The sequence below is a fragment of the Roseibium sp. RP-7 genome (genome assembly GCF_053005225.1).
The window spans coordinates 2,746,305-2,803,975 of sequence record NZ_JBRKQA010000001.1; the positions used below are offsets into that span (position 1 = coordinate 2,746,305).

The following is a 57,671-nucleotide window of genomic DNA, read 5'->3' on the forward strand; positions in this document are numbered from 1 at the left end:
CAATGACCTGACAACACCCCTGAAGCATGTCCGCAAGGCGTTGCCGCATGACAGCGCGGCTAAACACGTTTCCGGTACGGCGACCTATATCGACGACATGGTCGAACCCGTTGGTACGCTTCACGTGGTGCCCGGCTGGTCAAGGCAGGCTGTCAGGGGCAGGATCCTGGCAATGGATCTTGAAGAGGTCCATGCTTCACCTGGTGTGGTTGCCGTCCTGACCGCGAAGGATGTCCCGGGAAAGAATGACTGTTCATCCGCCTTTGGCGATGATCCTGTTTTCGCCGAGGATGAAATCCTGTTCTACGGGCAGGTCGCCTTTGCCGTCGTCGGCGAAACAAGAGACCTGGCGCGCAAAGCGGCGTTGAAGGCAAAGATCGATTTTGCACCGATCACCCCCATCCTGACGGCTGAAGACGCTGTCGACGCCGACACCACAGTGCTTCCGGATTACCAGTTCCGGCGTGGTTCGCCTGAAACCGGCATGAACGCAGCCGAGGAAATCCTCACTGGCAGCATGAAAATCGGCGGACAGGAGCATTTTTACCTGGAAGGCCAGGTCGCCATGGCCCAGCCACAGGAAGATGGCGGCATGCTGGTGTATTCCTCGACCCAACACCCGACCGAAATCCAGCACACGGTTGCCAAGGTGCTCGGTGTGCCCGATGCCGCTGTCACAGCTGAGGTTCGCCGCATGGGAGGCGGTTTCGGCGGCAAGGAATCGCAGGCGAACCAATGGGCTGCCCTGGCGTCCGTCGCAGCCAGTCACACGGGCCGAACCTGCAAGATCCGCCTCGACCGCGACGACGACATGATCATGACCGGCAAGCGACACGACTTTAAGGTCAACTGGCAGGTCGGCCACGATAGCGAAGGTCGCATCCGTGCTGTCGACATGGAATTTCTTGCCCGTTGCGGATACTCGGTCGACCTGTCTCTTGGCGTGAACGACCGGACTCTTTTTCATGCCGATTCGAGCTACTTCTACCCGGATGCACTCATCCGCTCCCGGCGCTTGCGAACGGACACCTGCTCCAACACCGCATTCCGCGGGTTCGGTGGACCGCAAGGCATGCTCGCTGCCGAACGCATGATCGATGCGATCGCGATCAGTCTCGACAAGGACCCGCTCGAAATTCGCAAGCTGAATTTCTATGACGGAGAACGGAACCTGACGCCTTTCGGCATGCCGGTGGAAGAGTTTCAGGTCATGCATGACCTGATTGCCCAATTGGAAGAGAGTTCAGACTATTGGGCACGACGTGATGATGTGCGATTCTTCAACGAAAACAACGCTGTTCTGAAAAAGGGACTGGCCCTGACACCGGTTAAGTTCGGCATTTCCTTCACGCTGAAACATCTCAACCAGGCCGGTGCGCTCGTTCATCTCTATACCGACGGTTCGATTCATCTGAACCATGGTGGCACCGAGATGGGCCAGGGGCTCTATCAGAAAGTGGCGCAGGTTGTTGCGGAGGAATTCGGTGTCAGCCTGAACAAGGTACGCATCACCGCCACCAACACCTCAAAGGTTCCCAACACGGGCCCAACGGCTGCATCTTCCGGAACAGACCTCAACGCCATGGCCGCCAAGCTGGCGGCGAAGGAAATCAAGAACCGACTGATAACCTTCCTGTGCGAACTGCATCAATGCGGACCGGAAGCAATCTTCTTCGGCGATAACAAGGTGGTTGTCGGTGACCAGAGCTTTGCCCTTTCGGAAGTCGCCAAGCTGGCGCACATGGCACGTATTCAGCTTTCACACGCAGGCTATTACGCAACGCCAGGGATAACGTGGGAGAGGGAGAGCGCTACCGGGCGCCCCTTCTATTACTTTGCCTTTGGCGGCGCATGCGCCGAGGTGACAATCGATACGATGACCGGCGAGATGACCGTCGATCGGGTGGATATTCTTCACGATGTCGGCCATTCGCTGAACCCTGCGATTGACCTGGGGCAGATCGAAGGTGGCTTTGTTCAAGGGATGGGGTGGCTTACCACCGAAGAACTGGTCTGGGACGAAAAGGGGCGCCTTCGTACCCACGCTCCCTCGACCTACAAGATCCCGACAGCATCCGACATTCCCGAGGAATTCAACGTCCGTCTCTATGAAGGCAGCGGCAACCCTCAGGCAACCGTTTACCGGTCCAAGGCCGTTGGCGAACCGCCTGTCATGTTGGCCAATGCAGTGTTTTGCGCGATCAATGATGCCGTCGCGAGCCTCAGCCCGGGAGTTGTTCCCAATCTGGACGCACCGGCAACACCTGAGGCAATCATGAAAGCCGTCCAGGATATGCGCCGGAGGAAGATCTCCTGATGAAGGTCTGGGGGCACATTGCCGACTGTTTGAAGCGAAACGGCGCTTGTGCACTCGTAACCGTTGCTCGTGCCGATGGTTCGACACCACGCGAAGACGGTGCTCGTATGGTGGTAACGGCTGGTGGTGGATTTTATGGCACGATTGGTGGCGGCACGCTTGAGTTCGAAGCCATCCGCCGTGCCCACAAAGCTCTCCGGGATGGCGTGGCCAGCTTAGAGCTCCACAATGTCTCGCTTGGCCCGGACCTCGGTCAGTGCTGCGGCGGACGTACCCAAATCGCCATCGAGGTGCTGACAACGTCATCGCTTGAAATGGCTCAGACACTCTCGCTTCGGGAGAACGACGGAACGCAGTTTTCCACCCAGGCCAGTATTGTGAACGGTGTGGTGCAGACACGCGATCTGCTGCCGGACGTTTCAACGAACCGCTTCTTCCTTCAACTTGACCAAAAAACGGGCAAGCAATTGCTGATCGAGCAATTTGGCAGCAAGCGGCGCGAACTTTATCTTTTTGGTGCAGGGCATGTAGGAAAAGCCGTTGTCCTGGCGCTCGCACCTCTGCCATTCAGCGTGACATGGATCGACAGCAGGGCGGACCAGTTTCCGGCTGCGGTTCCGGGAAATGTCCGGAAAGTTTCAAACCCTGATCCAGCTGTCTGCCTTGAACAAGCCCCTGATGGCGCCTTTGTCCTGGCGATGACCCACTCGCACGCCCTGGATGAAGACATCATGGCACGTGCCTTGCTTAAACAACGCTTTGCCTATTGCGGTGTGATCGGCTCCAAAACCAAGCGGGCGCGCTTCCTGAAACGACTGAAGGCCTGGGGGCTGAATGACACTTTGACGGCAAACATGGTCTGTCCTGTCGGGGTGACTTCAGTCAAATCAAAACAACCGGCTGCAATCGCTGCAGGAATAGCTGTCGATCTGCTGGTTCGGGACGAAGCTGGAAATCATCAACAGGCCGCTGCAGCCGGGGGGCTTGCACAAAAACTAACACTTGGTCAATAAGGCGGCATTCGCTTGGGGGACGGCGTGGCAGAAACAGAAACGATGACAGGGGACGGCGGCACGGCGCGGCAAAGCAGATCCGGAAAGGATACTTTGCTCGATGCCCGGGGCCTGACCAAACGATTTGGCGACATTCTGGCGAACGACAGGGTCGATCTCGTCATAAACAAGGGTGAAATACATGCACTCCTTGGCGAAAATGGCGCAGGCAAATCGACCCTCGTAAAAATGTTCTACGGTTCACTGGAGCCGGATGGCGGTGAAATTCTCTGGCAGGGCCAACGGGTCGACATCGACAACCCCGCAGCTGCCCGCGAACTCGGCATCGGGATGGTGTTCCAGCATTTTTCGCTGTTCGAAGCCTTGACGGTTGCAGAAAATATCGCGTTGGCATTGCCAAATCCGGGGCGAATGTCTGAGCTTGCCAATCGGATCCAATCCGTGTCGCGCGATTATGGTTTGCCCCTGAATCCGGACGACATTGTTGCAGACTTGCCGGTCGGCATCCGACAGCGTATCGAGATTGTCCGATGCCTGCTTCAGGAACCGCAGCTGATCATCATGGACGAACCGACGTCGGTGCTTACGCCCCAGGAAGCGGATCTTCTCTTCCTGACGCTGGAGCGCCTGGCCAAGGAAGGCTGTGCCGTTCTGTACATCAGCCATCGGCTGGAAGAGGTCAAACGCATCTGTCACCACGCGACGATCCTTCGGCATGGCCAGGTGGTTCGCGAATGTGACCCAACCAAGGAAACACCGGCATCTCTGGCCAGCATGATGGTGGGAGCCGACGTTGCCTCTGTCAGCGCCAGCTCTCAAAAGCCGCAGATCGGCGAAACCCGGCTTGCCCTGAAGAACCTGTCCGCAAAAGCCGCAACGCCATTCGCAACAGCGCTGAACAAGGTCTCGCTGGATCTCAGGGCCGGAGAGGTGGTCGCGATCGCCGGCGTTGCAGGCAACGGCCAGGGTGAGCTCTTCGACGCGATCTCCGGTGAAATGCCAGTGGCAGCCGACATGGTCGTTCTGGACGGCAAGCCCTGCGGCAACAGGAACATTACCTGGCGACGCAGGCAGAACGCGGCTTTCGTACCAGAAGAACGTCTCGGCCACGGCGCCGTACCGGGCATGAAACTATCGCAGAACATCGTTCTGACGCGCCACAGAACCGGCGACAAGCTGGTCAGTGGTTTCTTCGTCTCCAATGCCAATGCAGGCAAGATGGAACAGCGCATCAAGAAGTCCTTCGACGTGCGCATGTCCCATGACGATCCAGAAGCGCGTTCCCTTTCAGGGGGCAATCTTCAGAAATTTGTAGTCGGCCGCGAGCTGGACCGCAAACCTGGTGTGCTGATCGTGAACCAGCCAACCTGGGGTGTCGATGCCGGTGCCGCCGCTCTTATCCGGCAGGCGCTCATCGACCTTGCCCGCTCCGGATCGGCGGTGCTGGTGATCAGCCAGGACCTGGATGAAATCTTCGAAATCGCCGACCGGATTGCGGTTATTTCCAGAGGCTATCTGTCTGCGGCCGAGCCGACTTCAGACATGAACCGCGAGCGGGTCGGCCTGCTCATGGCAGGCGGCGCGGAAGCGCAAGGGGAGGTTGCCTGATGCGCGTCGAACTCGTGAAAAGAAAAGAGCACAGCCGAAAGATGGCACTGCTGTCGCCGTTGATCGCTGTTGGTCTGACCGCAATCGCAGCCGGACTCATTTTCTCAATATCCGGACATAACCCATTGTTCGGATTATATAAGTTCTTCATAGAACCTCTGACACAAGAATGGTCTCTCAACGCGACAATCGCCAAGGCAACACCGCTCATCCTGATCGCCTGCGGCTTGTCGGTTTGCTATCTGTCGAACAACTGGAACATCGGTGCTGAAGGCCAGTTCGTCGTCGGTGCGCTGTTCGGCTCTGCTCTGCCCATTCTGATGCCGGACTTCGAAAGTGCTGCCACGCTTCCCTTGATGATGGCTTTCGGCGCTATCGGTGGGGCACTCTGGGCCCTGATCCCGGCGCTGTTGAAAACCAGGTTCAATACCAACGAAATCCTGACCAGCCTCATGCTGGTCTATGTCGCCAGTCTCCTGCTGGACTACCTGGTTCGCGGACCGTGGCGGGATCCCGGCGGTTACAACTTCCCGGAATCGGCGCTCTTCTCCGACGCCGCCACGTTGTCCACCGTCCCTGGCACGTCACTCAGCTATGCGGCCCCGATCACTTTGATCGTCGCAGTCGTGCTTGCGGTGGTCCTCGGCAAGACCATTAAGGGTTTCGAGATCAGGGTGATGGGCGAAAGTCCTCGCGCAGGCAGCTTTGCCGGTTTTTCTGCAAAGAAACTGACGCTGTTTTCCTTCGCAATTGCCGGTGGTCTTGCAGGCCTTGCCGGCACGATGGAAGTGTCCGGCGCACTCAACCAGCTCCTCCCGACCATCTCTCCCGGTTATGGATTTACAGCCATTATCGTCGCCTTTCTGGGAAGGCTGAATCCCTTCGGTATCATCGTCGCGGGTTTCGTGTTGGCATTGTCCTATATCGGCGGCGAGGCGGTGCAATCGGCGATGGGTGTCTCCAACAAGATTGCCAGTGTCATTCAGGGCCTTCTGCTGTTCTTCGTGCTCGCCTGCGACACACTCATCCTCTATCGCATCAGATTTGTCGGCCGCCGTGGTTCGGCAGGGGAGGTCTCCCATGTTTGAAGCCGTTCTCCTGACCGTTATCACCGCGGCAACACCGCTGTTGATTGCTGCGATCGGCGAACTCGTCGTTGAACGCTCCGGTGTTTTGAACCTTGGTGTTGAGGGCATGATGATCATGGGGGCCGTGGTCGGATTCGCCGTCGCCAATCAGACCGGATCCGGGACGCTCGGCGTCTTTGCGGCAATTGCCGCCGGCATGGCCATGTCGGCACTTTTTGGCTTCCTGGTGCTCGTCCTGGTAACCAATCAGGTGGCAACCGGTCTTGCCCTGACCATCCTCGGCGTCGGCTTCTCGGGCCTGATCGGGGAGGCCTTCATCGGCATTCCAGGTCTTAAACTGCCGGATCTCTACATTCCTGTACTGTCCGACATTCCGTTCTTCGGGCCTGTCTTCTTCCAGCAGGACGCGCTCGTTTATGTGAGTTTCGCCTTGGTCATCGCTGTCGCCTATTTCCTGTTCCGGACCCGGCTTGGCCTCGTGCTTCGGTCTGTTGGTGACAACCACGTGTCGGCTCACGCTCTTGGTTATTCCGTTATTCGCATCAGGTTCGCAGCGGTTCTTTTTGGCGGCGCCTGTGCAGGTCTGGCGGGTGCCTACATGTCGCTTGCCTATACGCCTCAGTGGGTTGAAAACATGACTGCAGGCCGAGGCTGGATTGCGCTGGCATTGGTCGTGTTCTCGTCCTGGCTGCCGCTTCGCGTGGTTGTTGGCGCCTATCTGTTTGGTGCAGTCAGCGTCCTGAACCTCCACGCCCAGGCAGTTGAGCTGGACATTCCGTCCCAACTGCTGTCCAGCTTGCCGTACCTTGCGACTATTTTGGTGCTTGTGCTCATTTCGGCAAACCGCAGACTGACGCTCGTCAACACGCCAGCCTGTCTCGGCAAGCCATTCGTTCCAGACCGGTAAGCCTCCCAGCCACCGGTCGGCCCGGCCCCGGTGCGATCGGGGGCTTGGCCTTAGACAAGATCGCAACAGAGAGATCGAAACAGAGGGGAAAGAACCAGATGAAATCTCTTTTGAAAGCAACCGTTGCCGCCGTTGCCTTCGCAGCTGCCGGCTCTGCCGCAAACGCTGCAGACGTCAAAGCCTGCTTTATCTACGTTGGACCAGTTGGCGACTTCGGTTGGTCCTATCAGCACGACCAGGGCCGTCTTGATGCGGAAAAGCATTTCGGCGACAAGCTGGAAACCGCATATCTTGAAAGTGTGCCGGAAGGTCCGGATGCAGAGCGCGCGATCGAGCGTTTCGCCCGTGAAGGCTGCAATGTCATCTTCACCACGTCCTTCGGCTACATGAACCCGACGATCAAGGTCGCCAAGAAGTTTCCGGATGTGAAGTTCGAACACGCGACCGGCTACAAGACTGCCGACAACGTCGCGACCTATAACTCCAAGTTCCACCAGGGCCGTTACATTATCGGTCAGATTGCCGCCAAACAGTCCGAATCCGGCGTCGCAGGTTACATCGCCTCGTTCCCGATCCCGGAAGTGGTGTCCGGCATCAATGCATTTCTGCTCGGTGCTCAGTCCGTCAACCCGGATTTCAAGCTGAAGGTCGTCTGGGTCAATTCCTGGTTCGATCCGGGCAAGGAAGCCGACGCTGCAAAGGCGCTGATCGATCAGGGTGCCGATGTCATTACGCAGCACACCGATTCCACCGCACCGCTTCAGGTCGCACAGGAACGTGGCGCGCATGGCTTCGGTCAGGCATCCGACATGATCCAGTTCGCACCGGAAGCCCAGTACACGGCAATCATCGACGATTGGGGTCCGTACTACATCGAGCGCATCCAGGAAGTCATGGATGGCACCTGGGAGCCCAAGAGCACCTGGGCAGGCCTTGCCGAAGGTCACGTCGTGATGGCGCCTTACACCAATCTCCCGGATGATGTCGTTGCAATGGCCAAGGAAACCGAAGCCAAGATCTCCGGCGGTTGGGAGCCGTTCACCGGCCCGATCACCAAGCAAGACGGCTCGGTTGCCGCTGAAGATGGCATCGCCCTCGACGATGGAGCCATTCTCGGCATGAACTGGTACGTGCAGGGTATCGACGACAAACTGCCGCAATAATCGCGGTTATCACCTATCCAGGACGGCCCGGAGCCAGCGTTTCCGGGCCGTTTTCATATCCGGTGACCGATTGTCTGAATGTTATGCGTAAAGCACCTGCTTCCATCGCGATCGTTCTGATCGAAGACTTGCGCAGAAATCACCGCAACGTTGAATCGCAACATCGACACCTCTACAAACGAAACTATAATTTCGTTTCCATCCAGGATGGATCGCCGCAATCCACACGATACGGACCTTTGACGAATGATCCGCAGACGAGAACTGATGCTCGCCGCGGCCGTTGCTGGATCTGGCAGCATGGCTGGCTTGGCCTCTGCCAGCAGCGCCCCAGAGGCAGAAATGACGACACACAGCAGCAGCTCTGCCCAGGGGTTCCGTCTGGCTCTTGGTGGCGGAGCCGCAAAGGCATTCGCTCACATTCCCATTCTGGAAGCGATGGATGACCTGGGTGTCAAACCCGTCGAAATTGCCGGGACATCAATGGGGTCGATCCTGGGTGCTTTTTACGCCAGCGGTATGAGCGGTCGAGAGATCCGACAGTTTGCAGTTGATCTCTTCACCCAGAAAACGCAATTGCTTCAAAAGCTGTTTCTGAAGGATGGCCGAACCTGGTCGTCGCTCTTCAATGTTGTCCGTCCGGCGATTATCGATCCCATCGTTCTTTTCGAAACGGTGTTTCCTAAAGACCTGGCCGAGCAGTTCTCGGATTTGAAACTGCCAATGAAGATCGTTGCGACGGATTTTTACACCCAGTCGCAGGTGGTTCTGGAGGAGGGGCCCTTACTGCCTGCAATTGCAGCCTCGTCCGCTCTCCCCATGCTTTTGACGCCTGTCAGGATAGACGGCCAGGTTTTGATAGACGGGGGCTTCGTCAACCCGACACCGTTTGATGTCTTTCAGGACGACGGCATTCCGACAGTCGCTGTCGATGTTACTGGCAGCTCTTTCGAAGAGCGAAAAAGCGGGCTTCCAACCGGCCTGGAAACCTGGATCGGCTCGTTCTCGATCACCCTTCACTCGTTGGTCGCCGCCAAATTGGCCTGCAATCAACCTGATTTGTTGATTGAACCGCCTGTCGGCCGTTTCAAGACCATGGAATTCTTCAAGGTTGCAGACATCGTGAAAGCAGCAGAACCAGCCGGAGAAACCTTCAAGCGTGGCCTGGCCAGCCTCCTGGAAAATCGATAGTCCAACCAATTGGTTCCGGGCGTTAGATCGCAGGATCACGGCGCTCGAATATCTTTTTCAGCGCTTCCGCTCTTTCTGGTGACCAGCCGTCCGGATCGACAACTGTAGCCCATCCGTCGATGTAATCAGGCGCAATGTAGTAGTGCCCGTATCTGGGAACATCCAGCGCAAACATGGAATCCAGCGCAATCTGAAGCATTGTCACCACGGGAAACCAGGACAGTTTTTCTGAAACATCCGGCGCACGCGGTGAGGCCATCCAGGCTGGCGGCCTAAAACCCGTATCGAACGTGAAGTTCACGATAGGGTCGCTGCCATAATTCAGAAACACCGCACGAATTGGCCCCCAGGGCGCATAGTTCCCCTCCAGTCCGCCATATTGATCCATCACCCGGACAAGCGAGCCGTTTCCATAGTTCGGACGCCATGCTGGACTGTCAGCCTTCCGCCGATCCCGGACCTCCGACCAATATCGCGAAAAGAAAGGAGACCCAGCCCAAAAGGCGCCCTGGATCGGGTCACCCAGCATGTCAAACAGGGGAAGTGTCGCCTGGGAGTTGAAGGCCCCCTGGCTGAGACCGTGAACATAAAGCTCCGGCCGACTGTCTTTGGGCATCTGCGTCCAGTGGGCATAGACCGCGTTGAAAAGGGCTCGAGCCTGATCTACCCCGTAATCTGGATGGGCAAGCAGCGCCAGAAAACTGGTCAGATAGGAATATTGGACAGCCACTGTCGCCACATCACCGCCAAGCATGAAATCGATTGTGTCGTGAGCTCCCGGGTCCATCCAACCGGTGCCGGGTGGTACCACAACCACAAGAACCGATCGGTCAAATCCGCCAACGCGGATCAGTTCCTGCAAAGCAAGTTGGGCGCGTTCTTCTGCGGTGTCACCAGACCTTCGTCCAACATAGACCCTGATAGGATCAACGGCATTATCCGGCCAGAATTCGGAAATCTCTGCTGCAGTCGGAGCGGTCGCGACATAATGACGACCCCAACGCCCCATCTCCTCCCATTTGACCAGCGACCGGGTACTGCCGGTTTTTTCGGGATCAGCAGGTTTTTCGATATCAGGTTCAAGAAGCAGGTCTGCAGCCAGAAAAGACGTATCGGCCATACGAAACGCATTACGTACAAGGGCTCCATCGACAAGTGCCCACAGGAACCAGCCAACCAGAACGATGGACAGGACCACGCCGACGCGCCTCGGAAGCATCTTGTCCAGAACAACAGCAACGGCTCTACGCAAGGCACCTGCAACCCGGAAAACCAGCCACAAGCAAAGTGCGATCAACACGCCAACAGTGACGATGAAGAACGGCGCTGCGCTCTCGAGCGGCGGCAAACCAACAGCTTCACGGGTCGCGTTCTGCCAACTGGCAGCTTTCGACAGACTGTAGACCATGATCGCAAGGCTGATACCGCAAGCGGCAAGGAGCCAGAGTGTCCACAAACGTCCCTTGGGCTCCGGCAACTCCAGATAACGCCAGACACTCCTTGCCAGAAGGGTCACCTCATAGCCAAACGTCGCTGCCACGGCGGCGAGGGTCGCTTGTACAATTGGTTCCCTCGGCATCATCGACGGCGTCAGTGCGGCACCGAAGAAACTGGCCGCTACTATGAGCCCGGTTGGCGTAAGCCCATCTCGGAGTGTCCTTAAGATCGGCATTTGCACCCGCTCCCAACACGATTTCACGATTCAGTTGCAGGATTTCGTGTTGGAATGAGCGCGTCAAGACAACCTTGGGTAAACAATGGCAACATGACAGCAATCTTGTGCCCATCCCCGTTATCCACCGCAAAACCAAGCATAATTTACGTTGCGTCTTTTGGCATTTAGACGGTCTTAACCGTTGTCGGGTCTAAATTCCTACATCGTGGATTGAAGGGCAGAAAGATCTTTCCGCGATCGGGGTCTACAACCGTTTTTTACTCGCAAGTTTCGTGAAAGTTTGCGGCGCTAACAATCGGGCGTAATCCACCGCTGGTCCAGCGCAGCAGGTAGATGGCCTGCCGCTGATACCGGAAATGGCAAGCCGGGGGGCACCGGTTCGTCTGTGACAGAGACATTGGGCCGGAGAGGACTATCGATAAGCTCCAATTGGGGCGGTGTAATCTGTCATCAGGGCGGTTGAGCCAATGATTTTTGATAAACTGTTGCGAATAGGATTTCCGGCGCTTTGCGCCTCCCTTACGCTTTTGCTCGGTGTAAACGCCTACTCGCTCTATAGCGCGCAAGCCGACTACCTTCACAAGGATCAGTTGGAACGTTCGGTCCTCAACGACACGCTGCGCTTTAACACTACGGCCCTGGAAAAACTGATTGCACGGTACAGTGCCTTGAAAAGCCCGGAAGATGCTGCAGAGGCCGGAAAAACCTACGAAGCACTGCTGAACGCTTTCGAAACGTGGCCCAGCGACGCCTATAGCGAAATTGTGGGGCCGTCAGACTACATCCAGGACAAACTGGTCCACATCGTTCGTACGAGCAACCGGGTGAAACCGTTCCTGGATACGCTCGATGACCAGACCTCCGTGAGCAATGCACTGATCATCTTGCAGGGGATAGGAAGTTCCCTTCAACAAATCAATCAGATGGTGACTCAGGAAGCTGCCAAGCAAATGTCGGCGGCGAGAAAGAGCTTTCATTTCCACCAGATTGTACAAGACGCGCTCGTTGTTGTTTTCCTTCTGGTCAGCCTTGGATGGATCTGGTTCTCCAACAAGCGCAGCCAGGTGCTGCAAGGACAGGCAGAGGCAACTCGCGAGCAAACCAGGCTCCTGGAGCACCGGCTGGACCACGACAGTGTTACAGGCCTGGTAAATTCCCGTGTCTTTGCAGAGATCGTGCGCTCTACGCATGACACACTTGCTCCTGATCAGACCTTGAGCATTCTCAACATCGATCTGGAGTCCAGACTGCCGGCTATCAACAAGTTCAGTCTTGTAACGGAGGAAGCTATCCTGGCATCGACTGCGGACCTGTTGCGTCACGCGGTAGACCGGATGGAAGGTGTAAATTGCCTTGCCCGCTCAGGAGGCAAGGGATTTCTCCTCATGACTGTAAGTGATGAAGAGGTTGGGCTGACTGCTTCTGTCGTTGCAAACCGGATCCACGACATCTTCCTGCGCCCGGTCCCAACGGCACTCGGATCCTTCCTGATTTCACCAGCTATCGGCTATGCGGATTCAACCACCGTAGAGCGAGATGCCACCGACATCATTCGCAATGCGGATCTCGCGGTTGGTAATGCCGTCAGCCACAGCCGCCGCCGCGTCGTGACCTACCAACCGGCCATGCGCGCGGAAATGGAACGGCGGACAATCGTCGAAAACGCACTTGCCCGCGCCATAGAGGCGAACGAATGCCTTCCGCACTTCCAGCCTCAGTTCAACCTCATGACCGGGCGGATTTTCGGCGTGGAAGCTTTGGCACGCTGGTACCATTCCGAACTGGGCTGGATTTCACCCTCGGAATTCATCCCGATCGCTGAACGCAATGGCGATATCGTATCGCTGGGATGGAAGATCCTGGAAACATCGTGTTCGGAAGTACAGTTGTTGCCATCGGACCTGAGTCTGTCGGTCAACCTTTCTGTTGCGCAGATTCTGAGCGACGACGTCGTTGCAATGCTCGACGAATGCCTCGGTCGGACCGGTCTGCCAGCCTCCAGGCTGAAACTGGAAGTGACCGAAACAACCCTGATGAGCGATCTGCGCCGCATTCAGACGACACTCGTTGAGTTGCGATCATTGGGTATCGGCATTTCGCTGGATGACTTTGGCGTCGGTTATTCCGCCTTGTCTTACCTGACGGACTTTGATTGGGACGAAATCAAGATCGACAGGTCGTTTGCCACCAAGGCGGTCAAGGACAAGAAAATTCGCGATATTCTCAAGATGGTCCTTGGTATTGCCGAAACCATGGGCTCTCAGGTCTTGATCGAAGGCATCGAGACAGTCGAGCAACGCGATGTACTGGTCGATATCGGCTGCACCATCGGCCAAGGCTACCTGTTCGGCGGTCCGATGGCGATCGACGACATAACGACCCTGTTCTTCTCGGATCATTCCAAAAGCACTCTGGCGGGGCTCTGATACCTCGGTTGGTATCAAGGCCCCGCTTTAACGAGAGAGACCCTCAGGACCTGCGTTCTACAGGCTGTTTCCTCGTGGTCTTTTTCGATTTCCGGACCAGGGAAACGGCCAGAACCAACCCGCTGACAGCCACGACAAGCAGCAGCTGATGAAATGGCGAGCCAAGCAGATGCTCACCTGCGCCTTGCCAACCGGCCAGGTGATCGTGCGCACCAGGGTGTGCAAATGCAGGGGTGGATGCCAAGGCAAGAATTGACGTCATCAAAAGCTGTTTCATTCTGCGATATCTCCATGGGCCAGACGAGTGGTGAGGATGTCGATGAGGTCAATGTCTGACCGTTGCGACAGGGATACAAAGGTGAAGGTCATGGTTTCCCGGGCTTGGACCATTGAACCTGGAAAACTCATGTAGACGAGTTCTCGGGAAGCAAAGGCCGGCGAGGCTGTACCGACCTGCCAATTGCTGACGATCTTTGCGTCGACAAGGTGCTGTATGAGACCATCGGCACCGGGGCGGTGAAACGGGACGCCGGCAAGACGCAGGTAACTGGTCTTGTCGTCGGCAGCCCGAAAGCCGTCTATGAAGCTCACCGCAAGTGCCTGCAGTTCTTCGGCCCGGTCCGCACGCGAGGCCCCATGAACATGAGAATGCAGATGGTCCGGGCCCACGTGATTATGTCCGGCGAGACTTCCATGATCGTGGTCATGTGTGTGGTGGTGGTGATGACCATGTTCATGATCGTGGTGAACATGGTGATCGTGGCCGTGATGATGTCGCGCCATCGCCTTACTCCACGTCCGGACCGGCCGGAATGGACACCGGCTTGTCGATGATGGATTTATGCGAACCCATTTTTCCATGGGAAACCAGGGTCCCAAGAACATCTACAATTACCCGAGTTGCCAGAAGGGCTGTGATGTCGGAGCAATCGTAAGGTGGTGAAACTTCTACGACCTCCAGACCGCAGATGCCTTCCTTCGCGACCAGCGACACCAGTTCAAGTGCCTCTCTCGGCAGAAAGCCACCTGGCTCCGGCCAGCCGGTACCGGGCACGAAGCCGCAGTCGACACTGTCGATATCGAACGAGATATAGACTGCATCTGCGTCCTTCCATGCCAGTTCCAGCGCCCGTGCGGCCGTTTCCGCCAATCCCAGTTCCTCGACATCGCGCATGGTGAAGATGTTGGTGTTCCGCTCCCGCGCAACTTCCACCCCTTCTCGCGGAACCTGCCAGCCTCCGATACCGATCTGAACCAGATTGACGGCCGGCACGTTGACGAGATCTGTCGCGTGGAACCAGGGCGTCGTATGCATCCGTTCATCCAGGTCCTTTTCCTGGATGTCGATATGCCGATCGAAATGCACGATACCTATGCGCTTGGACGTGCATTGGGCGATCCCGCGTACGCAAGGAAAGCCGATTGAATGATCGCCGCCGATCATGATCGGCAAGGCTCCGGAGGATGCGACGTGTGAAACCGCCCGCGTTATCTGGTCAAATGTCTTTTCGATATTGGCAGGAATGGTGAAGATGTCACCGACATCGCAAAGCGTCATCTGTTCCCGAAGATCGACACCCATCTCGTAGTTGTAGGGCGTGTAGAGCGCGGAAATCTTCCGAACTCCTTGCGGCCCGAACCGTGTGCCGGGTCTGTAAGTGGTGCCCCCATCGAAAGGAATGCCGATGACGGCGGCGTCATAAGCCCCGACCTTTGTCACATCCTCGATGTAAGGCGCTTTCAGGAAGGTGTTGATCCCCGCATAGTGGGGCAGTTCTCCACGGGCAAAGGTCGGGATCGATTTGTCGGTGAGACTATCGGATCCTGTCAGTCCCATTCGCAGCGCCCAGGCTTTTTCCTTTTCCCACGCGGCAGAGGGCAGGGCACCTTCCTTTTCAGCGGCCTTCCAACCTCGCAATTGCAGTTTGTCGAAGTCAGGATGATGCTGTCTTCGGTTGGGGTCTCTGGTGAATTGACCTGCGGCAAGGTGGTGAGTCCTGGGGCCTGAGGCTCGATTGAAACTCATGGGATGGTCCTCATTCCTGATTGTTTGGGGTGTGGATTCTTTGGAAAGACGGAGTGGGCTTGTTTGTCTGTGGAGCACCAATTGCACCTGCGATGGCCTCCGGAGACCGCAAGGAGGCTCCCGTTGGCGATTTGAGTGGCAGATCGTAGGTGATGGTCGCGCCGTAGGCCTGTGGCGCCTGCGGGTCGTGGCGGATCTTGTCGAACACCAGCAGACGCGTGCCGAGCTTGAAGGCCTCGTGAATATCATGCGTCACCATGAAAACCGTCATGGACAACTCTTTCCAGAGCCCAAAAAGCAATTCATGCATGTCGACACGTATACCCGGGTCTAGCGCGCCGAAAGGCTCGTCGAGCAGCAGTATGCTTGGCTTCTTGATCAAGGCCTGGGCGATCGCGAGACGTTGCTGCATGCCACCGGACAGTTGCGCCGGATACTTGTTTGCCGCCGGTCGCAAACCGATCCTGTCAAGCAGGTCGTCGGACGATCCAAAAGCCGCCTTGCGGGAAGTACCAAAAAGCCGCCCGGTCCAGCGCGACGATTCAAACTCTTGCGCAAGGATGAGGTTTTCAGCCACGGTCAGATGCGAAAACACCGAGTATTTCTGGAAGACGATCCCGCGATCGGGTGTCGGCTCAAGTGGCAAGCGAGCGCCGTCCAGGAGGATCTGTCCACGGCTTGGATGTTCCTGGGAAAGCAGCATCCGCAGGAATGTCGATTTTCCGCAGCCGGATGCTCCAACGATCGTGCAAAAAGACCCGGTCTGGACTTCCAGGTTGACCCGTTCGAGAACAGGCACGCCGTCGTATAATTTTGCCAGGTTCTGGACCGAGAGTTTAGACGCAGTATTCATAGCGCGTCACCTCCCAGATGGTGCCAGCGAAAAGCGCGGCGGGACAACAGCAGCAAGGCTCTGTCGAGCAGGAACGCCAGCAGCGTTATCCAGACGACGTAAGGCAGGATCACATCCATCGCGAGGTAACGGCGCACCAGGAAGATGCGGTAGCCAAGCCCCGAAGTGGACGCGATGGCCTCTGCTGAAATCAGAAAGATCCAGGCCGGCACGAGAGAAAGCCGCAGGCTGGTGATCAGGTGCGGAAGCACCTGCGGCAACACGAGCCGCGTAACCATTTGCCAGACGCTGGCCCCAAGTGTTTCCGCCTTGATGATCATTTCCCGCGGAATGTCCAGAACCGCCTGGGCCGTGGAACGGATCATCACCGGTGCCGTTCCGATCACGATCAGGGCGATTTTCGCGAGTTCGCCAAGACCGAAGGTGATGAACAGAATCGGCAGGATGGTGATCGGGGGTATCAGCGAGAATGTCGCGAGATAAGGCGCCAGTCCGCTGCGGATATGGGGAATGAAGCCGATGGCAATGCCAAGGGAGATTGCCAGAAGCGTCGACACTGCCATCCCTGTCCCAAGACGCCAGAGACTGTCGAAAGTATCCAACCAGAGCAGAAGGTCTCCCGACCTCCGGTCCGGCACTGCCGCCATGCGCCAGAAGGCTTCTCCCATGCTGGTGATGGAGGGGAGAAGCTTGTCCGCCGGATTGTCGAGCCGGCGATAATGGCTGGCAATCGCGTAGGCGACCAATGTCAGCACGAAAGGCAGGAGCCCAAGCGCCAGGGCGGTGACCCGGGAGGGTTTCCGGTTGATGATACGCATGAAACGGTCCGATCGGTCTATGGCTGCGGCTCCGGCGCCGAGGCGCCGGAACACCGGATCAGCAAAGGAAGCCTAGAGCGTGCCTTCTGCTGCCATCGTCATGAAACTCGGGTCGAATTTCAGTTTCACGTTTCCGGTATCGCCATAGATCGATCCATCCGGGAAAGAGACGCCGACGAATTCAGGGCTGGGTGCCCCTTCACCCAGAATGCCCTTGTCGAAAAGGAACTCGGCAACGAATTTCATCGTCTCGGGAAGTTCAGCGGACTTGGTGAACGCGACCGCTTCTGCGGGCGTGTAGAACATCTTGGTCGTCGCGAGCTGCGCGTCGTAGCCGGCAAGGTCCGTGCCGGAGGCTTCGGCCATGGCGGTGCGTGCCGCGATGCCTTCGTCACTGTCTGACGACATGATCCCCATCAGTTCGTACCAGGCGCCTACAAGAGCCTTGCCGAAGGCGGGATTGTCCGTAAGCGTCTCGGTATTGACCATCATGATATCGATGATTTCGCCTGGAATGCCGGAACTGTCGAACACCTTGGTGGCATTTGCTTCCGCTTCGATTTCAGACAGGAGCGGGTTCCAGGTGACCACCGCCGTGACATCCGGTGTCTGATAGGCAGCGATCATGTCTGCATCGGATGTGTTGACGACCGTCAGATCCTGTTCACTGAGACCAACCGTGTCGAGTGCCCGTGCGAGCAGGTAGTGGGAGACGGAAAGCTCCACCAGGTTGACGCTTTGTCCCTTGATATCGGCAAGTTCGGACTTGTCCTTCAGGATGATGCCATCGTTGCCGTTGGAGTAGTCACCGACGATAAGCGCGGTTGTGTCGACACCGCCGCCAGCCGGGATCGAAAGGGCATCCATATTGGTCATGGAGCAGCCGTCATATTCTCCTGCGGTGTATTGATTGATGGACTCCACGTAGTCGTTGATCTGAACGATCTCGACGGAGATGTCGTATTTGTCGGCCCATTTCTTCATGAGGCCACTGTCCTGCAGATAACCCCAGGGCATCCAGCCGACATAGATGGACCAGCAGACCTTGAAATCCGTCTTTTCCTCGGCCCTGGCCGAAGTGAGGGAAAGTGGCAGCGTCAGCGCTGCGGCGAGGAGGGAAGCTTTGGCAATCGATTTCAACATCTGTGCGCGTCTCCTGTCTTGGGCCCGGTCATCAGAACCGGACTTACGTCATGAGGTTTTTGCGCACGGCCGGGAGCAGGTTCGCGCGCGCGAAACCTCGTGCAGTTGTCTCCCGGGTTTTTGTCCCGCCGTGTCACCGGTCTATGTCGGCATATGCCTCTCAACCGGCTTGCACCTCTCGGTCCTGCATCGTCTTGCGACCGGATCCCTAGGCGCGCTGCACATCATAACCAAAGCAAGGGGAATGCCAGAAAGGCGAAGGTGGAAATTTCGTACATTGTTTCAATAATTTAAGAAATGGAATCTGGATTGAGCTCGTCGAAACCAATCAAAAGAAAATGGTACTCTGAGCAGAATATGGGCAGCATGGTGAAGAATGCACCATGCCCAGACCTTAAGCAGCCTTTGCTGATCTATCGAAAAACAGTCTCAGCCGGCGAAAGAGCAGATCTGAACCAACGGCAGGAAATGCTGTTCGGTGATGCCCAGACAACAGGCGTGCGCCACCAGCAAAAAACCGGTCAAGGCCGAACCCGTGACGAGTGCCAGAACCAGCGATGGATCACGCATCATTTCGCGAATGCCACCCATGGCTTGAACTTCGGTATGTGCCATAACAATTCCTCCGGTTTGAACATCTGCAAGAGCCAGGCAAGCGGCTCTTGCAGTCGGGATTTATTCCGCAGGTTCGTCGATCTTACCCTCGTCACCAGCCACGTTCTGCTTTTTCTTGCCGCCGAAAAGGCCTTTGATCCATCCCTTCTTCTCTTCGCCATCTGAAGGAGAAGCGTCTGCTGGCGTGGTATCGGCTTCCATCTCGTTCGATGCAGCCGGTGTTCCCGGGGCGACCTGTTCGCCGAAGGCGGTAAAAAACTCACCGGCAAGCCGTTTGGCGGTTGAATCGATCAGTCTGGCACCAAGCTGCGCCAGCTTGCCGCCAACCTTCGCATCAACCTCGTAGTGAAGGATCGTCGCGTCAGGACCGTCTTCTTCCAGATGAACCTTGGCAGCACCTCTGGCAAAGCCGGCTACCCCGCCGGAGCCTTCGCCTTCAATGGTGTAGCCGTTCGGCGGATCGAGATCGTTGAGCGTCACCTTGCCGCCGAAAGTTGCTTTTACCGGGCCCACCTTGAGACGTACCTTCGCCTCCAGTTCGGTATCGGAATGCTTGATCAGGTCTTCACATCCCGGAATAGAGGCTTTCAGGACTTCCGGATCATTCAATGCCTCCCAAACCTTATGCTTGGGGGCTTCGATCCGCTGGCTGTCGTTCATTTGCATGTGGTTGCTTCCCTGGTGGGGTCAAACGTGATGGATGTTGGTCTGGCGGTGTCCGCTGCGGCGGATCATCAAAAGTTCCGCCAGGATAGAGAGTGCAATTTCCTCCGGTGCAATGGCTCCCAGATCAAGGCCTGCGGGCCCCTTGATCCGGTCGAGGGTCTGATCTGCTACGCCTTCCTCGCGCAATTTAGCCTTGAGGGCTGCAATCTTCCGGCGGCTCCCGACAAACCCGATGTGGCGCGCATCCGTCAGAAGAGCGGCCTTCAGGGCCGCCAGATCGCCGCGCCCCTGGGTCGAAATAATGGAGTAGATCTGCCCGTTGCTTCGAATGGGACTGTCAAACCCGTCTGCTCTTTTCCCGGCGCCTGAAAAGACGGACAGCTCTTCTGCAGGCGCGCAGAAGGTCAGGTCAAATCCGATGGAAGGCGCCTGGCTCGCAAGGGCAACGGCAACCGGACTGGCGCCGTAGATGACAAGCGTGGGCCGCGGCAGAACCGGTTCTATGAAGATATCCATTGTGCCCTGGCTCGGGCACATGTTCCGGGCAAACTGAATGCCTTCGCGCTCCTCACCGGCTTCCACGCCGATCTCTGCCAGCAGGTCCGCAGGTTGAAGGGAGATCAATCGTGTCTGTCCATCTTCAAAAGCGGACTTTGCCGCCTTGATGACAGCCGATCTTGCGCAGCCACCGCCGATCCAGCCGCCGACAATATCCCCATTCCTGTCGATCACGGCCTTCGCGCCCGCCTTGGCTGCGGTCACCGATATGGTGCGAACAACGGTTGCCAGAACGAAAGGTTCGTTGTCACCCTGCAATCGGTTCATCAGGCGCGGCAGGTCCTGCACGACCTCTGGCGCGGCCTCTTTGCCGGACACGGGAACAGAATGCTTCATTTCAACATCTCCCATCGTTCAAAGTCTCGCAAGATAAGGCTCTAGGGCTTCAAGGCTGGCGAGGTTATGGGCTGGCGCGAAGAAATCGACATGGGGCAGGGCGGCGGCCATGCCTCCGGCTGTCGGTTCGTATCCCTGCCAGCCAAGCAGCGGGTTGAGCCAGACAATGCGCCTGCAGCGCCGCCGTAACCTTGCCATCTCATCGCCAAGTGCTTCCGGCGTGCCTGTGTCGTAGCCATCCGACAGGATCAGGACGCAGGTGCGCGAGTGGACGACCCGGGCAGCGTGCCATCTGTTGAAGTCGGCCAGCGCCGCGCCGATCTTCGTGCCGCCACCGATCCCTTGCGCCATCAGCCCCATGCGATCGAGAGCACGGCCGGCGTCCCGCTCCGAAAGGGCTGAGGAGACGTGCACAAGACGGGTATGAAAAAGAAACGCTTCTGCTTCGCGGAAGCTATCAAGCAAACCGTGCACGAACCGAGTGAAGACACCCGTGTAGTTGTTCATCGACCCGGACGCGTCGAGCAGGATCACCAATCGCAACTGTTTCTCGCGAGGGCCCTTGCGCACAAGTTCAATAGGTGCGCCGCCATGGGCAATAGACCGGCGGATGGTTCTGCGCAGATCCAGCTTCCGGCCCTTTCGTTTCTGACGATCCCTGCGGGTCAGCCTTATACGCATTGCCCGTGCGAGCCGTTGGGCAAGCTCATGGGCCTGCTTAAGGGCGTCCGGATCGCTGAGATGTCGAAAATCCAGCTGGCCGAGGTTTTCGGCAATGCTCGCACCTTCCCGGCGTCCGGAGGGAGCGTCGTCGCTCGCCTCATCCTCTTCGCCGGGAAGGCGTTCGACATCGCCTGCAATTGTCTCTTGACGGTTACCACTTGCATCGATCAGTTCGCGAATGGTCTTCATGCCCTTGCGCGTACTTGTCCCGGTAACCTTCACGCCAGATTTGACACCCTTGTCGATCCAATAGGCATCGAAGATGTCGTCGAAACGCTGCCAGTCGGACAAGCGTCCGCAAAAAAGACTGCGAAAGGCCGCCTTCAAGCTTCCGGGGCGCTGAATCATCCGCGAACACAGCAACCGGCTAGCATCCCGGGTCTCGGCCAATCCGACCTTGAAGCCGCTGTCACGCAGTGAGCGGACAAACCCTGCCAGCCGCAGCCTCAGGATCGGCCCGATGTCTGCACTGGTTTCAAGGAAAAGGCCGGACATTGCTCAAGCCACCTTTCCAAGCAACCTGTCGGTGACTGCGCGGCTGACACGGGCACTGTCCTCCCGGGTTTTCAGGACACAAGAAAGCGTCTCAAAGACAAGCTCCCGGCTCTCCTGCAGGTTTTTGGCCCCAAGGCCGAGAAGAGCCGCCGCCCAATCTATGGTTTCGGCAACGCCTGGAACCTTCACGAGGTCTTCCTTGCGCAGTTTGTTCATGAGTTCGGCGATCTGTTGGGCGAGAGCAGCATCAAGATCCGGGACACGCGCCAGCAGAATTCGTGTTTCGCGGTCGGGCGAGGGGTAATCGACGAAATGATAAAGGCAACGCCGGCGCAATGCGTCCGACAGTTCGCGTGTACCATTTGAGGTCAGAACCACGCGTGGGATTGTAACTGCCTGAACCGTTCCGAGTTCCGGGATCGACACCTGGAAGTCAGACAGGATCTCAAGCAGGAATGCCTCGAATTCCTCATCTGCCCGGTCGATTTCATCGATCAGCAGAACCGGCGGCACGTCCTTTCGGATGGCCGCAAGAAGCGGGCGTTCCAGAAGATATTTCTCGGAGAAAATCGCTTCCTCGACAGTTTCCGCGCTGTCGCCAGACCCTTCCCGCGCCTTGATGGCCAGAAGCTGGCGCTGATAGTTCCACTCGTATATGGCATCCGAACGGTCGAGGCCTTCATAGCACTGCAGGCGGATGAGATCGGTGTTCTCAAGACGCGCCAGAGCCTTCGCCACTTCCGTCTTGCCGACACCGGCTTCGCCTTCCAGAAGCAGCGGCCGCCCGAGCATCCCTGTCAGGAGAAGTGCCGTCGCAAGACCTTCGTCCGCGATATAACCGGCATCCGCGAGCTGAAGCGCTATCTGATCCTTGGTCTGGGTCATGCTGGTCCGTTCGGTGAGAAGGTCGCATCCATCGTCTTTCGGGTGCTGATCCAGAATCAGTTACGAGAGGACGATCGGAACGTCACCGCAGGCTTTGTCCCGGAGGAGCCAGCCTGCGGTAAGAAGTGCTTTATGCGTGCGCACCCAGGTCCTTGGCCGCCTGCCAGATACGCCAGGCGTCATGCGGCATCTGGATATGGGTCGACCCGAGGAACTTGAAGGCGTCGTTCACCGCATTGGAGAAGGCCGGCACACCGCCGACATTCGGGCTTTCGCCTACGCCCTTTGCCCCGATCGGATGATGCGGGCTGGGGGTGACGGTGAAATCGGTTTCCCAGTGAGGTGTCTCGACAGCTGTCGGCAGGAAGAAGTCCATGAAGGACGCCCCCAGCACGTTGCCCATCTCGTCGTAGCGAATCTCCTGACCCATGGCGATGGCGAAGGCCTCGGTCAAACCACCGTGAACCTGTCCCTCGATGATCATCGGATTGATCCGGGTTCCACAGTCATCCAGCGCATAGAAACGCCTCGTCTTGGCAACGCCGGTATCGACGTCGATATCCATAACACAGAGGTAGGCGCCGAAAGGATAGGTCATGTTGGGCGGGTCGTAATAACTGACCGCTTCAAGACCCGGTTCCATGCCTGGAGGCGGGGCGTGATAGGCAGCCCAGGCAATCTCCTTCATGGACTTGCGTGCCTGCGGATTGCCTTTCACCTGGAACCCGTCCACGTCCCATTCCAGATCGTACTCGGACACTTCCAGCATGTGGGCCGCGATCATCTGTGCCTTGTTGCGGATCTTGCGAGACGCAAGCGCAATCGCGGCACCGGCAACCGGAGTGGAGCGCGAGCCATAGGTCCCAAGACCGTAAGGCGCGGTATCCGTGTTGCCTTCCTCCACCATGATGTCGGCGGCCGGAATACCGATTTCCGTCGCGATGATCTGCGCCCAGGTGGTTTCATGCCCCTGGCCTTGCGACTTGGTGCCCATGCGGGAAATCACCGAGCCGGTCGGGTGCACGCGGATTTCGGCGCTGTCGAACATCGCAACACCGAGGATATCGCAATTCTTCGACGGTCCGGCACCGACGATCTCGGTAAAGAACGACACGCCGATGCCCATGATCTCGCGGGTTTCCCCCCGCTTGAAAGCTTCCTGCTTGGCCTTTTGCTCAGCGCGCAGCTCGCGGTAGCCGATCGTGTCCATCGCCTTCTGCATGGCGGTGTGATAGTCGCCGCTGTCATATTCCCAGCCAAGGGCCGAGTGATAGGGGAACTGCTCCGGCTTGACGAAGTTCTTCATCCGCAAGTCCGCCGGATCCATGTCGAGCTTCTGGGCCAGGATATCCATCGCCCGCTCGATGCAATAGGCCGCCTCCGTAACGCGGAACGAACAGCGGTAGGCGACGCCGCCCGGTGCCTTGTTGGTATAGACCCCGTCGACAGCCAGATGCGCTGCCGGGAAGTCGTAGGACCCGGTCACGATGTTGAAGAAACCAGCCGGCCATTTCGACGGATCGGCACAGGCATCAAAGCCGCCATGGTCAGCCAGAACATGCACTTTGAGACCAGTGACGGTACCATCGTTCTTCGCAGCGATTTCCGCGGTCATGTGATAATCGCGAGCAAAGGACGTTGTCGAAAGGTTCTCCATCCGATCCTCGACCCACTTCACCGGGACGCCGGTGACGATGGACGCAACGATGGCACAGATGTAACCCGGGTAAGCCCCGACCTTGTTGCCGAAACCGCCGCCGATATCCGGCGCGATCACATGGATCTTCTGCTCCGGAATAGTCGAGAGCAGAGAGGCCACCGTTCGGATGACATGGGGTGCCTGGAACGTTCCCCAGACCGTCAACTCGCCCTTGATCTTGTCCATCGATGCAACGCACTGACAGGTCTCGAGCGGTGAGGGGTGCGTCCGGTGATAGGAGATCAGCTCCTTGATGGTGACATCGGCTTCGGCAAAGGCTCGGTCGGTTTCCTCCTGGTCGCCAACTTCCCAGGTGAAGATGTGGTTGTGGTGTTTGCGCGGCCCGTGTGCGCCTTCCATCTTACCGTCGAGATCAGGCCGCAGAACCGGAGCGTCCGGATCCATCGACTTGAAAGGGTCCGTCAGGACGGGAAGCTCTTCATATTCGACTTCCACCAGTTGAATGGCATCGTCGGCGATGTAGCGGTTCTCGGCCACCACGAAGGCGACTTCCTGGTTCTGGTACAGCACCTTGCCATCGGCCAGCACCATCTGCACGTCACCGGCGAGTGTCGGCATCCACGCAAGATTGACGCCTTTCAGGTCTTCCGCCGTCAGCACGGCGATGACGCCGGGCAGTTTCAACGCTTCGGAAGCGTCGATCTTTGTAACCTTGGCGTGGGCATAGGGAGAACGGACGAAATCGCCGAACACCATCCCGGGCAGTTTCACATCATCGACATACTGGCCCTTGCCTTGCGTGAAGCGAATATCTTCCACACGCTTGCGCTTGCAGCCCATGCCTTCCAGGGCGGCTTCGCGCTGTTCCCGTGTCGGGGTCATGTCGTTCATTCTGCAGCCTCCTGAAATTCAGTACCATTCAGCTTCGCGGCGGCGTACTGGATCGCCTTGACGATGTTCTGGTAACCGGTGCAGCGGCAAAGATTGCCCGAAATGCCCATGCGGATTTCCTCTTCCGTGGGGTTCGGGTTTTCCTTCAGCAGCGTGTGTGCACGAAGGATCATTCCCGGGGTGCAGAAGCCGCACTGCAGCCCGTGCATCTGCCGGAAGCCTTCCTGAAGCGCGGACAAGGTACCATCCGCATTGGCCATGCCTTCGATGGTGGTCAGTTCCGCGCCGTCTGCCTGAACGGCAAACATGGTGCAGGACTTCACGGACATGCCGTTCAGCTCAACCGTGCAGGCACCGCAATGAGAGGTCTCGCAACCGATATGCGGCCCGGTGAGGTTGAGGTCCTCTCGCAGGAAATGGATCAGAAGCGTGCGCGGTTCAACAAAACGCTGCACCTTCTTGCCGTTGATGGTCATGGAGACCGGGATCTGTTCAATATCGCTCATAGTCGTTTCCCTCGATCCTGGTTCAGCTGGATGCGCGCGATGCAGCTTTTGCGAGCGCCCGCTGCAACATCACGCCTGCCATCTTGGTGCGATATTCTGCAGGTCCACGTCCGTCCGAAGCGGGCTCGGTGATCGCCTCAGCCGCTGCGACCGCGCGGGCAACGGTTGCCGTATCGAGCGACGAACCAGCCAGAATCTCTCCGGCTTCCTGCGCAAAAAGCGGTGTATCCGCGACATTGGTGAGGGCAATCGAACAGAAGGACACACTGCCACCTTCCATCGTCAGGACCACGGCAGCAGCGGCTGTCGCATAGTCGCCAACCTTGCGCTTCAGCTTTTCATAGGCATAGCCATGCCCTGCAGGCGGGACGGGTATACGAATGGCTGTCAGAATTTCTTCAGGCGCAAGGGCCGTGAAATAGGCTGCCTCATAGAAGTCGCGTGCAGGCACTTCTCGTTCGCCGTCCGGCCCTGTCAGAACATAGGTCGCATCAAGGCACTGCATCAGCGCCGGCATATCGTTGCCCGGATCGCCATTGGCGACATTTCCGCCAAGGGTGCCGACATATCTGATCTGCGGATCGGCAATGAGAAGCGACGTTTCGCGAATGATCGGCAGTTTTGACGCCAAGAGATCCGAGGCGATCAGCTCATGCTGCGTGGTCATGGCGCGAATGGTGATCGTGCCGCCGTCGTCGGAAATGCCTTTAAGATCGGCAATCCCACCAAGGTCGACCAGATGTTCCGGCGCTGCCATACGCAACTTCATCATGGGGATCAGGCTATGGCCACCGGACAGCGGCCGCGCTTCGTCGCCATGGCTGACCAAGATCGCGACAGCTTCCGCCACGGACGATGGCCGGTGATAGGTGAATGCACCAGGTATCACGTCTTTCTCCTCCCTCTGCCGGCCACCTCTGGGCCGGATGCCGGTTTTCCCGAAAAGCGATTGGTTTCGCCTTCCACCGGCAACGTCGTGTCCGGACGCTGGAAACGGCCGAATTGTTCACGTTTGAGAAGGGTGCGGAACAGTGCGGCGCACACTCAAGAACGCTTGCACAAAAAGCCTGTCTGACCACACGGATGACGTGCTGTCCTGCACGAACTGCGACAGCTCTTCTGACGCATTTCACGGCGTAAATTCAGATGATTTCGAGAAAGAAAGGTAATTACAATAGCTTACAATAGGGATCCAGGCCGCAAATACCACCACCATGAAGAGTGTCCGCTTGATGCCCATTTGCACGAACGGCGTATTTTGCGGCCTTGCATGCACTGCAACACCGAAAGTGAACCTAACCGATGACCTGATTATTGGGCGGCAGCGGGCTGTTCATGGCCCGCGTGGCTTTGATGCCTGTTTTGCCCAAGCGCCTTCAATCGCGCTTTCACTCGCCCCCAACGAGACCGGCTGACAGGAACACTCTGCCCCGCCTGGCCGGCAAGGATAAGAACACCGCCGTCACCGGAGCGCTTGTAGCTGACAACACGGCTGAGGTTGACGATGTGACTTCGGTGGACACGGTTGAAGGTGCGCGGATCAAGCTGCTGTTCCGCTTCACTGATGGAAAGGGGGCAGAAAAATTCTCTGCTGCCATCATAAAGACGTGTGTAATGGGCGTCCGCGTGAATGGCATATATGTCCAGAACGCCGATCTTGGTCTTCTGGCCGTCCCGCTCGATCGGCAGCATTCCCTTGCCAAGTGGCTGACCTGGCCGGACCGCTTGAGCCGCCGCCTGCAATCCGGATGCGGTTTTGCCGCCAACAGCCATAACGGCTTGCGCTGACTGGCCCTGCTTGTCTTCACTTGCCGCACGCAGCTCTTCCTCTGGCTGCTGGTTCCTGACCATGCCGCTATCGGTCTGGTCTTCCTGGGCTGGAACGAGGGCCAACAGGAACAGGCCCGACACCAGAAATGCTACGCAGGAAACGAGAATAGCCAGCATTCCGGGGCTCAGGGCTGGCGCAAGAGTACCTGAAACCGGTTGCAGCGTTTCATAGGTCAATCCTGCCATGGCCGTGTAATGCATGGCTGAAATCGCAAGCGCCAGAACCGCTGCCGAAATGACGAGAGGAGGGCGGCGGCCGAGGCCAAAAAGAAGCCACATGGCGAGACCGGCTGCGTTGAAGGCAATCAGGAAGCTTGCAAAGACGTAGGCCGGGTCATGCTCCATGCGCAAAGACCCATGCAGGGCATACATGCCGAGATAATGCATGGTGCAAATACCGCTTCCCATGACGAAGGCGGAAAGGCCGAGGCGAATCGGAGTCAACCGCGCATTGCTCGCTGCGAAAACAGCAATACCGACAACGAGTACACAGACGAGAAACGACAGCAGTGTCGGCAGAACGAGAAAATCAACGGCGACAGGCAGACGGGCGGCCAGCATTCCGACGAAATGCATGGACCAGATGGCAAGGGCGACGGTCAATGCTGCCCCTGCAAGCAACAGCCGACGTCTCGGGTCAATCGCGCTGCGAACCTGAACGGCAAGGTTCAAGCCTACGAAACTGCCCTGAAAGGCCATCACCAGGGACAGCGCAACAAGCCAGGGCTCGTGCATCACTGACATGCCGGCTATCTCCTCCCAGTAGCCGCCGCCGCAACAAGCGACGGTTCCTCCGGATCAGATGATAGGGGAAAGAGAAATCTGCATCAAATTACGCGTGATACCAATGCACACGTGCACGGGCGGCGGGATCAATTTGAAATGTCCTGAGAAAAAAATGGCGGTGAGGGTGGGATTCGAACCCACGGTACGCTCTCACGCACGGCGGTTTTCAAGACCGCTGCCTTAAACCACTCGGCCACCTCACCATGCCGGTGCCTTGGCGGCCCGGCTGTGCAAACCGTTTCCTTTTTCTCACTCGGAAAGTCAAGCCGGAATCACCAGCATGAAGTTCAGGCGGGCGAAATCGTGTGGATGTGCGGGGGAAGCGAGCTCCTTTGGGATGTTCCCGCGCCGCTTGCACACAGGGGCAGGACGGGCAGTGCGGGCGCAGGAACATCGCCAAAGGGTAGGGGCCGCCGGTCCGGTGTCGTGGGCAGGGTTTTGAACCGGCGGCCGAAGCTGGAGGTGGGGTCCAGCATTGCTGTGACAGGGCGGTCATCAGCAATGAGTTCACCCTAGGCTGATTTGACAGGTCTGAATGTGATGTACGTCACAACTGATCCGAATGACGATTTCTTCTCACCTGTGTCCTGTGCGCAACAGCCGGCAGTAGGCAAATTGACGCAGTTTTTAGTCATATATTTCAGACTGTTACAACAAACAGCCTTTGAGAAATGAACCTCGGGTCGCCTGAATCCGGTGGAGAGTTGAATTTGGGCAACGCGGCGGCCTCGACGGGCAGTTTACTTTGAAGTAATAAAACTACGCTTTAACAAGGGCATATGCGGGATGTGCAGCGGGGGCTAGTGCGTCTTGCGGGGACTGATCTGAAGATCGGAACAATGCCTTGAAAACCGGTGTGGACCGAACCACACGCCGGAATGATCGCGTGAGCTGCGGGGCCGCCAGCGCGTAAGTGAGTAGGACGGCAGTATGCAAGGGACAGGCGGGAAATCTTGCCGGGTGAAAAACCAGGTGGCAGGAACGTCTTCAGGGGAACCAGCTGTGACGCTTGATGGTAAATCGCGTCCTGCACGGAAACTCAGCGCCCAGTTGCGCACGGGATTGATTGTGGCAGCAGCGGTTTCGGCCGTGGCAGCCTGCAGCACCGCGCCGCAGCAGCAGAAATCAAAATTCAGCCCGGAAAAATATGGTGTCAAAGGCAGCCCGAAAATGGTTGCTGAAGGCCAACCCGTGCCGAAGGGTGGCGGACGCTATATCGTCGGCAAGAAATACAAGATTGCCGGTAAGTGGTACTATCCAAAGGAAGATCCGGACTACAAGAAGACCGGCCTGGCTTCCTGGTATGGACCGACTTTCCACGGCCGCAAGACAGCCAACGGCGAGGTTTTCGACCGAAACTCCCTTACCGCTGCGCACACGACGATGCCGCTGCCGTCCTATGCCCGCGTGACGAACGTGGAAAACGGCCGGTCGATGATCGTTCGCGTCAATGATCGCGGCCCATTCCACGGCAACCGCGTCATCGACCTCTCTGAACGCGCGGCAACGATGCTTGGCACCAAGAGCGCCGGCATCGGCAAGGTAAAGGTCGAGTACGTCGGTCGTGCACCGCTGCACGGACAGGACGAAGGCTTCCTTATGGCCTCTTACCGTGGCCCAGGTGCGGTCGAACCTGGCGCGACAATGCCGGGCACAATGCTGGCACAGGCAGAACCGCAGCAGGTTGCGCCTCAGCAAATCACACCGCAGGTCACCTTCGGGGCTGTTCCGGCGCCAAGCGCACGTCCTTATCTGACCACCGCATCCACGACCACGGCTTTCCGGGCGAAGCAGACAACCTTGACGGTTGCCTTCGATCCGGCGCAGGCATTCGAAGCCGGCAAGCCGACAATCGAAGTTGCGTCCAACAACCGCTTCGAGCCGGTCGAATCGGCCTATTCCGCTCCGGGTCTTGCGCCCGCGGAAGGAACACTCGGCGTGCTGCGCGTCCCGGCTCCGGGAACGTCCGCAGGTCTCGTGTCAGGCAGTGCAATTTCCTCATTTGCTGCGAACCGCCGAATTTCCGACGCGCATTCGCTGCTTTCAAATGTGGCCGACACGGGCCTTTCGATGCGTGAGCTGGTGGTCAAACTGGAAAACGACGGCTAATCGGCCCGGAACCCGGAGTAGGTCCGGCTTCTTCCACACGCCGCGCCTGAATCTATAAATAGGGCAAGCGGTTCATGGCCTCCGCATATTCTGTATCCGGATTTTTGAAAGCGTCTCGTCGCCTTGTAGGGCGAGGGGCGCTTTCTGCTTTTTTTGTGGTCTCTGCGTTCGCTCTTCCAGGGAATGCAGCCGAAACCATCGTGACGAAAGCTCCGATGGCTTTCCTCTATGAGCCCGGCTCCGGCACAATCCTTTTTGCCAAGGAACCTGACCAGCCGTTCGCTCCCGGCGCCCTCGCCAAGGTCATGACAGCCGCAACGGTTTTCAAGGCCGTGAAAGAAGGTGATCTCTCGCTTGATCAGACTTGCAAGGTCAGTGAACACGCCTGGCGAACCGGCGGCGCTCCCTCGGGTCGTGGTGCCACAATGTTCGCCGCAATCAAATCCGATATCTCGGTAGAAGACTTGCTCAAGGGATTGCTGGTTCACAATGGCAACGATTCCGCCATCGTGCTTGCCGAATGCCTGGATGGGACCGAAGAAGCGTTTGCTGTGCGCATGAACGAATTCGCGCAATCCATAGGCATGAAGAACAGCCGCTTCGGCAACCCGACTGGTTATCCGGAGGTCCCAAGCCAGACCACTGTCCGTGATCAGGCAAGGCTTGCGGAGTACATTCTGGAGAGCCACGCGGATCTTTATCCGATGTTCGCTATCCCGGAATTCACCTGGAACAAGATTTTCCAGCGCAACAAGAACCCCTTGCTCGGTGAAATCCGTAACCTTGATGGCCTCGGCGGCGGAAATGATGCAGAATCAGGATATTCCGGCCTCGGTTCGGTGGACAGGAATGGACGCAGAGTTATTGCTGCGGTTGCGGGTCTTTCGTCGGACAAACACCGCCTTCAGACACTCAAGGAGGTCATCGAAGGCGCCTGGGAGTATTTTTCCGTTCAGACGTTGTTTTCAACGGGCGATGTTGTTGCGGACGGCCGGGTGTTTGGCGGTGTGACCAGCAGTGTTCCGTTGGTGTCCGAGAAAAGCGTTGACGTGCTGCTGCCGCGAGGTGGCACACTCGATTACAGGATACGCGTTATCTACAACGGACCGCTCCCCGCGCCAGTCAACGCTGGAGAGCAGGTTGGCGAAATCCGGGTCATCGGCAAGGATGGGATCGTCTACCGCTCTCCATTGGTAACCGGTGGCGATGTTGCGGAAGGCACCATGATCGGTAGGGCTCTGGACGGCCTGCAGGAGCTGCTGTTCGGCTGGATCGGGTAAACGGTGCACAAAGATTGCAATTGCTGCTAAAGCCGGTGACAAAGACCAACAAGAACTAGCGGAGCCGGGATAGGGTGCCAGGACATTTCATTACCTTTGAAGGTGGCGAGGGGGCCGGAAAATCGACCCAGATCGCCCGCCTGAAAACCTATCTTGAAGGTCTGGGGCTATCCGTTGTCGTAACCCGCGAACCAGGCGGCTCGCCAGGGGCTGAGAAGATCCGTGCAATGCTGTTGTCTGGCGGCGCAAAGGATCTCGGTCCTCGCGGCGAAGCAATGCTTTTTGCCGCGGCACGCGCGGACCATGTCGATACCACCATCAAACCGGCGCTGGAGCGAGGCGACTGGGTTCTCTGCGACCGCTACGCCGATTCGACCTGGGTTTATCAGGGCGAGGCGGGCGTCGATCGCGACTATTTGAAACTGCTGGAAACGGCCGCGGTTGCCGGAATCTATCCCGACCTGACGATCCTCATCGACGTTCCGGTAGAAGTCGGGCTTGGACGTGTGGCGGAACGTTCTCGCACAGATGACAGCGGCGGCCCGGACAGGTTTGAAGGGGAAGAGCTCAAGGTCCATCAGCGAAGACGTGAGCTTTTCCTCGAACTAGCCAGGAGCGAATCCTACCGATTTGCCGTGATCGACGGTGCCAAGGAGCCTGCCGAGGTCGAAACGGCCATTCGCAATGCCGTGCAGGAAACCTTTGCCGGCGACCTGAATGAAGGCGGCGCATCGGGCGTCACTGCTGAAGGGGCGCACTGATGGCCCGTGCCAATGCACCGATCGACATTCCCGAAGTTGATGCTCTTCCTGGTTATCCGTTGCCCCATGAGCGGGACATCCTGATCGGACACACCAAAACGGAACAGGCTCTTCTGGACGCCTACAGGTCCGAGCGGCTTCATCATGCCTGGATCCTGGGTGGTCCAAAGGGGATCGGCAAGGCAACGCTTGCCTTTCGTTTCGCGCGTTTCGTGATCGCAAATCCGGACAGATTCGGACAGCAGGTTGCCGCCGCGCGCGACCTTGCGGTTGCGCTCGACCATCCAGTGTCCAGACAGCTGAAGGCTGGCGGGCATCCGAACATTCTGCATTTGCGTCGACCCTGGGACGAGAAATCCAAACGGTTCAAAGCCGACCTGCCGGTAGATGAGGTGCGCAGAACCGTTTCCTTCTTCGGTACCACAGCATCCGCCAAGGCTTGGCGGATCTGCATTGTCGATGCTGCGGACGACATGAACATCAGTTCCGCCAACGCGCTCCTGAAGATCCTTGAGGAACCACCGCAACGATGCCTGTTCCTGGTGCTGAGCCATGCACCAGGCCGGCTGCTGCCGACAATCCGGTCCAGATGCCGGCGCCTCGATCTGGATCCCTTAAGCGAGCAGGAGGTCGGTCAGGGCCTGCAAGACCTGTCTGGCGGATCGGTTGCCTCGGCGGATGACCTTCGTGAACTCGCTCAAACAGCCGACGGCAGCTTGCGATCTGCCATCACTTTGCTTTCGGGAGATGGTCTTGCAATAGCCAAGGGCGTTCGTCAGCTCGCCGACCGTCCGCAACAGCTCGACCTGGCCGCTGCGCATGCATTGGCGGACCTGGTGGCCGCACGCGGCCAATCCGACAATTGGGAGAGCTTTCAGCACATCGTTCAGATCTGGCTGCATGACCGTATGCGCCGGGATCTCGGCAAGGGTGTGCGTGACGCACATGGGATCGTCGAGATCTGGGAAAAAATGAACAAGGCGATCCGGGATGCGGACGCGCTCAATCTCGACAAGAAACAGGTCGTGCTGGATTTTTTCTTCGCTTTGCGCGCAGCCTGACCCGTCAAGGCCCACCAGGCGGCAACACAGATTGGAAATCGTCACGAGCGAGAGTTCGTGACTTGGGCAAGCCCCGATTCTCTTGTTAAAAGGCGGCAGTACCACCTATATGCGCCATACCGATCAAACTCATTTGGATCCTCAATGCTTGTCGACAGCCACTGCCATCTCGATTTCCCGGATTTTGACGGTGAACGTGCCGAACTGATCGCGCGGGCCAAGGCGGCCGGCGTGGAACTGATGGTCACCATCTGCACCCACATCCGCAAGTTTGACCAGGTTCTGGCAATCGCCGAGGAATATCCGGAAGTCTATTGTTCGGTTGGCACCCATCCCCACAACGCCGGCACGGAGCGCGGCATTCCAGCCGATGAAATCGTGCAATTGGCGAACCACCCCAAGGTGGTCGCCATCGGCGAGGCCGGTCTCGATTACTTCTATGACAAGGCCCCGCGCGATGCACAGGCGGAAGGCCTTCGCATCCACATAGAAGCCGCACGGCGCACCGACTTGCCATTGGTCATTCATTCACGCGACGCGGATGACGATATGGCAGCCATCTTGCGCGAAGAAATGGGGAAGGGGGCCTTCCCGGCCCTGCTGCATTGCTTTTCGTCCGGCCGAGACCTTGCACTGACCGGAATAGAGCTTGGCCTTTATGTGTCCTTTTCCGGAATTTTGACCTTCAAGCGCTCGGAAGAGATCCGTGACATTGCCCGTGAATTGCCGGCTGACCGGTTGTTGGTGGAAACCGACGCCCCATATCTTGCTCCGCAGCCGAGACGCGGCAAACGTAACGAACCTGCCTATACAGCGATGACTGCAGCGGTTCTGGCGGAAACCAGGGGCGTTTCGGAAGAAGAGATTGCGCGGCAGACCACAGAGAATTTCTTCAGGCTCTTCAGCAAGGTGCCTCGTCAGAACCTGCAGACAAAAGCGATTGCTTCATGACCTTGACGCTGACCATTCTAGGATGCGGCTCTTCCGGAGGCGTGCCGCGTGTCGGCAATGATTGGGGCGATTGCGATCCCGGTGAACCGAAGAACCGCCGCAGCCGCTGTGCGCTTCTTGTGGAAAAGCATGTGGATAACGAGTGCACAACCGTGTTGATAGACAGTGGACCCGACATCAGGTCGCAATTGCTGGCTGCCAACGTCAAGCACCTGGACGCAGTTGTCTATACACATTCGCATGCCGATCATCTGCACGGTATCGACGATTTGCGGGCCTTTTGGGTGCAATCCGGCAAAAGAGTTCCCGTCTATATGGACGAAGCGACAAGCGCGAGGGCACTCACAGCATTCAGCTACTGCTTTGAAACACCGGCAGGCTCCAACTATCCGCCCATTCTGGAACGCCGTGATCTTCGTCCGGATACACCTGTCACCATTGAGGGAAACGGCGGTCCGATCACCTTCGACCCTTTCGAGGTTGTCCACGGAGAGATCAATGCGCTTGGATTTCGCGTTGGTGACACAGCCTACATCCCCGATGTCTCGGACATTCCGGATAACAGCCTCAACCAATTGAAACACCTGGATCTTCTGATCCTGGATTGCTTGCGCCGCAGACCACATCCAAGCCATTTCTGTCTGGCGGATGCGCTGTCCTGGACTTCCAGAATTGCTCCCAAACGCACCATTTTCACCAATCTTCACAATGACTTGGACTACAAAGTCCTGTCAGCGGAACTGCCTGAAACCATAGAGCCTGCCTATGATGGTATGCTCCTGTCCGTTGAAGACACAGGCACAGGCAAAGAAAGCGCTCTAACCACCGATGGCTGGTAAGCCACGCTACAAACAACCGACGGAAGATCGGCTGATCAAGTCTGCGCTTCATTACCTGGAACGCTATGCGACATCGGCCGCCAATCTTCGAAAGGTTCTTGAACGCAAGGTTTTGAAAGCCTGCATGAGCCTGGAACTCGAGCCCGCCGATTATGCCGACCTGATCGATGCGGTCGTTGAAAAATGCGTTCAGACAGGTCTCGTCAACGACAAGACCTACGCGGAAACCAAGACTGCCGGGCTGCGGCGCCGTGGTGGCTCAACGCGAAAAATCGAAGCTCAGTTGGTTGCCAAAGGCGTTGACAGAGAAACGATACACACGGTGCTGGCACAAGACGAACGCAGCGACGAGGAAGCCGCTCGGATCTTCGCAAGACGCAGGCGGCTTGGTCCATACAGAACCACACGAACGCGAGATGACCGGCGCGACAAGGATCTGGCTGCAATGTGCCGGGCGGGCTTTTCCTTTGAAATCGCTCGCAAGGTGATCGACACGGACGACAGCGATTGATCTGTACGACAGCACGACTGAGGCGCGGAATGACGCTCAGCAACACAAACTGACTGGCAACGCCAACCGGATCCGACACCAAGGCATTGGCAAAGCGTGGCAAACACGCCCAGCTATAAATATTCCATAATATTGATTATGCGAATTAGTGATGTGGATTGGGAGCCCTCCATCTTCCCAGCAACAAATGTCACCTATCGGGCTTTCTCACCATCGCTCAAGCGCTGGACCTTGGCTGTGTCGGCTAGTCGACGTCATTGCAGATAGCTTGCAGAGCTTTGGCTTGCGTTCCATCGGTGTCCGGGCTTGAAAGACCGGACATGCAAACCAGAGCTTTCCAAAGCGCCCATGCTCTGGCCCGTTGCCAGGTCTGATCATCTACCTCGCACGCATCCCGGAAAATCTTCCGGCTTTCGGGATCGAAATACGTCCAGGCCATAACGAATTCACAGGCAGGATCACCGATACCGCACGTCCCGAAATCTATGAGAGCTTTGACGACGCTATTGGTGACGATGATGTTTCCGACCGCTACATCTCCGTGGAACCAAACAGGTCTGGCCGTCCAGGCTGACGTCATGCCGTGCTGCCAGACCTCAAGGCACCGCATTGCGTCCACCTTGCTGCCGAGGACGTTCAAACTCTTTTGAACTTCGTCGCCGTAAGCGCTGGGATGGCAACCGCGATAGAATGAGTGCTTGCCTGCAAGGATCCCGCCACCCGTATCGATCGCTCTCAAATCACACAGGGTTTTACCAAGCGAAACCGCGAATGTTTCCGGATTCACACCGTCAGCGCTTTCAAGTGTATCTCCCTCGACCCAACGCCTTATCGACCACGGTAGCGGAAACGTCTCGCTTGGCAGGCCGACAGCGACGACACTCGGCACTTCAACGGACAGATGCTCACCCAAGACAGTCAGCGCACGCGCTTCTTTCTTCACTGCTTCGGCATAGGATTCATTTCGTGGCAGACGCACGGAAAGAGCATCACCGAGCCTGAAGGTGGTATTGTCCCAGCCCTGTTGGGAAACCTGTTCAATTGGTAGATGGTCAAGATGTGGAAACTGCTGGCGTATGAGAAGCGCAACTGTGTTTCGGTCGATTTCCATATTGTCCACGGTTGCTTTTCCAATAAAATCTTACCATTAACTCTAATCAAATCAGCATCTTATGCCAGCCAAATGCCCCCGGAAAAGAAGTCGTTGCCAGGTGAACATGGCCTTTGCGGCGGTTCAAAACCTGCCTCAAACAATGCCTCTCATCTCCGGCAGATCACAGATCCGGATTGGACACCCCTTCCCGCAGCTAGTCTGAACCGCACACAGTATCGACGCGCCTGACGCCGGTGCTTATGTCTGTATGATATTGTTCTGATATGTCAGCAAGCGAACGTTACACTTTTCGAGAAGTGACCCCGGCAGATCTACCTCTCTTGGCGGAATGGCAGTCGCGACCGCATGTCCGCAAGTGGTGGGACACGGCCGAGCCCTTTACTGCGCAAATACTCAAAGACAATCGGGTGAAGCGCTGGATTGTTGAGACAACCCAGCGCCCCTTCGCCTACTTGCAGGACTACAGCGTTCACGGCTGGGAAGATCACCACTTTTTCTCGCTACCCAAGGGATCTCGGGGCATCGATCAGTACATCGGCGAAGCAGACATGACAGGCAAAGGGCACGGCCCTGCGTTTATCGCGCAGCACCTGAAGGCACTGTTCAGGGCCGGCGTTCCGGTCGTTGCGACCGATCCCCACCCGGACAACACTCGTGCCATTTCAGCGTATGAGAAGGCAGGTTTTGAAGTGTTTGGTACCTCTAAGGCGACACAATGGGGCTTGATACTCCCCATGAAGGTCAGTTCATCAAGTTAAGGCGCCCGTTCAGTTTTTCCAGGCAGCATGGTGTTTCTAGATGCCATCCCTGCCCCCTCTCCTTCGTCCTGGCAAAACGGTGCCATTTGCTAACAACACTGTCTTATCGTGCGCCCAAACCCCGTCTCAGTGAATTGGACCCGAGTACGCCGCCAACCAGACTTTGCGTAGCCACAATATCGCGCTATCGCTGATGCGGCATTTGATTTGCATATTCGATTCTATTGGAGATCTTTTTGGCCCATCTTCCTCAAAAACTGCGTGTAGCCATCCTGTTTGGCGGGCGATCTGCTGAACACGAAGTCTCGGTCCTTTCCGCCACAAATGTCATGAACGCACTCGATCCCTCCAAGTACGACGCGGTTCCGGTCTACGTCACCCGTGAAGGACAATGGCTGTTGAGCAATTTTGAGAATGGACATCTGGCACGGCCGACAACTGGCATTGAAATCTGTCCGGTTCCAGGTGGCCGTGGCCGAGTGATTGCACTGGATGAAAACGGGTTGCCTCGTGACTTTGCCAAGCTTGACGCGGTCTTTCCCGTGCTTCATGGCCTCCATGGCGAAGATGGTGCGGTACAGGGACTTGCTGAAGTGGCCCGGGTTCCGCTCGTTGGATGCGGTATCGCAGGGTCTGCAAATGCACTCGACAAGGATCTTGCAAAACGGCTTCTCATCGAGGCCGGCCTCCCCACGGCCAAATCACTCACAATTCGGCCGGACGATGTGCCGAACTTCGAACGCCTGAAGCGTGAACTCGGTTTGCCTGTATTCATCAAACCTGCCCGCCAGGGTTCCTCGGTCGGTGTCAGCAAGGTTCAGACGGCAGACGACTTTGAGGCCGCGTTGAAGGAAGGGTTCAAGCACGACAACAAGCTTCTTGCCGAGGAGTTCGTTCTTGGCCGCGAAATCGAATTCGCGGTTCTGGAGGAAAGCGACGGCACGCTGTTCGTCTCCAGGCCGGGTGAAATTGTTCCTGCCGAAAGCCATGGCTTTTACACCTATGACGCAAAATATGTCGACGAAGACGGCGCGGCCTTGAAGGTGCCCGCAGATTTGCCGCACGATGTCGAAGGCCGGATGCAGGATCTGGCGGCAAAGGCGTTCAGAGCTCTGGGATGCGACGGCATGGCTCGTGTCGATTTCTTTGTGACGCAGGAAATGAATTTCCTGCTGAACGAACTAAACACGATCCCCGGCTTTACGAATATCAGCATGTATTCCAAGGCCATGGCCGCAAGTGGCGTCAGCTATCCGGAAATCATCGATCGTCTGATCACCCACGGCATTACCCGGGCAGAACGGGATATCTGATGCACGGCCGTCATGCGCTCAACGCAAGAACACTCTTCACGAATTCTATGCCGATGTTGTCGCCATCCCTGCGAACAAGGCGGCAACTTCTTTCAGCCTTTCCATCGTTGAAATGGAGAGTGAACTGGCTCGGAACATTTCCGGCATTTTTCAGATGAAGCCGTGCTCCGGTTTCTGAAATGTCCCTCACCGAACACTGCAGGCTCTCATTTTCGCCAAACCTGATTTCGGCATGTTTATGCACGCGGGTTCGCTCGCTTTTCCGCCGGTTTTCCATGCCGACGACCCAATTGTCCAGATTGCTGCAGACGGACGCAACATTTTCGGATGCAAGCATCAACTTGCTGCTGATTTCGTCAGTCGCAGCGCATTGCTGTTCTGCTGCAGTTGATGTTCCCTGAACCAATTCCTGCACTTCGGTGATTGACGACTGGATGGCCTTCAGCGCTTCATCTACAGCTCCCGCAACGGTCTGCATCTCCTCGATCTCGGCGAAAATGCGCGTTGTTGCTTGAGATGTCTGGCTCGCGAGATCCTTGACCTCGTTCGCCACAACAGCAAAGCCTCGTCCCGCCTCGCCTGCGCGTGCGGCCTCTATCGTTGCGTTGAGAGACAAAAGGTTGATCTGATCCGCAACTTTCGAAATCAGCTGAACGACATCGTCCATGGAAGCCGCAGCGTTGCGGAGAGTTTCGGTGGATCTTCCGGCTGCTTCGGAGCGGGTTTGCATGTCATCGACCGCCCGCTGCGCCTCGTCCATTCCACGCGACACATCTTGTGCAGAGCCGGTAATTTCCCTGGCAGAAGCAACTGTCTGCTCAACAGTTCCAAGTGTCTCCTCGGCGGCCGCAATGGCTGTCTGTCGTGACTTCATGTTCTGCGTAACGTCGGTGGCAAACTTGGTAATCTTGATGAGCCTACCGGACGCGTCGAAGATCGGATTGTAGGTCGCCTGCAGCCAGATAGGAGTGCCACTCTTGCCGTAACGCTGATAGATGGCCGACGTATGTTTCCCGTCCCCCAGTTCCTTCCAGAATGAGGCATATTCCTTGCTCTGTGCGTAATCGGGTGACACAAACATGCGGTGGTGTTTACCGACCACCTCAGCGGCAGAATACCCGGTCGTACGCAGGAAGTTCTCGTTCGCGTCGAGAATGATCCCTTCCCTGGTGAAGGAAATCATCGCCTGGCTACGGCTGATTGCTGCGATCTGACCTTCATATTCGGCGTTTCGAAGCTTTTCGGAGGTTACGTCGGTCGCGAATTTCACGACCTTGAACGGGTGACCAGCCGCATCGAGGATCGGGTTATAGGAAGCCAGGATCCAGATATCCCTACCGTCCTTGTGCCGGCGTCTGAACTCGCCGCTCTGGTAAGCCCCTTCTCCAAGCTTGCGCCAGAAAGCCTTGTATTCTGGCTTGTTCCGATCTTCCGGATCCAAAAACAGGCTGTGGTGCTTGCCCTTCACTTCCGAAAGTTCGTAACCGAGCGACTTCAGGAAATTCGAATTCGCATCGAGGATCGTGCCGTCCAGGTCAAATTGAATAACAGCTTGCGATCGGTTGATTGCGTCTATCTGCCCCTGGGCTTCAAGCGTCTTTCGTTTCTTCTCGGTAATATCGGTCGCGATCTTGACGATCTTCCGAACGGTCCCCGACCTGCTGATGACCGGATTGTAGGTTGCCTGGATCCAGACTTCCTTGCCTCCCTTGGCAATCCGGGCAAATTCAGCAGACTGGAACTCTCCCTTCGACAAAGCCTTCCAAAGACGTTCATAATCGGACGACTTTGCATAGTCCGGATCGACGAACATCCTGTGATGTCGTCCCTTTATTTCATCCAACGAATACCCGAAGGTCCTGAGAAAATTCTCATTCGCTTCCAAAATTGTGCCATCGGGTTTGAATTGTATGATCGCTTGTGAACGACTAAACGCATCGACAATTTCTCGGCAGTCACTTTGCGGCAATAACAACGTCATAAGAAATCGCCTTTAGGTAGGTGTTTTCCCGTATCACACTAGCGACATCTTCTTGAATCTTGTTTAACGTGAACTATAGGTAAATATATCTAGGGTTGCTGCGCACATGTACGGCACGGACCTGTAATCGACGCCATGCTCTACGTCCGTTAACCGTCGTAACCACTTGAACGGCCGCGCATTTTCTTGATCTGACCACGTTGTTTCTTGGCGTCGAGACGACGCTTCTTGGATCCGAGGGTCGGTTTCGTGGCCTTGCGGGGTTTCGGCTTTTCCGTAGCCTTTCGAAGCAAGTCCAGCAAACGCTCCAACGCGTCTTCCCGATTCCGTTCGCGGGTCCGGAACCGATCCGCCTGCAAGACGATCTCGCCGCCCAGAGTCAGCCGGCTGCCTGCAAGCCTCGCCGCTCGCGTCTTGACGTCTTCGGGAAGTGTTTCATTGCCGGCAAGGTCGAACCGCAGTTGAACTGCCGTTGAGACCTTGTTGACGTTCTGCCCGCCAGGCCCGGAGGCGCGAATGAAATCTTCTGTGAGATCATCCTTGAGGATGAACAGGCGTCCGGTCACTGCAATCTTTGAAGCAGCAAAGGGATCGTCCGTCTCGCCGCTCATACCGCCTGATCGCTCTCGGTCGGCAACTTCAGGCCGACACCGTTCAAGATAAGCGACGTCACCGCCGCTTCCGCTTCGGCCTGGAAGGCCGCGTCGGAAAGGTCCTTCCCGGTCAACGCCTTGATCTGCACCGAAAAGTCCGCGTAATGCTGGGTGGTTGCCCAAATCGTGAAGATGAGATGGACAGGATCGACACTTCGCATCTTGCCTGCCGCAATCCAGTCTTCGATCACCTGACTTTTTTCGGCCACCAAACGCTTCAGATCCGTTTGCAGGATCGGCAAAATCTGTGGCGCCCCCTGCATCACTTCGTTGGCAAACAGCTTTGAGGCTTCCGGAAACCTGGCAGACATTTCGATCTTCTGGCGAATATAGGCAGCCAGTTCCTGCGCCGGCTCCCCATCCGGATTGAGCGTTTTCAAAGGGGCAAGCCAAACCTCCAGAATATGGGCCAGCGTCGCGCTATAGATCGCCTCCTTGGAGGAGAAGTAATAGAGCAGGTTGGACTTCGACATTCCGGCATCCGCAGCGATCCGCTCAACTGTCGCGCCGGAAAATCCCTTCATGGAAAACTCGCCAAGCGCCGCTTCCAGAATCAGGGACCGGTTCTTTTCCTGGATCCGGCTCAGCCCGCCTGATTTAAAGGATGCCTGCGTCTGCTCGCCCAAATCCGCCATCTACCGTTCCGTCTTCTGCCGCGAAGGGTCGCAACCCTACACCCAAACCACACGGCATTTTTCCGGAAAAAACACCGATTTCACAACTGGCAAGTTCAGCACCGGAGGGAATGACCAGAAATTAGTCATGACGACCGGATTTGCATCTTGACCATTTGGTCAAATCCCTCCTAGGGTAAATTGACCAGATGGTCAGAAGGCTAGTCGATTGATCCGTCCCTCGCAATGGGGATGTCTTGAACAAACGGCAGCCATCGGCCAACTCGGGAACCCCGGCAACCCGGGGCGGCTGCAAGGCCAGACAGAGGATTTAGGCGAACGGGAAAGAGGCAAAAGCCCATCCGGAACGCCAGGGAACAGTGTGGGGAGAGGACCAGCGCAGTCGGCACTGCCGTTGACGCAGTGCGCGTGCTATTCCTTCCATCACAAATCAGCAACAGTCGGCCGCTTCAAGCACGAAGGGTCGCAAGGAGGACGTATGTCAGCATCGAGCCAGGCTGCCACCAACAATCTCGAAGCTTTCTGGATGCCGTTCACGGCCAATCGGCAATTCAAGCAGGCCCCACGCATGTTCGTGTCGGCCAAGGACATGCATTACACCACTGCCGACGGCCGCCAGGTTCTCGACGGCACGGCCGGCCTCTGGTGCTGCAACGCCGGTCACTCCCGTCCCAAGGTCGTTGAAGCGGTCCAGAAGCAGATTGCCGAGCTGGACTATGCACCCGCCTTCCAGATGGGCCATCCCAAGGCATTTGAACTTGCTGCGCGTCTCGCGGCCATGATGCCCTCCCCGCTGGACCATGTCTTTTTCACGAATTCCGGATCGGAAAGCGTGGACACCGCACTGAAGATTGCACTTGCCTACCAGCGCGCGATCGGACAGGGCACTCGCACCCGTTTGATTGGCCGTGAACGTGGCTACCACGGTGTCGGCTTTGGCGGTATATCGGTTGGCGGCATCGTCTCCAACCGCAAGACCTTCGGCACGATGCTCACCGGCGTCGACCACATGCGCCATACGCACGATCCCGAGCGCAATGCATTCTCGCGCGGCATGCCGGAAAACGGCGCTGAATATGCAGAAGAGCTGATCCGTATCATTCAGCTTCATGATCCCTCGACCATCGCAGCTGTCATCGTTGAACCGGTCGCCGGCTCGACCGGCGTTCTGATCCCGCCCAAGGGATATCTGGAACGCCTGCGCGAAATCTGCTCTGAGCATGGCATTCTGCTGATTTTCGACGAAGTTATCACCGGTTTCGGTCGTCTGGGGTCACCGTTTGCGACTGACTTCTTCGGTGTAACGCCGGATCTTGTCACAACAGCGAAGGGCCTGACGTCCGGCGTCGTCCCGATGGGGGCGGTGTTCTGTACATCGGACATCTATCATACGTTCATGACCGGCCCGGAACACATGATTGAGCTGTTCCACGGTTATACCTATTCCGCGCATCCGCTCGCATGCGCAGCCGCTCTTGCAACACTCGACACCTACGATGAAGAAGGCCTGCTGACACGTGCGGCTGACCTTGCTCAATATTGGGAAGACGGCCTGCATTCGCTCAAGGATTGCCCGAATGTCATCGACATTCGCAACCTCGGTCTGATTGGCGCAATCGAACTGACGCCAATTGCAGGAGAACCGACGAAACGGGCGTTCTCGGCGTTCCTGAAGGCCTACGACGACGGGCTGCTGATCCGCACGACTGGCGATATCATCGCCCTGTCCCCGCCGCTGATTATTTCGAAGGAACAGATCGACGAGTTGTTCGGCAAGCTGCGCAGCGTGCTGAACGCCATCGACTGATACCCGGCAAACAAGAGACAAAGACACGTTTTAGGAGACACAAGCATGGCAGCCCCCGGCGAAAACCTGAGGATCAACGCAGAACGCCTCTGGGACAGTCTGATGGAGATGGCAAAGGTCGGCCCGGGTGTTGCCGGTGGCAACAATCGCCAGACCCTGACCGATGCCGACGCCGAGGGCCGCAAGCTGTTCCAGAAATGGTGCGAGGAAGCCGGCATGACCATGGCGGTCGACACCATGGGCAACATGTTCATGACCCGGCCGGGAACAGACCCGGACGCCCTGCCCGTCTATGTCGGCTCGCACCTCGATACACAGCCGACTGGCGGCAAGTATGACGGCGTTCTCGGCGTGCTCGGCGGACTGGAAGTCATCCGAACAATGAACGATCTCGGCATCAAGACCAAACACCCGATCGTGGTCACCAACTGGACCAACGAGGAAGGCACTCGCTTTGCACCGGCAATGCTTGCGTCAGGCGTCTTTGCAGGTGTGCATACACAGGACTGGGCCTATGACCGGGCCGACCACGAAGGCTTGAAGTTCGGCGATGAGTTGAAGCGCATCGGCTGGGTTGGTGATGAAGAAGTCGGTGCGCGCAAGACCAAGATGCACGCAATGTTCGAACTCCACATCGAACAGGGTCCGATCCTGGAAGCCGAGGGCAAGGATATTGGTGTTGTGACCCACGGCCAGGGCCTTTCCTGGACGCAAGTGACGGTAACCGGCAAGGACAGCCACACGGGCTCCACGCCGATGCCCATGCGCAAGAACGCCGGCCTCGGCATGGCCCGTATTCTTGAACTGGTGGATGAAATCGCCTGGTCGCATGCTCCACATGCTGTGGGTGCAGCCGGCCACATCGAGGTTTTCCCGAATTCACGAAACGTGATCCCCGGCAAGGCTGTCTTCACGATCGATTTCCGCTCTCCGGATCTCGCCGTCATCAAGGATATGGAAGATCGGCTGAAGACAGGCGCCAAGAAGATCTGCGATGACATGGGACTGGACGTCGAATTTGAAAAAGTCGGCGGTTTCGACCCGGTAGAATTCGACAAGGGATGCGTCGAGGCGGTTCGCAACGCTGCCGAGCGTCTCGGATATTCCCATCAAAACATCATTTCCGGCGCGGGTCACGATGCCTGCTGGATCAACAAGGTCGCGCCAACCGCGATGATCATGTGCCCCTGTGTCGACGGTCTGTCGCACAACGAGGCAGAAGAGATTTCCAAGGATTGGGCGAAAGCGGGTGCTGACGTCTTGTTCCACGCGGTGGTCGAGACTGCGGGTATCGTGGAATAGCACAAACATCGGCCAACCTGTCGCGTCAGCGACCGGATTTAGCGAACACCTGACTGCCTCGGACCTGAACCGAGGCCCGTTACAGGGAATTGAGAGGAACATGACTTTTAATGGAAAGGCACTGGCAATGGTCTGCGCCCAGTTTTGGGCCGCAGCACCTGTCTTTGCCTTTTCCGTTGGAGACAGCTGGGACTGGCAACTCACAGAGCCGGTCGATCTCGACAGGAATGTCAGGGTTCTGGATTTGCACCCAGACCTTGTGACGCCGGATGACCTGGCAGCTCTCAGGCAAAAAGGTGTCCGCACCATTTGCTATGTCAGCATCGGAACCCTGGAAAACACCTCCGAGGATTTCAACGAATTTCCGGATGACGTGCTCGGCAAAACCTATGAAGACTGGCCGGACGAGCGTTTTCTCGATATCCGCCGTCTTGATGTCCTGCTTCCGATCATGAAATCCCGCTTCGAAGCCTGCAAGAACGAGGGTTTCGACGCGATTGAACCTGACAACATGGACGTTCATGACAACGACAGCGGATTTCCGATTACCGCAGACGACGTTGTTGCCTATGTCGCCAGACTGGCCGCCATTGCCCATTCGCTCGAACTCGGCATCGGGCAGAAGAATGTGCCCGACCTGACTGCCGATCTGATCAACCACATGGACTTCCTGATCGCCGAAAGCTGTTTTCAGGACAAATGGTGCGACGACGTCAACGCCTATGTCCGGGCAGGCAAGCCGATCTTCGATGCAGAATACACGGACCGGCCGATAGACTTTCAAGAAGCCTGCGAATTCGCAGCGCAGCAGAACATTGCGATGATCCTGAAAGACCGGGATCTGACGTCACCGGTACAAACCTGTCCATGAGGCAGGCTGACGAAGGAAATTTCCGGTGCAACGCACCGGACGAGTGAACAAACGAGAAGGGGAACACAAATGGCCAGCAAAGTGATCAAGGGCGGTACGGTTGTAACTGCCGATCTTTCCTACGAAGCCGATGTGAAAATCGAAGGTGGCCGCATTGTCGAAATCGGCCCCAACCTGTCTGGTGACGAAACCCTGGATGCGACCGGCTGTTACATCATGCCGGGCGGCATCGATCCGCACACCCACCTCGAAATGCCGTTCATGGGAACATTCTCTTCGGACAATTTCGACAGCGGCACACGCGCAGCGTTGGCCGGTGGCACGACAATGGTCGTTGATTTCGCCCTGCCCTCACCCGGCCAGTCGCTGCTGGAAGCCCTGCAGATGTGGGACAACAAGTCATCAATGGCCCATTGCGACTATTCCTTCCACATGGCGATCACCTGGTGGGGCGAAGAGGTCTTCAATGACATGCAGACCATCGTCCAGCAGAAGGGCATCAACACGTTCAAGCACTTCATGGCCTACAAGGGCGCCCTGATGGTGAATGACGACGAGATGTTCGCCTCGTTCTCACGCTGCGCCGAGCTTGGCGCCCTGCCGCTCGTGCACGCGGAAAACGGCGATGTCGTCGCCACCTTGCAGCAAAAGCTGCTGGCGGAAGGCAACAATGGCCCCGAAGCACACGCCTATTCCCGCCCGCCGGAAGTGGAAGGCGAGGCAACCAACCGCGCAATCATGATCGCGGATATGGCTGGTGTACCGGTCTATATCGTTCACACGTCTTCGGAACAGGCGCATGAGGCCATTCGCCGGGCTCGCCAGAACGGCATCCGTGCCTATGGCGAACCGCTCATCCAGCATCTGACGCTGGATGACAGCGAATACAAGCACGCCGACTGGGACCACGCCGCACGCCGGGTTATGTCGCCTCCGTTCCGCGACAAGAAACACCAGGACAGTCTCTGGGCTGGTCTCGCTTCCGGCTCCTTGCAGGTGGTTGCGACCGACCATTGCGCATTCTCCACAGATCAGAAGCGCACCGGTGTCGGCGATTTCACCAAAATCCCGAACGGCACCGGTGGTCTTGAGGACCGGATGCCGATGTTGTGGACATATGGCGTGAATACAGGTCGCCTGACACCCAATGAATTCGTCGCGGTCACTTCAACCAATATTGCAAAAATCTTGAATATCTATCCGAAAAAAGGAGCAATTCTGGTTGGCGCAGATGCCGATCTTGTCGTCTGGGATCCAGAAAAATCGAAAACCATTTCCGCCTCCAGCCAACAGTCCGCCATCGACTACAACGTCTTCGAAGGCAAGGCCGTCAAAGGGCTGCCGCGCTACACACTCACCCGTGGCCGCGTTGCAGTGGAAGACGGGACCGTCAACCACAGCCAGGGTCATGGCGAATTTGTCGCCCGCAAGCCGTATCAGGCCGTCAACAAGGCGCTAAGCACGTGGAAGGAACTGACGGCACCGCGTAAGGTGGAACGCACCGGCATTCCCGCCAGCGGCGTCTGATCCAATCCGGCCCCGCCTTTCAAACAGGCGGGGCCTTCAAGAAAAGAACACGTCAATCCGGACCCGACTCGTGCCGCGAGGAACTTGATGACTGCACTTGCCAGCGCAAAGGACACCGAAATGGTGGAAAACAAACAAAGCGCCAGCCCGAACCGGGTGATCGATATCGAGAACCTCTCGCTGACATTCGAGACGAACGACGGCCCGGTTCACGCGCTTTCAGACATCGATCTGAAGATCGAAGAGGGAGACTTCGTTTCCTTCATCGGTCCGTCGGGTTGCGGCAAGACCACATTGCTCAGGGTTATCGCCGATCTTGAAAAGCCGACCGCGGGGTCCATCACGGTCAATGGTGTCTCTCCGGAACAAGCGCGCCTCAATCGGGCCTATGGCTATGTCTTTCAAGCTGCCGCCCTTTATCCCTGGCGAACGATTGCCAAGAATGTGGCATTGCCTCTTGAGATCATGGGGCTTTCAAAGGCCGAGCAGCAACAGCGGATTTCCCGAAACATGGAGCTGGTGAACCTCACCGGCTTCGAAAAGAAGTATCCCTGGCAGCTTTCAGGCGGCATGCAGCAGCGCGCGTCGATCGCCCGCGCCCTCGCCGTCGAGCCGGATCTGCTCCTGATGGACGAGCCCTTCGGTGCGCTCGACGAAATCGTACGCGACCATCTCAACGAACAATTGCTGCAGCTTTGGGCCAAGACCAACAAGACCGTTGTCTTCGTAACCCACTCGATCCCGGAAGCGGTGTTCCTGTCGACCAAGATCGTCGTACTGTGTCCGCGCCCTGGCCGTATCTACGACGTGATCGAAAGCGATCTGCCTCGCAACCGCAGTCTCGATATTCGCGAGACACCGGAGTTCCTGAAAATCGCCCACCGGGTACGGGATGGCTTGAAGGCAGGACACTCCTATGAAGACTAGATCGCATCGACCTGCGACATTTGTTGAAGTCGACCCTGCCGTGGAAATCCAGGCCCTTGATGGTGTTGCGACCAGGGTTTGGCAGCGTATTTTTGCGATTGCAGGAAAGGCGCGGATACATGACTGACGCCTCTCTTTCGCAGACCCGTAGCACGAACCCATTTGCCGGTCTGATGTCTGGAACGGTCGGGCCGGTCACCGTCGTAGTCTTGGCGATCATAGCGCTCTGGTATGTCGCTGCAGTCGCACTTAACACCCCATTCCAGCAAGACATGTATGAGCGCGCCGGACAAAGTGATGTCGGGTTCTCTCAACTGGTCACCGATACGCTTTACCAGGAGCGCCCGGTCCTGCCTGCGCCGCACCAGGTGATTGTGGAAATCTGGGACACGACGGTAAACAAGAAGATCACCTCCAAGCGATCGCTGGTCTATCATACGGGCATCACACTCTCTTCGACGCTTCTCGGGTTTCTGATCGGCACGACACTCGGCATTCTTCTGGCAATTGGCATCGTTCATTCGCGTGTTCTCGACAAATCGTTGATGCCGTGGGTCATTTCTTCGCAAACCATTCCCATTCTGGCCATCGCGCCGATGATCATCGTCGTTCTCAACGCCGTCGGGATCTCAGGTTTGCTGCCCAAAGCCATGATCTCCACCTACCTGTCCTTCTTCCCGGTCACGGTCGGCATGGTGAAGGGACTGAGATCACCTGAAGTCATTCACATGGACCTGATGCACACTTATTCGGCGACACGCTTCCAGGCGTTCTGGAAACTGCGCCTACCCTATGCAGTGCCCTACCTTTTCACATCGATGAAAATCGGCATGGCTGCCTCTCTCGTTGGAGCGATCGTCGGTGAACTGCCGACCGGTGCCGTGGCCGGTCTCGGCGCGCGTTTGCTTGCCGGCTCCTACTACGGCCAGACTGTCCAAATCTGGTCGGCACTTCTGATGGCCGCCTTTTTGGCAGGGTCCCTGGTTGCCCTGATAGGCATGATCGAGAAGCGCACGCTGAAACGCATGGGGATGGCCGGATGAGCACCATGACCGCAAAAAAGAGCCGCCTCGATATGCCGGCGCTGTTGGCCTGGTTCATCGTAGCCATGGTGGTAGTTGGCCTGTTCAGTCCGATCTTCGGACCGGACTACGGCATCATGGATGTTCCGCGTCTTGCCCTTTGCCTGGTCATCCTGGCAATCGCCGGTGTGCGCTACGAACTAGGCTTCATGCGCAACCCCTTTGGAGACCTTGTCCTCGGCATCATTACCGCCATTGCTGCCTGGCTGCTGATCTCAACCTCCTCGCACCACGTCGGGCAGGCAACGCTCGGTTTCTGGGCCCTGGTAGCAGCAACCTGGGCAGCGGCTTGGCTCTTCGTTGAGCGTCTCGCCACATGGCGCAACCTGTCGCCACTTGCAGCCCGGCTCATCAACCTCGCCATTCCGGCACTCTTTGGCATTACCCTTCTGGTACTGTGGCAAATCGTGGTCACCGGCGCGGGCGTTCCGAAGGTTCTGCTGCCAGCCCCTTCCGAAATATGGGTGCGCCTGACCAATTCCGGACCAACATTGTGGGCTGACTTTCGCCAGACTTTCCTGAAAGCCGTTCTGGCCGGTTACGCCATCGGCTGTGGTTCGGCGTTCATCACTGCCATTCTGGTGGACCGGGTGCCGTTCCTTCGCCGCGGCCTGCTGCCGATCGGCAATCTGGTGTCTGCACTGCCGATCATCGGTGTCGCCCCCATCATGGTGATGTGGTTCGGTTTCGACTGGCCATCCAAGGCAGCGGTCGTGATCATCATGACCTTCTTCCCGATGCTGGTGAACACGGTATCCGGCCTTGCCGCGTCTGATGCCATGCAACGCGACCTGATGCGCACCTACGCCTCCAACTACTGGCAGACGCTTTTCAAGCTGCGTCTGCCGATGGCCATGCCCTTCATCTTCAATGCGCTGAAGATCAATTCGACGCTCGCCCTGATCGGCGCGATTGTCGCTGAATTCTTCGGCACACCAATCGTCGGCATGGGTTTCCGTATCTCCACGGAAGTCGGCCGCATGAACGTTGACATGGTCTGGGCAGAAATCGCCGTTGCCGCCCTCGCCGGATCGCTGTTCTACGGCCTCGTCGCGCTCCTGGAACGCGCCGTCACCTTCTGGCATCCGTCCGTCAGGGGGTGATTTGCCTCTCCACTTGTCATCCCGGATATGCCAAAAGCATCATCCGGATGACAAGCAGACAGGATGTTTCCACTCCATGACTCCCAGCCGAGACATTTCCCGCCTTATCGAAATCATGGCAGCGCTCAGAACGCCCGTGACCGGTTGTCCCTGGGATCTGGAACAGACGTTCGCAACCATCGCGCCCTATACGCTGGAAGAGGCCTACGAAGTCGCGGACGCCATTGCCAAGAACGATCTGGTGGAACTGCGCGAAGAGCTCGGCGATCTGTTGCTTCAGGTCGTCTACCATGCACGCATGGCTGAAGAAGACGACCACTTCGACTTTGGCGATGTGGTCGAGGCCATCACAAAAAAACTGATCCGCAGGCACCCCCATGTTTTCGGTGACGAAAACGGAGAAAAACCGGAACTGGTCAAAGGTATCTGGGAACGGATCAAGGCTGAAGAACGGGCAGAAAAGCGATCCGCCAAGGAAGCCCTCGGTATGGAAGAAGCGCAAAAGGGCTTTCTCGACGACGTCCCGACCGCCTTCCCGGCCCTTCAGGAAGCCGACAAGCTGCAGCGACGGGCTTCAAGGGTTGGTTTTGACTGGAACGATGCCAGACTGGTTCTGGACAAGATCAGAGAAGAAACTCACGAACTCGACGAAGAACTTGCCAAATCCGCTCCGGACAAAGACCGGATCTCCGACGAACTCGGCGACACGTTGTTCGCGCTTGCAAACCTCGCCCGGCATCTGGACATCGATCCCGAAGAATCTCTCAGGCGTACAAACCGGAAATTCCGCAAGCGTTTTGCAGCCATTGAAGCTCACGCAGTGAAAACGGACACGACACTTGAAGCGATGACGCTGGATGAGATGGAAGCAGCCTGGCAGGCCGCGAAGAACAAATAGTTCCCCCTGCCCGGCTCGTTCCGGCTTTCTATCAGGCTAGCTAAAGATAAGCGGCATAAAGCTCGCGAAACGGGCCACGTTGCTTGTCGGAAACGCGCACTTCCGCTGTTACGAAATCTTCGGCATCGCTGCGTTCCAGCACCTCTGCCATCTGATAAAGTTTCGCCAGCAGAGCGCCATCGGCAACGGGGATCTTCACAGTCAGGATGTCGTCGTGCTGCGCCATGAAAGCATCGACACGGGCATAAAGCTGCTCGATCCCTTCGCCGGTCAGCGCGGAAAGGGCAATCGGCCCCTCTTCACCGGCATCTTCCAGCAACTTTTCGCGGTAAGCCGGATCAAGGCAGTCGATCTTGTTCCAGACTTCAATGATTGGCGCGCCCGTCAACGCGTCAACCCCGAGATCCGTCAGCGTCTTCTTGACGTCTTCTGCCTGCGCTTCGGTGTCCGGATGCGAAATGTCCCGCACATGCAGAATGAGATCCGCTTCAAGCACCTCTTCCAGCGTCGCCCGGAATGCGGCGACCAGATGGGTCGGAAGATCGGAGATGAATCCCACCGTATCCGACAGGATGACTTCCTTGCCATGCGGCAAGGCTACCTTGCGCAAGGTCGGATCGAGCGTGGCGAACAGAAGATCCTTGGCAAAAACGTCAGATTCGGTCATCCGATTGAAAAGCGTCGATTTACCAGCATTGGTATAACCGACTAGCGCGACAACCGGTTGCGGGATTTTCTTGCGCTTCTTGCGGTGCAGGTCACGCGTCCGGCGAACCTGTTCCAGCTGTTTCTGCAACGCAATGATCCGGTCCTGAATCTGGCGCCGGTCGGCCTCGATCTGGGTTTCACCTGGACCGCCCATGAAACCTGCGCCGCCGCGCTGGCGCTCAAGGTGGGTCCAGGAGCGGACGAGACGGCTCTTCTGCCAGGTCAGATGCGCCAGATCGACCTGAAGCCGACCTTCCTTGGTGCGGGCCCTGTCACCAAAGATCTCCAGGATAAGACCGGTGCGGTCGATGACCTTGGTCTTCAGCCGGCGTTCAAGATTTCGCTGCTGAACCGGGGTGAGCGGATGATCTATGACAACAAGATCCAGATCCTCGCTTGCAACGATCCCGGCAAGCTCGGCAACCTTGCCATCGCCAAACAGGGTTGCAGGCTTGGGATTGTTGACCCGGACAACGCCGGAATGCGCGATATTGAGATTGATGGCAGCGCTCAGGCCGAGGGCTTCTTCCAACCGCGCTTCCGGGCTGCGATTGCCGCGAAGTTCTGTCTGCGCGGATTCGCCACGCAACTGCAGAACCGGCTCCAGAATCATTGCACGGAAGGGCTGGGGCAGACGGTCCACCCCAGTATCTTTCAACCTTAGAGATTTCTGGCCAGGTTCCTCGGAACCGTTGGATTTAGAAAAATCGTCTGCGCGAGACTTCGGTTTCAATCAGCTTGCCTTTTCAGCGTTTTCCTCAGCCTGATCGAACAGTTGAACAGGTCCGTTTGGCATAATTGTGGAAATCGCGTGTTTGTAAACCAGCTGGGAATGCCCATCACGACGCAGCAGAACGCAGAAGTTGTCGAACCATGTCACGACACCCTGCAATTTCACACCGTTGATCAGAAAAATCGTCAGAGGAGTTTTTTGCTTGCGAACGTGATTAAGAAAAGTGTCTTGGAGATTTTGTGCGCGCTCAGCCATCAGTCTTTTTATCCTATTTGCCCCGGATGCGGCCGAGCATCCGGCGTTTCAGCAGCCTACCGTCAAAAGCCGTTCAGTATCAATGACTAATGTTTGACGCACCGCCCGCTTTTCGTATAGCCCACCAGTCAAGACCGTCTGCCTCGGTCTAAAATAGTTTCGTACTTTCGACCCAATGAGGCCAATCGAATCATACCGCCTGCAAATCAGTAGCAGTATGGAACAATTCGCGCAATCGGGTTGCCACCGATCCAGGATGACCGTTTCCGATAATCCTGCCGTCCAAACGTGTCACAGGCATCACGACAGTCGTCGCTGCCGTGACGAAAGCTTCCTTCGCATCAAAAGCTTCTTCAAGGCTAAACGGTCTTTCCTCAAACGTCAGCCCTTCCTTTTGGACGAGATCAAGAACCACGGCGCGTGTGATACCGCGCAGGATCCCGCTCTCGGCCGGCCGGGTGACCAAAACGCCTTCTTTGGTAACGATCCAGGCGTTTGTCGATCCGCCTTCGGTGACATTGCCGTCGGCATCCACATACCAGGCTTCCTTGCCGCCCTGTTCCTTGGCGTTCTGTTTCGCCAGCACGTTCGGCAAAAGCGCAACGGTCTTGATATCAACGCGCGGCCAACGGTTTTCCGGATAACTGAACACCGAGATACCCTGTTCGGCCTGTGCCTTGGCGGCAGTCGGGCTGGACGAACGGGCGGTCACAACGATCGACGGCGCAACATGCGCCGGCGGGAAGAAGTGATCGCGCTTGGAAACACCGCGCGTCACCTGAATATAAACCAGTCCGTTGCGAACAAGATTCCGACGGACTACCTGATGCAGTACGAATTCCACGGCGTTGCGGGCCATTGGCCAGTCTATGCGCAGCTCACTCAAGGACCGGCCAAGGCGGTCCAGATGGCGCGGAACGTCGACGATCTTGCCCTGCCAGACTTCACAGACTTCATAAACGCCATCGGCAAACTGATAACCGCGGTCTTCAACATGCACCGCAGCATCGGCATGACGCACATACTGGCCGTTGACATAGGCAATCCGGCTCATGGTTCCTCCAGAACAGGACGGTTCGAAACGAACCGATTGGTATTTTTGAAAGTTTTGACCTTTCGGTCAGACAAAAGCAAGGCCAGAAAGAAGCCACTCAGCCTTAAAAGAAGTCAAGGCTGACGCGGAACATCTGTTCTACCTGGCGCACGCGGTTCGCAACCGCGAAGATCACGATACGGTCTTGCGCCTGAATCTGCAGGTCACCATTAGGCGTAAGCACCTCACCGCCGCGGAAAACCGCACCAATGCGGATACCGGACGGCAGATCGATAACCCTAAGCGGCTTGCCGACCAGCGGCGACGTATCAAGTGCTTCCGCCTCGACAATTTCCGCAGCCCCGTTCTGAAGCGAATGAACGCCGCGGATACGACCACGTCGGACGTGTTGGAGAATACGAGAGATTGTTACGGCGCGCGGGTTGATAAACGCATCAATCCCCAGCGCGTTGGCAAAAGCCGGGTAACTCGGATTGTTCAACAGCGACAAGGAGCGCTTGCAGCCAAGCTTCTTCGCCATGACGGAAGACAGAATGTTGACTTCATCCTCGTTGGTGAGAGCCACCATGGTATCAGCATCGCCGGCATCGGCTTCATTCAGGATCGTCTGATCCAGCGCGCTGCCATGCAGGATAACCGATCGCTTCAGCTCATCGGCAACAGCCATCGCCCGCTCACGGGAGGCTTCGATAAGCTTGATCTTTGTTCCGGACTGACGCTGTTCAAGTGCCTTGGCGACATAGAGCCCGATGTTGCCACCACCGCAAATCACGACACGGGCCGCTTCCGGTTCCTCGTGTCCGAAAATGCTCAGCGTTCTGCGAACCTGGTCGCGGCGGGCAACCACATAGGCAAGATCACCCGTCAAAATGGAATCGCTGCTCTTGGGAACAAACAGCCTGTTGTTTCGATAAAGGCCGACGACAACGGCCCCAAGGTCCGGGAAGAGTTCGGTAAGTTGGCGCAAGGGAGTGTCCACCACCGGGCAGTCCTCCTCACACATGATCCCGACGACAACAACCTGGTCGTCGGCAAACCGGACAGTCTCGACAGCGCCTGGAAGCGCCAGACGGCGCAGTACCATCTCGCCAACTTCGATTTCTGGCGAGATGATCACGTCGATCGGCATGTGATCGCGCGAAAACAGATTGCGCCAGCGCCCCTGCAAATAGGATTGCGCCCGGATTCGGGCGACCTTTGTGGGAACGTTAAAGAGCGAATGCGCCACCTGACAGGCCACCATGTTGACCTCGTCATAAAGTGTGACGGCAACAATCATGTCGGCCTCTTCGGCGCCGGCCTGAGCAAGAACGTCCGGATGCGCGCCGTGCCCGACAAAGCCACGCACGTCCAGCTGATCGCCAATGGCGTTGATCAGTTGCGGAGAAGAATCGATCACGGACACGTCGTTCTGTTCCGCAGCCAGACGCTCGGCAATGCCATAGCCCACCTGCCCCGCGCCGCAAATCACGATTTTCATGGAAAGATCCCTTTCCCGCCTTGCCGTTACCTATCGCTTCCCGAAGTGCCTCAGGTCATGCCCAGGGTTTTCAGCTTCCGGTGAAGCGCAGACCGTTCCATACCGACAAATTCGGCAGTCCGCGAGATGTTCCCGTCAAATCTCTTGATTTGAGCCTGAAGATATTCACGCTCGAAGATCTCTCGGGCCTCGCGCAGAGGCACGGACATCAGGTGTTCTCCCGTACCGGACGTGGGCAGGCTCGGCAGAGTTTCGCCGATTTCCGCTGGCAGCAAATCCGCGGTGATGGTGCTGTCCGGATCGCCACGGCTCAGAATCATCAGGCGTTCGACGTTGTTACGTAGCTGACGCACGTTGCCCGGCCAGTCATGCGTTTGCAGAACCGCCATGGCGTCATCACCGATAGGCCTTTGCGGAATGCCTGAAGCACCGGAAATCTGGTGCATGAAGTGATGCACCAATACCGGAATATCCTCACGCCGTTCTGCAAGACCGGGCACACGCAGGGGAACCACGCTCAGACGGTGGTAGAGATCCTGCCTGAACAGTCCCGACGCAATGTGTTCTTCGAGATTTTTAGATGTCGAGGACAGGATGCGAATGTCGACCTGAACCTTCTGGGTGCCGCCAACACGGGCGAAGCTCTGCTCCACGAGAACCCGCAGGATTTTCCCCTGGGTCTCGGCGGGCATGTCGGCGACTTCGTCGAGGTAAAGCGTACCGCCATGCGCTTCTTCCAGCGCACCAATCTTGCGCAGATTGCCGTTTTCATCCTCGATGCCGAAGAGCTCTTCTTCCATCCGAGACGGCGTGATGGTTGCAGCGTTCAGCACAACGAACGGGCTTTTGGCACGCGGCGACATGTCGTGGATCATCCGGGCAGCACGCTCCTTCCCCGCACCGGAAGGACCGACGATCAGGATACGACTGTTCGTTCCCGCAATCTTCTGGATGGTTTGCCGAAGGTTGTGAGCTGCCGAGGAGTTGCCAATGATTTCGCTGGTTTCGCCACTGCGCTGCTTCAGATCGCGGATTTCACGTTTCAGGCTGGAAGCTTCCAGGGCGCGCTCGACGATATGAACCAGCCGGTCTGCCTTGAACGGCTTTTCGATGTAATCGTAGGCCCCGCGCTTGATGGCAGAGACCGCTGTTTCAATGTTGCCGTGACCTGAGATGATCACGACCGGCATTTCAGGATCCGTTTCACGGAAGATATCGAGCAGGGCAAGGCCGTCGAGGCGGCTTCCCATCAACCAGATATCCAAAATGACCAGCGAAGGCTTGCGCTCCTTCACTGCAGCCAGGGCGCTGTCTGAATCGTGCGCGGTCCGCGTTCCATAACCGTCATCATCCAGGATGCCGGCAATCATTTCGCGAATATCGGTTTCGTCGTCTACGACAAGAATATCATGCGCCATGGGCAGTCACAGTCTGGTTTTGCAGGTCGGTCTCCGGCTCGATCTCGGCATGTGCTGCCAATGTCAGTCGAACGAGCGTGCCCGTGTCCTCTGGTTTGGTTTTGGGGGCGTCGAGCAATTCGATGCCACCGCCGTGGTCTTCCAGGATCTTGCGGACGATGGCAAGGCCAAGGCCCGTCCCCTTCTCCCGGGTTGTCATATAGGGTTCCAAAAGCCGGCTGCGATTTTCTTCCGGCAGCCCGATGCCATTGTCGATGACGTCAATAACGATCCGGCCGCTGCCGTCTTCCAGTTCACCGCGCAAATGCACGGTCACCTTGCCTTTGGGCAAATCGTCTCCGATACGCGCACTCACCGCCTC

General features: G+C 57.2%; 51 protein-coding genes, 1 tRNA gene and 1 riboswitch (2 of these 53 cut by a window edge). Of the genes, 25 read left to right on the top strand and 27 right to left on the bottom strand.

The window, feature by feature from the left end; genetic code table 11:
• The 7 genes from xdhB to ACVDG9_RS12375 all read left to right on the top strand — a co-directional run.
• Window positions 1-2,317 carry the 3' portion of a xanthine dehydrogenase molybdopterin binding subunit gene (xdhB, locus tag ACVDG9_RS12345; RefSeq protein WP_447238097.1) on the top strand. Its footprint begins 20 nt before the window's first position, so only the last 2,317 of its 2,337 coding nucleotides appear in the window; its start codon lies off the left edge, out of view; the stop codon is at window positions 2,315-2,317.
• Window positions 2,317-3,330 (top strand): xanthine dehydrogenase accessory protein XdhC, encoded by a 1,014-nt coding sequence (gene xdhC, locus ACVDG9_RS12350; RefSeq protein ID WP_447238098.1) that lies wholly within the window; start codon window positions 2,317-2,319, stop codon window positions 3,328-3,330. Before xdhB ends, xdhC begins: the two co-directional genes overlap by 1 nt.
• A gap of 42 nt (window positions 3,331-3,372) precedes the next feature.
• Window positions 3,373-4,938: an ABC transporter ATP-binding protein gene (locus ACVDG9_RS12355; RefSeq protein WP_447238307.1), complete on the top strand. Its 1,566-nt coding sequence runs from the start codon at window positions 3,373-3,375 to the stop codon at window positions 4,936-4,938.
• The gene (locus tag ACVDG9_RS12360; protein WP_022998631.1) at window positions 4,938-6,026 is read left to right on the top strand and encodes an ABC transporter permease; all 1,089 of its coding nucleotides are present in this window, start codon (window positions 4,938-4,940) and stop codon (window positions 6,024-6,026) included. The genes ACVDG9_RS12355 and ACVDG9_RS12360 overlap by 1 nt, the downstream gene beginning before the upstream one ends.
• On the top strand, window positions 6,019-6,933 hold the full coding sequence (locus ACVDG9_RS12365) for an ABC transporter permease (protein WP_022998630.1): 915 nt from the start codon (window positions 6,019-6,021) through the stop codon (window positions 6,931-6,933). The genes ACVDG9_RS12360 and ACVDG9_RS12365 overlap by 8 nt, the downstream gene beginning before the upstream one ends.
• A 98-nt stretch (window positions 6,934-7,031) precedes the next feature.
• Window positions 7,032-8,096 (top strand): BMP family ABC transporter substrate-binding protein, encoded by a 1,065-nt coding sequence (locus ACVDG9_RS12370; RefSeq protein WP_447238099.1) that lies wholly within the window; start codon window positions 7,032-7,034, stop codon window positions 8,094-8,096.
• A gap of 342 nt (window positions 8,097-8,438) precedes the next feature.
• The gene (locus ACVDG9_RS12375; RefSeq protein WP_447238100.1) at window positions 8,439-9,287 is read left to right on the top strand and encodes a patatin-like phospholipase family protein; all 849 of its coding nucleotides are present in this window, start codon (window positions 8,439-8,441) and stop codon (window positions 9,285-9,287) included.
• 22 nt (window positions 9,288-9,309) lie between these two features.
• On the opposite strand, the gene ACVDG9_RS12380 is transcribed toward ACVDG9_RS12375, so the two are convergent.
• Complete coding sequence (locus ACVDG9_RS12380) at window positions 9,310-10,959, bottom strand: alpha/beta hydrolase (protein ID WP_447238101.1); 1,650 nt, start codon at window positions 10,957-10,959, stop codon at window positions 9,310-9,312.
• Between the two features lie 470 nt (window positions 10,960-11,429).
• Here ACVDG9_RS12380 and ACVDG9_RS12385 point away from each other — a divergent pair, with 470 nt between their 5' ends.
• Window positions 11,430-13,388, top strand: coding sequence for a putative bifunctional diguanylate cyclase/phosphodiesterase (locus ACVDG9_RS12385; RefSeq protein ID WP_209169334.1), 1,959 nt, complete (start codon window positions 11,430-11,432; stop codon window positions 13,386-13,388).
• 43 nt (window positions 13,389-13,431) lie between these two features.
• Here the strand turns inward: ACVDG9_RS12385 and ACVDG9_RS12390 are convergent, their stop codons facing one another.
• From ACVDG9_RS12390 to ACVDG9_RS12465, 16 genes are all read right to left on the bottom strand, one after another.
• Window positions 13,432-13,665, bottom strand: coding sequence for a hypothetical protein (locus ACVDG9_RS12390; protein WP_206911244.1), 234 nt, complete (start codon window positions 13,663-13,665; stop codon window positions 13,432-13,434).
• Window positions 13,662-14,171 (bottom strand): hypothetical protein, encoded by a 510-nt coding sequence (locus tag ACVDG9_RS12395; RefSeq protein WP_447238102.1) that lies wholly within the window; start codon window positions 14,169-14,171, stop codon window positions 13,662-13,664. Before ACVDG9_RS12395 ends, ACVDG9_RS12390 begins: the two co-directional genes overlap by 4 nt.
• Window positions 14,172-14,175: 4 nt before the next feature.
• On the bottom strand, window positions 14,176-15,414 hold the full coding sequence (locus tag ACVDG9_RS12400; protein ID WP_055654308.1) for an agmatinase family protein: 1,239 nt from the start codon (window positions 15,412-15,414) through the stop codon (window positions 14,176-14,178).
• A gap of 10 nt (window positions 15,415-15,424) precedes the next feature.
• A complete protein-coding gene (locus ACVDG9_RS12405) occupies window positions 15,425-16,267 on the bottom strand; it encodes an ATP-binding cassette domain-containing protein (RefSeq protein ID WP_447238103.1) in 843 nt (280 codons plus the stop codon).
• Window positions 16,264-17,085 carry an ABC transporter permease gene (locus tag ACVDG9_RS12410; RefSeq protein ID WP_168686830.1) on the bottom strand — a complete coding sequence of 274 codons (822 nt, stop codon included), beginning with the start codon at window positions 17,083-17,085 and terminating at the stop codon, window positions 16,264-16,266. Before ACVDG9_RS12410 ends, ACVDG9_RS12405 begins: the two co-directional genes overlap by 4 nt.
• Window positions 17,086-17,157: 72 nt before the next feature.
• Window positions 17,158-18,228, bottom strand: a complete 1,071-nt coding sequence (locus ACVDG9_RS12415; RefSeq protein ID WP_447238104.1) for a putative urea ABC transporter substrate-binding protein — start codon at window positions 18,226-18,228, stop codon at window positions 17,158-17,160.
• 107 nt (window positions 18,229-18,335) lie between these two features.
• Window positions 18,336-18,451, bottom strand: a riboswitch (guanidine-I (ykkC/yxkD leader).
• A 206-nt stretch (window positions 18,452-18,657) separates the two neighbouring features.
• Complete coding sequence (locus tag ACVDG9_RS12420) at window positions 18,658-18,843, bottom strand: hypothetical protein (RefSeq protein WP_447238105.1); 186 nt, start codon at window positions 18,841-18,843, stop codon at window positions 18,658-18,660.
• A gap of 60 nt (window positions 18,844-18,903) precedes the next feature.
• Window positions 18,904-19,509: an SRPBCC family protein gene (locus tag ACVDG9_RS12425; RefSeq protein ID WP_447238106.1), complete on the bottom strand. Its 606-nt coding sequence runs from the start codon at window positions 19,507-19,509 to the stop codon at window positions 18,904-18,906.
• A 21-nt stretch (window positions 19,510-19,530) separates the two neighbouring features.
• Window positions 19,531-20,403, bottom strand: a complete 873-nt coding sequence (locus ACVDG9_RS12430; RefSeq protein ID WP_447238107.1) for an XdhC family protein — start codon at window positions 20,401-20,403, stop codon at window positions 19,531-19,533.
• Window positions 20,404-20,421: 18 nt separating this feature from the next.
• The gene (locus tag ACVDG9_RS12435; RefSeq protein WP_447238108.1) at window positions 20,422-21,621 is read right to left on the bottom strand and encodes a vWA domain-containing protein; all 1,200 of its coding nucleotides are present in this window, start codon (window positions 21,619-21,621) and stop codon (window positions 20,422-20,424) included.
• A gap of 3 nt (window positions 21,622-21,624) precedes the next feature.
• Window positions 21,625-22,506, bottom strand: coding sequence for an AAA family ATPase (locus ACVDG9_RS12440; protein ID WP_447238109.1), 882 nt, complete (start codon window positions 22,504-22,506; stop codon window positions 21,625-21,627).
• 130 nt (window positions 22,507-22,636) lie between these two features.
• Window positions 22,637-25,057 (bottom strand): aerobic carbon-monoxide dehydrogenase large subunit, encoded by a 2,421-nt coding sequence (locus ACVDG9_RS12445; protein ID WP_077292841.1) that lies wholly within the window; start codon window positions 25,055-25,057, stop codon window positions 22,637-22,639.
• Window positions 25,054-25,563: a (2Fe-2S)-binding protein gene (locus ACVDG9_RS12450; RefSeq protein ID WP_082809741.1), complete on the bottom strand. Its 510-nt coding sequence runs from the start codon at window positions 25,561-25,563 to the stop codon at window positions 25,054-25,056. Before ACVDG9_RS12450 ends, ACVDG9_RS12445 begins: the two co-directional genes overlap by 4 nt.
• A gap of 22 nt (window positions 25,564-25,585) precedes the next feature.
• A complete protein-coding gene (locus ACVDG9_RS12455; protein WP_447238110.1) occupies window positions 25,586-26,452 on the bottom strand; it encodes an FAD binding domain-containing protein in 867 nt (288 codons plus the stop codon).
• A gap of 422 nt (window positions 26,453-26,874) precedes the next feature.
• A complete protein-coding gene (locus ACVDG9_RS12460) occupies window positions 26,875-28,137 on the bottom strand; it encodes an MHYT domain-containing protein (protein ID WP_447238111.1) in 1,263 nt (420 codons plus the stop codon).
• Window positions 28,138-28,292: 155 nt separating this feature from the next.
• A tRNA-Ser gene (locus tag ACVDG9_RS12465) sits at window positions 28,293-28,382 on the bottom strand.
• Between the two features lie 799 nt (window positions 28,383-29,181).
• Here ACVDG9_RS12465 and ACVDG9_RS12470 point away from each other — a divergent pair.
• The 7 genes from ACVDG9_RS12470 (at window position 29,182) to ACVDG9_RS12500 (ending at window position 35,691) form a co-directional block, all read left to right on the top strand.
• A complete protein-coding gene (locus ACVDG9_RS12470; protein WP_416384076.1) occupies window positions 29,182-30,288 on the top strand; it encodes a septal ring lytic transglycosylase RlpA family protein in 1,107 nt (368 codons plus the stop codon).
• 200 nt (window positions 30,289-30,488) lie between these two features.
• On the top strand, window positions 30,489-31,568 hold the full coding sequence (locus ACVDG9_RS12475; RefSeq protein WP_447238112.1) for a D-alanyl-D-alanine carboxypeptidase family protein: 1,080 nt from the start codon (window positions 30,489-30,491) through the stop codon (window positions 31,566-31,568).
• A 74-nt stretch (window positions 31,569-31,642) separates the two neighbouring features.
• Window positions 31,643-32,329, top strand: coding sequence for a dTMP kinase (gene tmk / locus ACVDG9_RS12480; protein ID WP_228868119.1), 687 nt, complete (start codon window positions 31,643-31,645; stop codon window positions 32,327-32,329).
• Window positions 32,329-33,390 carry a DNA polymerase III subunit delta' gene (locus ACVDG9_RS12485; RefSeq protein WP_447238113.1) on the top strand — a complete coding sequence of 354 codons (1,062 nt, stop codon included), beginning with the start codon at window positions 32,329-32,331 and terminating at the stop codon, window positions 33,388-33,390. The genes tmk and ACVDG9_RS12485 overlap by 1 nt, the downstream gene beginning before the upstream one ends.
• Window positions 33,391-33,534: 144 nt before the next feature.
• Window positions 33,535-34,341, top strand: coding sequence for a TatD family hydrolase (locus tag ACVDG9_RS12490; protein WP_447238114.1), 807 nt, complete (start codon window positions 33,535-33,537; stop codon window positions 34,339-34,341).
• Window positions 34,338-35,180 carry an MBL fold metallo-hydrolase gene (locus ACVDG9_RS12495; protein ID WP_447238115.1) on the top strand — a complete coding sequence of 281 codons (843 nt, stop codon included), beginning with the start codon at window positions 34,338-34,340 and terminating at the stop codon, window positions 35,178-35,180. The genes ACVDG9_RS12490 and ACVDG9_RS12495 overlap by 4 nt, the downstream gene beginning before the upstream one ends.
• Window positions 35,170-35,691 (top strand): regulatory protein RecX, encoded by a 522-nt coding sequence (locus ACVDG9_RS12500; protein WP_447238116.1) that lies wholly within the window; start codon window positions 35,170-35,172, stop codon window positions 35,689-35,691. Before ACVDG9_RS12495 ends, ACVDG9_RS12500 begins: the two co-directional genes overlap by 11 nt.
• Before the next feature lie 244 nt (window positions 35,692-35,935).
• On the opposite strand, the gene ACVDG9_RS12505 is transcribed toward ACVDG9_RS12500, so the two are convergent.
• Window positions 35,936-36,802 (bottom strand): aminoglycoside phosphotransferase family protein, encoded by an 867-nt coding sequence (locus tag ACVDG9_RS12505; RefSeq protein WP_447238308.1) that lies wholly within the window; start codon window positions 36,800-36,802, stop codon window positions 35,936-35,938.
• Window positions 36,803-37,068: 266 nt separating this feature from the next.
• On the opposite strand from ACVDG9_RS12505, the gene ACVDG9_RS12510 reads away from it, so the two are divergent.
• Together ACVDG9_RS12510 and ACVDG9_RS12515 are read left to right on the top strand one after the other, a co-directional pair.
• Window positions 37,069-37,563 (top strand): GNAT family N-acetyltransferase, encoded by a 495-nt coding sequence (locus tag ACVDG9_RS12510; protein WP_447238117.1) that lies wholly within the window; start codon window positions 37,069-37,071, stop codon window positions 37,561-37,563.
• 236 nt (window positions 37,564-37,799) lie between these two features.
• Window positions 37,800-38,876, top strand: coding sequence for a D-alanine--D-alanine ligase family protein (locus ACVDG9_RS12515; protein ID WP_447238118.1), 1,077 nt, complete (start codon window positions 37,800-37,802; stop codon window positions 38,874-38,876).
• 10 nt (window positions 38,877-38,886) lie between these two features.
• On the opposite strand, the gene ACVDG9_RS12520 is transcribed toward ACVDG9_RS12515, so the two are convergent.
• From ACVDG9_RS12520 to ACVDG9_RS12530, 3 genes are all read right to left on the bottom strand, one after another.
• Window positions 38,887-40,857 (bottom strand): PAS domain S-box protein, encoded by a 1,971-nt coding sequence (locus ACVDG9_RS12520; RefSeq protein WP_447238119.1) that lies wholly within the window; start codon window positions 40,855-40,857, stop codon window positions 38,887-38,889.
• A gap of 149 nt (window positions 40,858-41,006) precedes the next feature.
• Window positions 41,007-41,468 carry an alternative ribosome rescue aminoacyl-tRNA hydrolase ArfB gene (gene arfB, locus ACVDG9_RS12525; protein WP_055654348.1) on the bottom strand — a complete coding sequence of 154 codons (462 nt, stop codon included), beginning with the start codon at window positions 41,466-41,468 and terminating at the stop codon, window positions 41,007-41,009.
• Window positions 41,465-42,145, bottom strand: coding sequence for a TetR family transcriptional regulator C-terminal domain-containing protein (locus tag ACVDG9_RS12530; protein ID WP_447238120.1), 681 nt, complete (start codon window positions 42,143-42,145; stop codon window positions 41,465-41,467). Before ACVDG9_RS12530 ends, arfB begins: the two co-directional genes overlap by 4 nt.
• Before the next feature lie 478 nt (window positions 42,146-42,623).
• Here ACVDG9_RS12530 and aptA point away from each other — a divergent pair, with 478 nt between their 5' ends.
• The 8 genes from aptA (at window position 42,624) to mazG (ending at window position 51,662) form a co-directional block, all read left to right on the top strand.
• On the top strand, window positions 42,624-43,952 hold the full coding sequence (gene aptA, locus ACVDG9_RS12535; RefSeq protein ID WP_447238121.1) for an omega-aminotransferase AptA: 1,329 nt from the start codon (window positions 42,624-42,626) through the stop codon (window positions 43,950-43,952).
• Between the two features lie 45 nt (window positions 43,953-43,997).
• Window positions 43,998-45,254 (top strand): Zn-dependent hydrolase, encoded by a 1,257-nt coding sequence (locus tag ACVDG9_RS12540; RefSeq protein WP_055654352.1) that lies wholly within the window; start codon window positions 43,998-44,000, stop codon window positions 45,252-45,254.
• A 100-nt stretch (window positions 45,255-45,354) separates the two neighbouring features.
• Window positions 45,355-46,125: an endo alpha-1,4 polygalactosaminidase gene (locus ACVDG9_RS12545; protein ID WP_447238122.1), complete on the top strand. Its 771-nt coding sequence runs from the start codon at window positions 45,355-45,357 to the stop codon at window positions 46,123-46,125.
• Between the two features lie 69 nt (window positions 46,126-46,194).
• Complete coding sequence (gene hydA, locus ACVDG9_RS12550; protein ID WP_447238123.1) at window positions 46,195-47,652, top strand: dihydropyrimidinase; 1,458 nt, start codon at window positions 46,195-46,197, stop codon at window positions 47,650-47,652.
• Between the two features lie 120 nt (window positions 47,653-47,772).
• Window positions 47,773-48,579, top strand: a complete 807-nt coding sequence (locus ACVDG9_RS12555; protein ID WP_152507646.1) for an ABC transporter ATP-binding protein — start codon at window positions 47,773-47,775, stop codon at window positions 48,577-48,579.
• 119 nt (window positions 48,580-48,698) lie between these two features.
• On the top strand, window positions 48,699-49,622 hold the full coding sequence (locus tag ACVDG9_RS12560; RefSeq protein ID WP_022998592.1) for an ABC transporter permease: 924 nt from the start codon (window positions 48,699-48,701) through the stop codon (window positions 49,620-49,622).
• On the top strand, window positions 49,619-50,764 hold the full coding sequence (locus ACVDG9_RS12565) for an ABC transporter permease (RefSeq protein WP_075283187.1): 1,146 nt from the start codon (window positions 49,619-49,621) through the stop codon (window positions 50,762-50,764). The genes ACVDG9_RS12560 and ACVDG9_RS12565 overlap by 4 nt, the downstream gene beginning before the upstream one ends.
• A 76-nt stretch (window positions 50,765-50,840) precedes the next feature.
• Window positions 50,841-51,662 (top strand): nucleoside triphosphate pyrophosphohydrolase, encoded by an 822-nt coding sequence (gene mazG / locus ACVDG9_RS12570; protein WP_447238124.1) that lies wholly within the window; start codon window positions 50,841-50,843, stop codon window positions 51,660-51,662.
• Window positions 51,663-51,702: 40 nt separating this feature from the next.
• Here mazG and hflX read toward each other — a convergent pair whose 3' ends face one another.
• From hflX to ACVDG9_RS12600, 6 genes are all read right to left on the bottom strand, one after another.
• On the bottom strand, window positions 51,703-52,983 hold the full coding sequence (gene hflX, locus ACVDG9_RS12575) for a GTPase HflX (protein WP_447238309.1): 1,281 nt from the start codon (window positions 52,981-52,983) through the stop codon (window positions 51,703-51,705).
• A gap of 120 nt (window positions 52,984-53,103) precedes the next feature.
• Window positions 53,104-53,361, bottom strand: coding sequence for an RNA chaperone Hfq (gene hfq / locus ACVDG9_RS12580; RefSeq protein WP_173006241.1), 258 nt, complete (start codon window positions 53,359-53,361; stop codon window positions 53,104-53,106).
• Window positions 53,362-53,548: 187 nt separating this feature from the next.
• A complete protein-coding gene (locus tag ACVDG9_RS12585) occupies window positions 53,549-54,412 on the bottom strand; it encodes a D-amino-acid transaminase (RefSeq protein WP_022998588.1) in 864 nt (287 codons plus the stop codon).
• A gap of 103 nt (window positions 54,413-54,515) precedes the next feature.
• Window positions 54,516-55,892, bottom strand: coding sequence for a Trk system potassium transporter TrkA (trkA, locus tag ACVDG9_RS12590; RefSeq protein WP_022998587.1), 1,377 nt, complete (start codon window positions 55,890-55,892; stop codon window positions 54,516-54,518).
• A 50-nt stretch (window positions 55,893-55,942) separates the two neighbouring features.
• The gene (gene ntrX / locus ACVDG9_RS12595) at window positions 55,943-57,310 is read right to left on the bottom strand and encodes a nitrogen assimilation response regulator NtrX (protein ID WP_022998586.1); all 1,368 of its coding nucleotides are present in this window, start codon (window positions 57,308-57,310) and stop codon (window positions 55,943-55,945) included.
• Window positions 57,300-57,671 carry the end of a sensor histidine kinase NtrY-like gene (locus tag ACVDG9_RS12600; protein ID WP_447238125.1) on the bottom strand. 1,893 nt of this gene lie beyond the right edge of the window, so 372 of the gene's 2,265 nt are visible here — the last part of the coding sequence; the start codon falls outside the window, past its right edge; its stop codon occupies window positions 57,300-57,302. The genes ntrX and ACVDG9_RS12600 overlap by 11 nt, the downstream gene beginning before the upstream one ends.

Excerpts from the sequence above, each read along its gene's own strand:
- ACVDG9_RS12370 (WP_447238099.1), top strand. The coding sequence starts at position 7,032 with ATGAAATCTCTTTTGAAAGCAACCGTTGCCGCCGTTGCCTTCGCAGCT.
- ACVDG9_RS12380 (WP_447238101.1), bottom strand. The coding sequence starts at position 10,959 with ATGCCGATCTTAAGGACACTCCGAGATGGGCTTACGCCAACCGGGCTC.
- ACVDG9_RS12360 (WP_022998631.1), top strand. The coding sequence starts at position 4,938 with ATGCGCGTCGAACTCGTGAAAAGAAAAGAGCACAGCCGAAAGATGGCA.
- ACVDG9_RS12400 (WP_055654308.1), bottom strand. The coding sequence starts at position 15,414 with ATGAGTTTCAATCGAGCCTCAGGCCCCAGGACTCACCACCTTGCCGCA.
- trkA (WP_022998587.1), bottom strand. The coding sequence starts at position 55,892 with ATGAAAATCGTGATTTGCGGCGCGGGGCAGGTGGGCTATGGCATTGCC.
- hydA (WP_447238123.1), top strand. The coding sequence starts at position 46,195 with ATGGCCAGCAAAGTGATCAAGGGCGGTACGGTTGTAACTGCCGATCTT.
- ACVDG9_RS12555 (WP_152507646.1), top strand. The coding sequence starts at position 47,773 with ATGGTGGAAAACAAACAAAGCGCCAGCCCGAACCGGGTGATCGATATC.
- ACVDG9_RS12530 (WP_447238120.1), bottom strand. The coding sequence starts at position 42,145 with ATGGCGGATTTGGGCGAGCAGACGCAGGCATCCTTTAAATCAGGCGGG.
- ACVDG9_RS12375 (WP_447238100.1), top strand. The coding sequence starts at position 8,439 with ATGACGACACACAGCAGCAGCTCTGCCCAGGGGTTCCGTCTGGCTCTT.
- ACVDG9_RS12425 (WP_447238106.1), bottom strand. The coding sequence starts at position 19,509 with ATGCAAATGAACGACAGCCAGCGGATCGAAGCCCCCAAGCATAAGGTT.
- mazG (WP_447238124.1), top strand. The coding sequence starts at position 50,841 with ATGACTCCCAGCCGAGACATTTCCCGCCTTATCGAAATCATGGCAGCG.
- xdhC (WP_447238098.1), top strand. The coding sequence starts at position 2,317 with ATGAAGGTCTGGGGGCACATTGCCGACTGTTTGAAGCGAAACGGCGCT.
- ACVDG9_RS12435 (WP_447238108.1), bottom strand. The coding sequence starts at position 21,621 with ATGTCCGGCCTTTTCCTTGAAACCAGTGCAGACATCGGGCCGATCCTG.
- ACVDG9_RS12445 (WP_077292841.1), bottom strand. The coding sequence starts at position 25,057 with ATGAACGACATGACCCCGACACGGGAACAGCGCGAAGCCGCCCTGGAA.
- ACVDG9_RS12505 (WP_447238308.1), bottom strand. The coding sequence starts at position 36,802 with ATGGAAATCGACCGAAACACAGTTGCGCTTCTCATACGCCAGCAGTTT.
- ACVDG9_RS12390 (WP_206911244.1), bottom strand. The coding sequence starts at position 13,665 with ATGAAACAGCTTTTGATGACGTCAATTCTTGCCTTGGCATCCACCCCT.
- ACVDG9_RS12385 (WP_209169334.1), top strand. The coding sequence starts at position 11,430 with ATGATTTTTGATAAACTGTTGCGAATAGGATTTCCGGCGCTTTGCGCC.
- ACVDG9_RS12355 (WP_447238307.1), top strand. The coding sequence starts at position 3,373 with ATGACAGGGGACGGCGGCACGGCGCGGCAAAGCAGATCCGGAAAGGAT.
- ACVDG9_RS12490 (WP_447238114.1), top strand. The coding sequence starts at position 33,535 with ATGCTTGTCGACAGCCACTGCCATCTCGATTTCCCGGATTTTGACGGT.
- ACVDG9_RS12365 (WP_022998630.1), top strand. The coding sequence starts at position 6,019 with ATGTTTGAAGCCGTTCTCCTGACCGTTATCACCGCGGCAACACCGCTG.
- ACVDG9_RS12405 (WP_447238103.1), bottom strand. The coding sequence starts at position 16,267 with ATGAATACTGCGTCTAAACTCTCGGTCCAGAACCTGGCAAAATTATAC.
- ACVDG9_RS12410 (WP_168686830.1), bottom strand. The coding sequence starts at position 17,085 with ATGCGTATCATCAACCGGAAACCCTCCCGGGTCACCGCCCTGGCGCTT.
- ACVDG9_RS12520 (WP_447238119.1), bottom strand. The coding sequence starts at position 40,857 with ATGACGTTGTTATTGCCGCAAAGTGACTGCCGAGAAATTGTCGATGCG.
- ACVDG9_RS12430 (WP_447238107.1), bottom strand. The coding sequence starts at position 20,403 with ATGAAGCATTCTGTTCCCGTGTCCGGCAAAGAGGCCGCGCCAGAGGTC.
- arfB (WP_055654348.1), bottom strand. The coding sequence starts at position 41,468 with ATGAGCGGCGAGACGGACGATCCCTTTGCTGCTTCAAAGATTGCAGTG.
- ACVDG9_RS12500 (WP_447238116.1), top strand. The coding sequence starts at position 35,170 with ATGGCTGGTAAGCCACGCTACAAACAACCGACGGAAGATCGGCTGATC.
- ACVDG9_RS12460 (WP_447238111.1), bottom strand. The coding sequence starts at position 28,137 with ATGTCAGTGATGCACGAGCCCTGGCTTGTTGCGCTGTCCCTGGTGATG.
- ACVDG9_RS12540 (WP_055654352.1), top strand. The coding sequence starts at position 43,998 with ATGGCAGCCCCCGGCGAAAACCTGAGGATCAACGCAGAACGCCTCTGG.
- ACVDG9_RS12450 (WP_082809741.1), bottom strand. The coding sequence starts at position 25,563 with ATGAGCGATATTGAACAGATCCCGGTCTCCATGACCATCAACGGCAAG.
- aptA (WP_447238121.1), top strand. The coding sequence starts at position 42,624 with ATGTCAGCATCGAGCCAGGCTGCCACCAACAATCTCGAAGCTTTCTGG.
- ntrX (WP_022998586.1), bottom strand. The coding sequence starts at position 57,310 with ATGGCGCATGATATTCTTGTCGTAGACGACGAAACCGATATTCGCGAA.
- ACVDG9_RS12440 (WP_447238109.1), bottom strand. The coding sequence starts at position 22,506 with ATGACCCAGACCAAGGATCAGATAGCGCTTCAGCTCGCGGATGCCGGT.
- ACVDG9_RS12545 (WP_447238122.1), top strand. The coding sequence starts at position 45,355 with ATGACTTTTAATGGAAAGGCACTGGCAATGGTCTGCGCCCAGTTTTGG.
- ACVDG9_RS12585 (WP_022998588.1), bottom strand. The coding sequence starts at position 54,412 with ATGAGCCGGATTGCCTATGTCAACGGCCAGTATGTGCGTCATGCCGAT.
- ACVDG9_RS12560 (WP_022998592.1), top strand. The coding sequence starts at position 48,699 with ATGACTGACGCCTCTCTTTCGCAGACCCGTAGCACGAACCCATTTGCC.
- ACVDG9_RS12495 (WP_447238115.1), top strand. The coding sequence starts at position 34,338 with ATGACCTTGACGCTGACCATTCTAGGATGCGGCTCTTCCGGAGGCGTG.
- ACVDG9_RS12510 (WP_447238117.1), top strand. The coding sequence starts at position 37,069 with ATGTCAGCAAGCGAACGTTACACTTTTCGAGAAGTGACCCCGGCAGAT.
- ACVDG9_RS12415 (WP_447238104.1), bottom strand. The coding sequence starts at position 18,228 with ATGTTGAAATCGATTGCCAAAGCTTCCCTCCTCGCCGCAGCGCTGACG.
- ACVDG9_RS12420 (WP_447238105.1), bottom strand. The coding sequence starts at position 18,843 with ATGGCACATACCGAAGTTCAAGCCATGGGTGGCATTCGCGAAATGATG.
- ACVDG9_RS12565 (WP_075283187.1), top strand. The coding sequence starts at position 49,619 with ATGAGCACCATGACCGCAAAAAAGAGCCGCCTCGATATGCCGGCGCTG.
- ACVDG9_RS12485 (WP_447238113.1), top strand. The coding sequence starts at position 32,329 with ATGGCCCGTGCCAATGCACCGATCGACATTCCCGAAGTTGATGCTCTT.
- hflX (WP_447238309.1), bottom strand. The coding sequence starts at position 52,983 with ATGATTCTGGAGCCGGTTCTGCAGTTGCGTGGCGAATCCGCGCAGACA.
- ACVDG9_RS12395 (WP_447238102.1), bottom strand. The coding sequence starts at position 14,171 with ATGGCGCGACATCATCACGGCCACGATCACCATGTTCACCACGATCAT.